This is a genomic window from Psychroserpens jangbogonensis (genome assembly GCF_000797465.1).
Lineage (GTDB): Bacteria > Bacteroidota > Bacteroidia > Flavobacteriales > Flavobacteriaceae > Psychroserpens > Psychroserpens jangbogonensis.
This window is the reverse complement of the sequence record NZ_JSWG01000009.1, coordinates 173,015-230,685: the sequence shown is the minus strand read 5'-3', so window position 1 is coordinate 230,685 and position 57,671 is coordinate 173,015. Positions and strand designations below refer to the sequence as shown.

Genomic DNA, 57,671 nt, shown 5'->3' with positions numbered 1-57,671 from the left:
TAATAGTGGCCTAAAAATCGGTGCAAAGGTAGGTTATTATCTCAAAAACAAAAACAATTTCAAACTTTATTTTTGGGTGTTAATTTGAGATGAAGAGTGAAAGTAATTATTCCATTTTATTAAGCCATTTAGCAAGGCTAAATGTTTCAAGAACAAGACTTAAAAGATAAGGCACAAAAAAGGCCGCAAACTCTAGTTTTGAAATATTACCATCAATTTTATAAAATGGATAAAACACAATAAAAAAGACCAAAAACTTAAGTAGGCTTCCTCCTAAAAACAAAAATCCTAGTTGGTCTTTATATTTCTCTTTCATTTTAAACAAAAAGCCAAAAATTGTAATTGCCAAAACAGCATTAACTATATATGCTAGCACAATTTTATCATCGAATAAAGGAAGTGAGTTTACACTTAGTATAAAAAGATGAATCGCAAAGGCTGCGGCTAATACAATAATAAGTTTTAAAGAAAATAACGTAAATGTGTGTTTCATTTAATATTTAATTCGGTTGAGTTGTTTTACGACAACAAATAGTGAAATACCAACTCCTAAAAGTGTACAGATCACGACGTAGAGTTTACCGCTATCGTTATATGAAAGATCAAGCCATTTTCCTAACATGACAAACAAATAGATTATCACACCCATTTCGATGCCAATCCCAGAAAGGATTGCGACGTTTTTAAGCGGACTGACCTTTTTCTGGTTGTCCTCCTGTTTGTGTTGGTCTTTGGATTGTGGTTTGTTGTCCGGTTCTTGTACCATTATTAAGTTCTTTTAAAGCGCCTTTCATTGAACAAGTTGCATTAAATGTTGCTCCAGGTTCAACTGCTAATTTACCAACGATAACTTCTCCTTCAACATGAGCAGAAGATTTTAAAGACAAAGTATCTGAAAGCAATAATTTACCAGAAAATTTACCTTCAATATCTGCATTGGCACTTTTAAGTGTCCCATTTATTATTCCGGTTTTACCAACAACAACTTTTCCTGGTGTTTTGATATTCCCTTGAACAGAGCCTTCAATTCTAAAATCGCCATCACTTATAATATCACCTGTAATGGTTGTTCCTTTAGCAATAGTGTTTTGCTGTGAGATTGTTTCTGTAGCCATTTTTCCTGTTTTTTTATCTGAAGAAAACATAGGTTTTTCTTTTTATTGAGATGCTAAATATTCATTTAAGTTTTTATGCCTCTGAACAATTTCATAGTTAGGAGATGAAATTGAATAATAATCATGGACAATTTTGTGTTTGTTTTCCTCAATTATTTCAGCAAAACCGGAAGCACCTTGAACACTTTTTAAACCATGAACTACCACAAAAATTGTATTGGTGTCATAGACATCAATAGAGGTCGTTAAATCAAAATAAGTTATCTTAGAAACAGCATCATTTAGCTTTTCAACAAACTCATTAATCTCTTCTTTTTGACTAACTTCAAATGGGTATAATACATTAAAATGATTTGCCGATTCATTATCTACAAACTCTTTTTTAGCCAAAAGGGGTATTACTTCACTTAATATTACTTCTGCTCTCTTTCCTTCTTCTGAATTTGGATACGTTAAAGCAATATAATTAACGCCATCTTTATAATCTTCAAAGCCGAAGAGACGCCCTTTTGCTGATGCCTTTAGTATTTCAAACTTTGGAACTATTGGATCGCCTTCAAATTTAAGAATGTTTGCTTCTGCACCTGAAATGACCTCAGCATATTCTTGATTATTGAATTTTTTATAAAGGCCTTCATAGATTCGCTCTGGACTATTTTCATCCTTCGCAAATTCTGAAGTAGGATTCAATAGAATCTGTGCATATCTAGAATCTGAATGATTAGAAATGATATCAGTTTTCATGTTTTCTGCTTTAGCGTCAAGGCCAAGTTCAACATAAATTTTATATAAGTTATACTTTGAAGGAAGTACTAATCGTTCCTCAGGATTATTAATCAATAATTTCTCTAGTTTGTCTTGAGCAAGTTCATATTCTTTAAACTTTTCTTTATAAATAGACCCTAACTGGTAGTATGCAAAATTTCGTTCTTTACCTATACTGTCTATTACTTTTTGATCTGAAGGAATTTTAGAAATGTAAAACTCTGGATCAAATAACTCATCATTTGAAGCATCGGCAACAACAGAGCTTCCTGATTGATTTTTAGCTTTATTTATTGCACTACTTGAGAGTCTCCAGTTATCTTTAAGTTCTCGATCTCCCCAAACTTTTACAAATTCGTTTTTACCAAAAGATAGTGTCGTTTGATTGTAGAAATAAAAATCTTGTTTTCCACCTGGATCTGCTCTTTGAGTTTTACCTACTTTGTTGGTTGTTTGAGCAGTTGCCATTCCTGAATTTACGCGCTCAGCAGCTTCAGCCTTTTCTTGTGCTTCTTCCGCTTTGAGTTTTAAGTCAGCAGTATATTCAGTAAATATCGCTAATCTATCAGCCTCAGATAAACTAACTAAGTTTAAAATACTATCATTAACCTGAGCAATATCTTCGTAATAGATAACATCATCTAAGTTTTCACGTTTCTTTTTAATTACTCTAAATGGCTTTGAGTTTAATTTTAGATTGGTCATTGTGCTATCGTAATAAGCACCTGCAATTCTATAATTAGCTTCATCAAAATTCATGTCACCAAGGGTTGTATATTCAAACGATTTTAATTGCTTGTCTCCTGTATTAGTGCGTAAAGACTTATTGTAGTAAACTACAGCCATTGAATCTGACTCATTGGCTCTGTGATACTCACCAATACGATAGTAAATCTTGTCAAGAAAAGGGCGATTTTCACGATTCTCTTCTAGGTCTGCTAAGTATTCTTCAAACTCCAGTTTATCACCACTGTCCATATCAAAGTTTGACACTTTTGCTAGATGAGCATTTATGTAATATGGTCTTGGAATTTTTCGATGCATATCAATTATTTTATCGAAAACTAAGTTCGCACTATCTTTTTGTCCAAACTCATTGTAAAGTTGTCCGATTATAAAATTGTATCGTGCTTTTTCTCTATTTTTCTTGGTAAATTCAGCAGCAACCTTTAATTGAGTTAATGCACTATCTTTTGACTTGATATTAATATACGCTTGAGCCATTATTGCTGTGGCATCTGCTAAATCTTGATCTTCTAGTTCTTCTTGATCTAAAAGGCGTTTCAAATTTTTAAGAGCAAGCTCATTATTCTCTAAACGGATATTCGTTTTTTCTCTCCAGACTTTGGCTGTGTTAATTTTATCACTAGCTGGATACTTATACAAGATGTAATTGAATGCTTCCAGAGCAGGAATAAAGCGTTGGTCAAAATAACGTGCTTCTCCTAGGAGTAGATACGCTTCATCAATTTGAGGATTATACTCTTTGCCTTTTATATTCATGCCGTGCTTTTGCACAGCTTTAATTGCTTTTTCTTCAGCACGCTCAAAATCTTGATTTCTGGATTGTCCTGGCATAAAGACATCTTCCTCTAACTGCATACGTTCAACAGGTAGTAGCTCCCAGAAGTTATCTGTTGAAGCATTATCGACAGTTTCTCGTCCTTGTTCAAGAGCAATATAACCGTTATAGAGAATATTATATTTGGTGCCTAAGGCGTGGAAGTTTCTATTTATAAACGAGTCTTTTTTACGCGAACAACCAGTAACTAAAAGGGTCACGCAAAAGATAGAAATTATGATTTTAAACGATGTATTCAACGTGGTTGTATTTGGTTAAGGTATAACTAAAAACGACTACAAATATTATGTAATGCTGTAAAAATAAGCATCTTTTTGAATTATCGTCTAAAAATGCGTGCTTTTTAGATGTGTTGTTAAGGCTTAAACAAGCTCAGAGCCTGCAAAATGCGCCTCTAATTCTTTTAATGTTTCAGTACTTGTAACTAAATCTTTAACCAGTTCACCTTTTTCTAAAACTACAATGCGCTCACAAACGTCTGTAACATGAAGTAAATCGTGACTTGAAATTAATACAGTTACACCTTGCTTTTCAGCTAGATTTTTAATGATAGATTTTAACCTAATTTGGGTCGTTGGATCTAAATTAGCAAAAGGCTCATCAAGAATAATTACTTCTGGATTACCTATAAGAGCCGCAACAATTCCTGCTTTTTTCTGATTACCTTTACTTAAATCACGTAGATATTTTTTCTTACCTAAAATTTCATCGTGAAAAAAATCTTCAAATTGAGACACAAGAGCGTCAACATCAGATTTGTTTTGTCCTCTCAATTCTCCAATAAAATAGAAATATTCTTCAGCAGTTAAGTACCCAATTAAAAAGCTTTCGTCAATAAAAGATGACGTAAACGGCTTCCAATCTTCGCTTTCATTTACTAAAATATCTTTGTTTTTAATATGCCCTGTTGTTGGCTGAATTAGATCTAATAATAAACTAAAATATGTAGTTTTTCCTGCACCATTATTACCTACTAATCCAAAGCTTTGTCCTTTTGGAATATCGAGGTTTTCAATGTTTAAAACTGTAACTCCGTTATATGCTTTTGTAAGATTTGATGTTGTTATCATAAGTGTTCTGTCTTTATATTCTAATTATTTTTTTTCGCTAAATGCAGCTATAGTTTTGTATTTCCCTTTTTGATAAACCTGCTCGATTTGATTTAAGAAAAAGTTTTTAAATAAAATCCCTATAACACCAGATAATGCTAATGCAACTAGTCCAGCATTAAAGCTGATAAAATGATATGGTATAAAAAAGATTATTATTGGCAATATCATTTTTGGCAATGCAATAAGCAATTGTGTTGGATTAAAACCATTGGTATTACTAAAGGCTTTTGCCTTTGTGTCTAATTCTATTGGAACTCTGTTTAAGGCACCTCCAAATAAAGTGATGAATGTGTTTAATCCTATATTAAATAATGCTCCAGCTGCTATTATTAAATAAATATCCAGCCCAAAATACAAGTATGGTGTGCTTAAAATAAATGCTACAATTACGGCAAAAACCATTAAATACCATTTAGATTCTAAATATTGGCGATATGGAATATTTTGACTCATTAGTAATTTATAATATTCACTATCCCAAGAAGGCACCAATTGACCGAAGCTTAAAAGAAATCCTCCTGTTATAAATATTGAAGCAAAACCGAGTAAGTATGGCATTTCTTCAATGTACATTTTTTGAGTAAAAAAGAATAAACCATAAAACAAAAAGAAAAATGACATTAACACCACTTGTTTTGGTCTTGCGTTACGTGTTATCATTTTTATGTCATTTTTCAGAAAAGGTGCAACACTTCCAAAACGATCCATCCAGGATAAATCAGTAGCATTTACTTCTTTTACCTTTTTAGAAATTGCTCCATCCAAATAAAACCCTTTTCTAATAAAATCAAAATTCGCTTTATATAATCCTATCATCATAAGTAATGGGATAATTGCTAAATAAGGCTGATTATATAATCCATTAAAGATTTTCCCTACTGGTTCTGTTATATCAAAAATGTTAAAGTACCTTAATGCTACAATTGCAATCACTGCAGATGCAATACCATAAAAAACTGTATTGCTTTTATTGACTAAAAAATTCAGAAAGTTAATAGACAAGGTAATACACATTAAAGCAAAAAACCATAAAATCACATTAACAACTGGATAACCTTGAAATAATAATACAATAGTAAAAGGAAGAAATAATAATGGTGAAATAAAATTGAAAAACGATAGTGTTGTTTTTCCTAATAAATAGTGAATTACAGAATTTCGTTTTATAGGAATAATCATTAATGGTTTAATATTCATTACAGGTAGTTGCTGCATAAAATATCTAATCATTAATTCAAATAATACCCAATAGACTAAATAATTATTTACCATAACTATTGGATCTATATCTGGAAATGTTTTTTTAAGTCCAAAGAACATTATACCTCCAATAAAAATTGCAATTCCTCCAAAATATAAAACCGCCAGAAAAAGTAATATTTTTATGGCAACCCCTTTTTGAAAATAAGAAGCTCTTCTAAATTGTTTCCACTCTAAACTTAAAAAACGTTTAATCATAATTTTTGGTTGTATTACAAGGGTTAGTAATATTAATACACTTTTTGTTACAAACAAAACCAAATTCAGTATTCGATTTCTTATTTTTGATAAAAATATTTTTATGTCAAAGTTTCACTCACTCAAGATACAAAGCTTAGAACGAATTACAGATAAATCTGTAGCTATTAGTTTTGAAATCCCACAGCATTTAAGAACTGATTTTGCTTTTAAAGCTGGTCAATATATAACTCTAAGAACCACAATAAATGGCAATGAAATTAGGCGAGATTATTCGCTTTGCTCATCTCCAAAGAGTGGCGAGCTAAAAGTTGCGATTAAAGAAGTTACAGACGGTACATTTTCATCTTATGCCAATAAAGAACTTAAAGTAGGCGATGTTTTAGAGGTCGCTACTCCAAATGGTCACTTTGTTTTTGAACCGAATGATTCTAAAACAAAACATATTGCTGCGTTTGCTTCTGGTAGTGGAATTACTCCTGTGTTAAGTATTATAAAATGTGCTTTAGAAGAAGAGGTACAAAGTAATGTTGTTCTGGTTTATGGAAATAAAACAACTAAAGACACTATGTTTTTAGATGAATTATTACAACTACAACATGAATACAGTAATCGATTTTCTATTCAATTTGTATTTAGTCAAGCTCAAGAAAACGATGCTATATTTGGAAGAATTGAGAAAAGCACTGTTAATCTTGTCGTAAAAAACAAATACAAACATCTTGATATTGACGCCTTTTATCTCTGTGGTCAAGAAGGGATGATTAATACAGTAAAAGATGTGTTGGAAGAACACGAGATCAAAACAGATACTATTTTTTATGAACTTTTTAAAGCTTCAAAACCTGCAATTATAGATACTGGAGAAATCGCTAGTGGCAGCACAAAAGTTACTGTGATTCTAGATGATGAAACAACATCATTTGAAATGCCACAAAAACAAACCATCCTTGAAGCGGCTCTAGATAAAGATATAGATGCTCCATATTCTTGTCAAGGCGGAATTTGTAGCAGTTGCATTGCAAGAGTTACGGAAGGCGAGGCTAAAATGAGACAAAATAATATTCTTACAGATGGTGAATTAGCTGAAGGTTTAATTTTAACGTGCCAAGCACAACCCACTACCGAAAAAATCACAGTAGATTACGACGATGTTTAATTTGTTGGAATTGAGTTTTATCTGATAATTTTGCCTTTAAGCTTGATTAATAAGCTTTTCGTCGAATATACGGAAGTTATTCCTACAAACATTTGATGCTGAAATTTAAACAAAATATCTTAGCCAAAGATTTAGGACGCTATTTTCATTTGGGATTATCTAAGAGTTCTTAATCAGAGCCTTACTCTAAAGAGTAAGGCTTTTTTTATTTAAGAATGGTATCTATTTTATTAAGAATTTTTTCTGGAGAAATAGTACTAAAAACAGCATCGTAACCTTCTGGAAATATGTTGCCATATACCGAAGTTGGAATATTAGGAAATTGATTTCTGTCTGCTAATATCGCATTTGATTCATCTTGATGAAATGGGTAAAAGCCTGCATAAGGATGCGTAACTCCCCAAATCGTCAAAACCTTCACGCCTTGCATTGCAGCTAAATGCGCGTTTCCAGAATCCATAGATATCATCAACTCTAAGTTTGAAATGACATCTAATTCATCATTAAGACCTAGTTTTCCTGCTAGGTTGACAACGTTATCATTCTTGTCTGCTATACCTTGAAGTTGATTGGCTTCATTTCCTTTAGCTCCAAATAGCAAAACCTTATTTCCTTTTGAAAGTGCTTCAATAACTATTTGCATTTGAGATAAAGGATAAGCCTTGCCTTTAAATGCCGCAAAAGGTGCAATACCAAAAAGTGGTTTAGAATCATTCCCAATTAACTGAATGGCATTTGCATTTAGTTTTAAGTGTTTGGGTGTTATTCGATTTGATAAATCAATTGGATACCCTAAATGTTCAAAAACATCAGCATAGCGTTGATGTGTCGTTTTTAATTGTTCAAATATTTTACCGGAAGTTAATGCCTTTTTCTCTGCTCTACCCTTATCAATTTGTATGACTTTCTTTCCGAAGAAAAAGAATTTCAATAGGTTACTTCGTAATATATTATGTAAATCTGCAACACTTTCAAAACCAGTTTTCTTAAGTAATCTTGAAAGTTTATACAAGCCAAAGATGCCTTTGTGATCGCCTTTTATGTCTGCTTCGTAAACAGAAACATTAGCTATATCTCTAAACAAAGGTTTAAAAAAAGCTTTAGTTAAAACCGTAAGTTTTAAATCTGGATATTGGTTGGTTAATGCCCTTAACACAGGAACAGTCATGGCAACGTCACCCATTGCAGAGAGACGAATGACAAGGATGTGTTCGGGTTTTGACATCTCAATATTTTAGGTGAGATCCTGAATTAAGTTCAGGTTGACAACTCACTATTTTTGCGAACGTAGTACTGGATTCAACTCGTCGTCGTTATACATTTTCATTTGCTTGTATACTTTCATATACTTATCACCTTTACTAACATCGTCCAAAAGTGTATCTATAGCTGTTGACAAATCAACACGTTGATCTAATAAAATATCCAACTTCAATTGGCAAGCTGCCTTATGAGAATCTGAAGCATTTTCACGAGTTGCTTCTTCATTCATGTGATAAACTTTAAGTGCCAAAATTGATAATCTATCAATTCCCCAAGCAGGACTTTCTGTATTGATCGTTGCATCTGCTTTAGCAGCTACATTTTTATGTTTTTCAAGAAAATAACTATCAATAAATTCAACCATATCTGTTCTGTCTTGATTAGAAGCGTCTATTTGACGTTTCAATTTTAAGGCAGCAACTGGGTCTATTTGAGGGTCGCGAATAATGTCTTCATAATGCCATTGTACAGTATCTATCCAACATTTTCTATATAGTAAATGTTCTAATAGATTAGAGTCTTTATCATATACATTTGTAAATGATTGATCAACAGTATTAATAATATGGTACTTTTCAATTACCTCTTGAAATATCTTATTTGCTTTTTCCGAAAACATAATGTGTCAATTTAGACTACAAATATAGAAGTAATTATTAACTTTATCTCCCATAAAAACCACACTATGCACATTCATAATCTATCCGAGTTAAATTCTATTTTAAATTCTTTTATTGCTGAAATAAGAGATGTAACTATTCAGCAAGACCGAATGCGTTTTAGAAGAAATATAGAACGCATAGGCGAAGTCTTGTGTTATGAAATGAGTAAAACTTTGGATTTCAAGGCCAAAACTATTCAAACTCCTTTAGGAGAGAAGGCAACAAGTATCTATCAAAATGAAATTGTGTTATGTTCAATTTTAAGAGCTGGTGTGCCTTTGCATAATGGTTTATTAAATTATTTTGATGATGCAGAAAACGCCTTTATTTCAGCATACAGGCATCACAAACATAATCCTGAAACATTTGAGATTGTAGTGGAATATCTCGCTTGTCCTGATTTAAACGGGAAGACTTTAATCCTAGCCGATCCAATGTTAGCTACAGGGCAATCTATGGTGGCTACTTTTGAAGCTTTAAAGCCTTTTGGAACTCCTAAAGAAATTCATCTGGTAAGTGTAATTGGAGCACAAGCTGGTGTAGATTTTGTTAACTCACACTTTGGTGATTCATCCCATCTATGGATAGCAACTATTGATGAGCAACTTAATGATAAAGGATATATTGTTCCTGGCCTTGGAGATGCAGGTGATTTAGCTTTTGGTAAAAAACTACAACAATAATGTAATGATTGGAGTTAGTAGTAATATCCAAAGCAAGCTTTCTTTAAACCATTTTTCAGAAATTACTTCTAAATAATTAGTCATTATAATTGCCAAAGGCGCAAAAAGAAAAATAAACTCACTTCCGTTCTTTTCTGGAGATATTATAATAATTACTAATCCGATTATTGCTGCAAAAACAATTAATGAAAATGAAGGTCTTAAACTTTTAGTTTTAGACTTAATATTTTTAATGTAATAAAAAAGAGACCATACTCCAAAAGATAGCAAAATAGTAGATCCAATGATAATGCGCTTAGAATTTAATGAGCTAAAATCGAAACTCACATCAACTAGGTTATTAAAGAAACTATAGATATCAATATTCATTAAAATCATGTAAGATGCGCCTATTATGGCTACGGCTAAAATTCCCATTATTGGTATCAGCCAGTTTTTTAAATCTGTTATGGAATAGACTATTAATGCGGCAATAATCAGAACAAAAAATAAAGCTGACCAAAAGAATAATAGCGAAGCAACTGTTATCCAGAAAGAAGCATCAAAGAGTTTCTTTTTAATTTCTTTTTTTGATCTTAAACTAATTATACGTCTTAGCGCAAAGAGAATAAAAAGGTTAGCAATAAGTGTTTCGGAATTAAGCAGTGTTTGTGGTAATACAGCTATAAATAAAATAAACAATAAGATTTTATAACTGTTTTTCTTAGTGAGGTTGTTTTTATTTACCAGAAAATCAAACACAAAAACGGAAAGCAAACATACTCCAAAAAGAAGGATTTGTTTTGTGATTAAAAATGCATCTAACTCAAGCCCAAGTGTCATATACTTTGTAATAACAAAAATAACAAGAAGCATTACACTTATTACTACGAAGTTTATGGGTTTTGACTGACTAAAAAAACTTGAGATCATTAATTAAGTTAAAAAGTAAAAAGACAACACTAATATTTATAGATTTTTTCAGTTTTAAATTGAAAAAACGTAATTTTGTACTGTAAAGATATAATTTAAACCTACAACAGTATTAATTTTTAGACTAATGAAAGACTTTTTTTACGCTATAGCGGATTTATTTGTAAACGTTTTATTCGCTCCATTTGATGCTCTAAGAGCACTTGAATTAGAAAGCTGGTGGTCAGCAAACTTCCTGTCTTGGATATTTATTGTTATTGGTTTAGTTGCCTTTACTTATTGGATGCTACAATTGAAAAAACACAGTGCAAACGGAGAAGAAGATAAGAGCATTACATCACACTCTTATTTATAAATCGAATCCGATATCCTGACGATAATACATCTTATCAAAATGTAATTTATTTATATTTTGATAGGATTTTTTTATGGCTTCTTCATACGTGTTTCCAAAAGAAGTAATAGCCATAACACGTCCACCTGATGTGACTACCTTTTCATTTTTTATGGTTGCTCCAGCATGAAATACAAGAGAATCAGATATGTTTTCTAAACCAGATATTTCTTTTCCTTTCTCATAAGCTTCTGGATAACCTCCAGAAACTAGCATCACTGTCGTTGCGGCTCTTTCGTCTAATTCTAGATTAATTTCATCAAGACGTTCCTCAGAAATGGCTTTAAAAATCTCTACTAAGTCTGTTTTTAATCTAGGCAAAACCACTTCGGTTTCGGGATCACCCATTCTAACATTGTATTCAATTACTTTTGGATCATCTCCTACTTTTATTAAGCCTATAAATACAAATCCTTTATATGGTAAATTATCCTTTTGAAGTCCTTCAATTGTTGGCTTAACTACACGTTCTTCTATTTTGTCTAAAAATGATTCTGTAGCAAATGGCACTGGAGAAACAGCTCCCATTCCGCCTGTGTTTAAACCAGTATCACCTTCACCTATGCGTTTGTAGTCTTTAGCAGTGGGTAGAATTTTATAGTGTTTCCCATCTGTTAAGACAAAACAGCTAAGCTCTATTCCATCTAGAAATTCTTCGATAACCACTTTAGCACTAGCCATTCCAAACTTAGCATCAACTAGCATGCTTTTAAGTTCAGCTTTTGCCTCGTTTAAATCATTAAGAATTAAAACACCTTTGCCAGCTGCTAGTCCGTCTGCTTTTAAAACATAAGGAGGCTTTAGCGTCTCTAAAAAAGTGTAACCCTCTTCAACATTTGAAGCATTGAAACTTTGGTATGCAGCAGTTGGGATATTATGTCTATATAAAAATTCTTTAGCAAACTCCTTACTTCCCTCTAATTCTGCCGCAGCTTTTTGTGGGCCAATAACAGAAACGTGCTTAAGTAATGTGTCATTTAAAAAGAAATCATGAATGCCTTCTACTAATGGATCTTCAGGTCCAACAACAACCATGTTTATTTTGTTAGCTAAAACTACCGTTTTAATAGCTTCAAAATCTGTAACCTTGATGTCTATATTTTGCGCTATTTCAGTCGTTCCTGAATTACCTGGTGCAACATAAAGTGAGTCGCATAAAGGGCTTTGAGCAATTTTCCAAGCAAAAGTATGTTCTCTTCCGCCAGAGCCAAGAATTAAAATGTTCATGTAATCTGTTGTTTGCACAAAAATAATTGGTTTTAACTTGAAAAAATAATTAATTTACACAAACCTTAATTGTATTCTAAAATCTTGCGTTTATTTGATTTTTCTTTAAAAATGAATGGCTTTCCTCTTGGTAAAGCTAAGTTGGCTTTGTCAAAAATTCAAGATAAAGATGCTGTTGGTTTTGAGAACTATGTAAAGGAGCAAAGAGATGCTATTGTATTGTATCATTTACAAAATACCTCCTTTTATAAATCAATGGGAGAATCGATAGAACTGGACGATTGGAATTCGGTTCCAATCATGACTAAATCCGATTTGCAGCAATCACTAGATCAACGATTATCTAAAGGGTACACAAAATCTAATGTTTATATAAACAAAACTTCTGGCTCGTCTGGTGATCCTTTTATTTTTGCTAAAGACAAATTCTGTCATGCATTAACATGGGCGGTTATTCAAGATAGGTTTAGTTGGTTTGACCTAGACTTTAATAGTTCAAAACAAGCCCGTTTTTATGGTATTCCATTAGACAAAAAGGGATATTATAAAGAACGATTTAAAGATGTTTTGAGTAATCGCTTACGTTTTTCGGTATTTGACTTGAGTGATATTGCATTTGAGAACCTTCTAAAAAAATTTAAAACCATTCCTTTTAAATATATAAACGGTTATACTAGCGCTATTGTTCAATTTGCAAAGTTTTTAAAGCGAAAAGAGATCGTTTTAAAAGAAATATGTCCCAGTTTAAGTGCGTGTATTGTAACTTCGGAAATGTTATTTGAAAACGACAAAAAACTACTAGAAAAATATTTGGGAGTGGCTATAGTTAACGAATACGGAGCATCTGAACTTGATTTAATTGCGTTTCAAAACAAAGAAGATGAATGGCAAGTGAATAGTGAAACCTTGTTAGTTGAGATTTTAGACGAAAACAATAAACCTTTACCTAATGGTGAAGAAGGTCGAGTTGTAATTACGTCTTTGTATAACAAAGCACATCCGTTTATTCGTTATGATATTGGTGACGTTGGCATACTGTCAAAAGCAAGTACATTTAAGAAACCAATTCTTGAAAAACTAATTGGTCGTACTAATGATATTGCTATTTTACCAAGCGGAAAAAAAGCTGCTGGATTAACATTTTACTATATAACCAAAACCCTTATTGAAGATGATGGCAATGTAAAAGAGTTTGTTATTGAACAATTAGAAAAAGATACGTTCAATATTATATATTCCAGTGATGATGAATTATCAAAGGAAAAAATGGACATTATAAAAAATGAAATGGAGCGTTATTTAGAACCTGGAATAAAAATCTTTTTTAAACGAGAAATAAAACTAAAGCGATCTAAAAGTGGGAAGTTAAAACAATTCACATCGCAAATAAAACAAGACTTTTAATGAAGAATTTGCTTATTATTACAAGCTATTTTCCACCTGAAACTGGTGCTGCTTCTAACAGAATTTTTCATTTAGCCGAAGGCCTAAAAGGACACGACTTCAATGTTTCGGTATTGACTCCTTTACCAAACTATCCAACAGGAGAAATCTTTAAAGATTATAAAGGTAAGTTTAAACACACCTCAACAGAGAATGGAATTTTAATCCATAGACTTTGGATTTATGCTAGTAATTCAAAAAACAAATTATTACGATTAATCGCTATGCTGTCGTACAGTTTTAGTTTGCTGTGGTTTTTTATGTGGAACAAAATTCCTAAAACCGTGATTGTACAATCTCCACCTCTATTGGTTGCCTTTACTTGCATGCTGTTCCTTAAATCTAAGAAACGTCGGCTCATTTTAAATGTAAGTGACCTCTGGCCTATTGCAGGTTTTGAATTAGGCGCTTTAAAAAAGAATTTTAGTTATAAAATGCTTGAACGTATTGAGCATTTTAATTACAGAAGAGCCGATTTGGTTTTAGGGCAAAGTATAGAGATATTAACGCATGTTAAATCTATTTGTTCTGAAAAGGAAACCTTTTTATATCGTAACTATCCAGATTTTAAAAGTCCTGAATTGAATTACAATCCAACAGATGGAAGATTAAAAATCGTTTATGCAGGATTACTTGGAATAGCTCAGGGCATCTACAAATTGTGTCAAGAATTAGAATACAGTAATATTGAACTTCATATTTACGGCTCTGGAGCTGAACAATTAAAAATTGAAACTTATATTTCGAATCATCCTGAATTACCAGTTGTATACCATGGTCAGGTTTCAAGAATGGAATTACATGAAGTTCTTTTACAATATGACATTACAATTATACCTCTGTTAAAGAGGATTTACGGGTCAGTGCCTTCTAAAATTTTTGAATACGCTAAGTTAGGTTTACCGATGTTATATTTTGGTGGAGGCGAAGGTGAATCTATAATAAAAACGCATGAATTGGGTTGGGTTGCAGAGGCAGGAAACTATGCGGATTTAAATTCTATTATTGCATCTATTGACGGTCAAATACTGTCTCAAGAATTACGTCACAAGATTATGATAAATGGTAAGAAAAAATTTGATTTTAGTTCTCAACTAACGAGATTAAAAGAAAAAATTTAGTAAGCCTTATCTTCTCCTTTAATTGCATTTACAAAGGTTTTGATAATAATTTTAAGATCTAATATCAAGGACCAGTTTTCTATGTAAAAAATATCATATTTAACACGGCCAATAATATCTTTATCAGACTCTACCTCTCCTCTAAATCCACTTATTTGTGCAAGCCCAGTAATGCCTGGCTTCACAAAATGACGCACCATAAACTTATCTATTTTTTTGGCGTACATATTAGTATGACTTACCATATGAGGCCGTGGTCCAACCACAGACATGTCTCCAAAAAGCACATTAAAAAACTGTGGTAATTCGTCAATACTCGTCTTTCTAATAATCCTACCTATTTTAGTAATCCTGTTATCTCCTCTAGTTGCCTGATACAAATGAGCATCTTTATTAGGCGTCATAGACCTAAACTTATAGCAATCAAATTCTTTGTAGTTAAATCCATTTCTAGATTGTTTAAAGAATACAGGTCCTTTAGATTCAAGCTTTATTAAGATAGCTATTAAAGGAGTTAACCACGAAAGTAAAAATATAATAACTAGACTTGAAAAAATAATATCAAAGGTTCTTTTTATAACCATGTTAAAAGACTCTTCCAGAGGAATATCTCTTAATGTTAAAATTGGTATATAATCGTAATACTCATATTTTAATTTTTTTGAGTATATCTCTTTACTATCTGGTAAAAACTTTAAAATTTTCAAGTTGTTATCTGCAAAATCTGCAATCTCATTTATTTGATTATTTGTAAGTTCAGATATTGAACAGTAAATCTCATCTACAGCTTCCTCTTTTATAAATTGAAAACAACTATCAAGGTTTATTGCTTTTTTGTCTTTAAAGTTGAATGTTTTTTTGTGAATATATCCGTATTCAGGGTTTTTATTAAAAAAATTCTCTAATGCTAAAGTTTTCTTGTTGACACCAAAAATGACGGTTTTTCTATAATTACCACCAAAAGAAACTCTATACTTTTGAAGCAAATAATACAATGCAAATTTAAAAAATATGATTCCTAAAAAACTAACCAAAACATAATTAAAGACGGTAATTGGGTATATGTCTAAGTCATGATAAAATCCTGCAAAAGCGAAAACAACTAAAGTAAATAGCACCATCTGCCTAAGTGCTAAAGAGAAAATAGTAACCTCTCTGGTATATCTATATACTCCATAAAAGCCAGAGTATATTGAGAGTATAATCCAAGAAACCGAAACAAAAAGGATAAACATTTTAGGGTCTATATCCTTAAAAAAATAAAGGATGGCTAACCCATTAATAATACTTAAATCAATTAAGTATGAAATTGGACGTAAATAACCCGAATATCTTCCTTGTTTAAATAAGCTCAACTTATGTTTTTATATGTTTAGAAAAATCTCTGTGTTCGCTTTTATATAACTCATCACGTGATAATCCTTTAAAGTAGTCGTATGTTTTTTTCATGCCTTCAGCTCTCTGAACTTTAGGCTCCCATTGCAATAGTTTTCTAGCTAAAGTAATGTCTGGTTTTCTTTGCATTGGATCATTAACCGGTAAATCTTTATAGATTACCTTTTGATCTGTATTAGTTAACTTAATAATTTCTTCAGCAAAATCTGATATTGAAATTTCGTTTGGATTACCAATATTAACAGGATACACGTAATCACTAAAGAGTAATTTAAAAATTCCTTCAACTTGATCATCTACATAACAAAATGAACGTGTCTGTGAACCATCTCCAAAAACGGTAAGATCCTCTCCTCTTAAAGCTTGTCCCATAAATGCAGGAATAACTCTTCCATCATTTAGACGCATTCTAGGACCATAAGTATTGAAAATACGAACGATTCTTGTTTCAACACCATGAAATCTATGATAAGCCATAGTAATGGATTCTTGAAAACGTTTTGCTTCATCATAAACACCTCTTGGGCCAATGGTATTAACATTGCCGTAGTAATCTTCGGTTTGAGGATGCACTAGTGGGTCTCCATAAACTTCAGAAGTCGATGCAATTAGCAACCTTGCGTTCTTTGCTTTTGCCAAACCTAGAAGGTTATGCGTTCCTAATGAACCCACCTTAAGTGTTTGTATTGGTATTTTTAAATAATCTATTGGGCTTGCTGGAGATGCAAAATGAAGTATATAATGCAACTCTCCTTCAATAGTGATATGTTTTGTAACATCATGCTCAATAAACTCAAAATCAGGATGGTCTTTAAGTTGTTTAATGTTTTTAGGATCACCTGTTATAAAGTTATCCATTCCAATAACACTAAAACCCTCTGCTAAAAACCTATCACATAAATGTGAACCTAAAAAACCTGCAGCTCCTGTTATAAGTACCTTTTTTTTCATTTTTATATGCTTTTTCTTCCTATTGACACATAATTAAAACCTTCGTTTTTAATATCATTTATATCATAAAGATTTCGGCCATCAAAAATTATAGATTCAACCATATTCTCCTTCAACTTTGAAAAATCTGGTGTTCTAAATATACTCCATTCTGTACAAATAATCAAAGCGTCTACTCCCATAATCGCATCATACATGTTATCTGAATAATTCAATTTATCTCCATATTTCCTTTTAACATTTGGCATAGCTTCAGGGTCAAAAACATTGATTTTAGCTCCTCTCTTCATTAACTCATCAATCATATACAATGCAGGAGCCTCTCTAATATCATCTGTTTCAGGTTTAAAGGCTAGTCCCCAAATTGCAAAGGTTTTTCCTTCTAAATCATCGTTGTAATGAGATACTATTTTCGGAATTAGAATTGTTTTTTGCTTACTATTGACTTTAATAACTGAACTTAAAATTTCGAAATCATGATTGCTTTCTTTTCCTGATTTATATAATGCTTTTACATCTTTAGGAAAGCAAGAACCTCCATATCCTATACCAGGAAATAAAAAGCGCTTACCTATTCTAGAATCAGTACCCATTCCGATTCTTACCATATCTACATTAGCACCAACTTTTTCACAAAAATTAGCTATCTCATTCATAAAGGTAATCTTGGCAGCTAAAAAAGAATTTGCAGCATATTTTGTAAGCTCTGCAGAACGTTCATCCATAATTAAAATTGGATTTCCAGATCGCACAAAAGGTTTATATAGTTTGTTCATTAATTTTGTTGCTCTCTCTGAATTTGAGCCAATAACAATTCGTTCGGGTTTTAAAAAATCATCTACTGCAAAACCTTCACGTAAAAACTCTGGATTCGAAACAACATCAAATTCAACATCAGTTTCATTAGAAATTGCAGCCCTTACTTTATCTGAAGTCCCAACTGGAACTGTACTTTTATCGACTATTACTTTGTAGTCTTTTATATACTTCCCGATTTCTTTTGCTACACCTAAAACATAAGATAAATCAGCAGAACCATCATCATCTTCTGGTGTAGGTAAAGCTAAAAATATAATATCTCCATGATCTAAACCCTCCGTTAACGAAGTAGAAAATTTAAGCCTATTCGCTTTTATGTTTCTTTCAAATAATACATCCAAGTGCGGTTCATAGATAGGAACTTTCCCGTCTTGCATTTGTTTAACCTTGTTAGTGTCTATGTCTATACATAAGACTTCATTGCCTGTTTCGGCCAAACAAGTACCTGTTACTAATCCAACATATCCTGTTCCTATTACTGATATTTTCATGCTTTACTAATTAAATTTCCACTTCTTAATAGTTTGATCTAAACTACTTGAATATATATTATTGTTTTCGTCTTTCTTAATACTAATAACAGCTCTTTTATGAAAGTTGAATTCTTGATTAATTGTAAAATTATTAATGTCTAAAACATATATTTTACCGTTCCAGCTTCCGCAAATTAGCTTGTCATTAAAATTTAAAAAGGTGCTTATAAAATTATTGTCAATTTTAATTTTGGCCTTCTCATTCGTTGCAAGGTTTATTTTAAAAATGTCTCCTTTAATTGTTGTGTAAAGTAGTATCTCATTGACTAAAGTAAACTCGGTTATAACATTATTACCATTATGAATTAATGTTTTTTTATAGTTTAAAAAATCGTATTTATATATATTTCCATTGTCCGTTGCAAAATAAAGCATATTGTCTTTATAAAGTAATTTTCTAGATAAAGAATTTAAATTTATTTCTATGGTTTTATAGTATTCAGGCCTGTCTTTATAGTCTATGAATATGATTTTATTTGTAGTGAGACTTAAAACGAATAGTTTTGCTTCTTCGAGAAGTAAGAAATCAAGTATTTTCCCTTTTTTGTAGAAAAATTCAGCTTCAAATTCTCCTAGTTTTTTATTATAAACTCTTACACTTGATACAGTGTCTACTAATTCATTGGCAACGGTAATAATAGTATTGGAGTTTTCTTTCGCTTTTATTTTTAGCCCATAACCTCCAATAAAATAATTCTTTGACGATTTAGTTTTAATATCAAAGAGAAACGCATTTCTTTTTTTTATGTAAAAAATAGAGTCCTTAAAAACCTCAAAATCTCGTATTACGAAATCTGATTCAATAACAGTTTCGGCCTCTTGTGCTCTATATTGTTGGATAAAGAGAACCTGAACTATGACAAATATAAATATTGATCTAACTTTCTGCATTTTCTAAAGCAACTAAATAGTAGTTATAAAAGAGAGTTGTATATACAATTCCATGATGTCTGTCTAGTATGTTTTCAATATAAAAGACCATTAAGATTATTACAAAAAAACCAAAACCTTCTCTAATGTCAAGTCTTTTTGTTCGAGGGTTAACTTTTCTAAAAACATTAATAACGAATAAAAACAAAACTAGAAAACCAAAAACTCCAAACCTCATTAAAATAGATAAAAATTGATTATGACTATTTAAGTCTGAGTCTAAATAATAATATTTTCCGTTTATAAAATGATTGTAATTTAATAGGTCTTTTTCAGAGAGCGTGAGGTTTCCAAAAATAGGATTGTTTTCAAAAACTTGAAAAGACACTTCCCAGATTTGAAGTCTAAAATCTAAAGCCCTTTCATAATTTACATTGACTTTATTAATGAAAGCAGATATTACGAAAAGGATTAAAACTAAGAAAAAGATATAATAGCCGGTGTTTTTTTTAGATAATTCAGGTAGTGAGTGAATTAAAAATAAAAATAAAAAAACAAACATGGACACTTTACTATCGAGCAAATACATTAAACCAAGTGAAAGGGCTGCTAAAAACACATACAGTGCTTTTAAGGCTATATTGGCGTTTGATTTTCTTATAAATATTTGTACCACACTATAATTCACAAATGTAAGTACAAACATCGATAAATAGGTGTGGTGCAAATCAAGAAGGTTTTCAAAAGCGTACTTATCAAAGGTCAAATTATATAATACCGCCGAAAAAAATACGTAAAGAATAGATATGGCAACTCCCAAAAAAAGTGCATAAATAAGAATTTTATTTTCTCTCTTATTTCTTAAAAGTATAGGTGTTAGAAAGAATAATGCAAAGTGCATGTATTGCTTTTCAAAATGGAAAAAATTATAATAGATGTCTGACTGCAAAATTGAATTTATCTCAATGAATGTAAAGAAACAAAGGCCAATTATTGATGAGTGTTTTAAGGCTTTAGTTGCAAAAAGTTTATCTCTTTTTAACGCAACCTGAATGAGTTTTAAAGCAATTGATAAAACAAATGTAAATGTGCTCAGATTTATAGACAGTGGCAAAAGAAGTATTGAAAGTGTAAACACAAAAAAAGACATGTCCTTTTTATGTATCGTTTCTTTTAATATTACGCTAGATTCTTTCAGCATCTGCTAATTAGATTTAGAAAAGAATTTCTGTTTATATACTTCTATTAAGAAAAGCGGTGTTGAATATAGATATCTTTTAGTTAGGCGCCATGCAGTAAAGCTCCTATAAAGCCATTCTAGTTTTAAACCAATTATCCACTTTGGTGCTCTTTTTTTGGTTTCAGCTATAAAGTCAAATACAGCTCCAATAGAGCATATTACATTAGCATTAATTTTATCTTTATTATCTAGAACCCATTTTTCTTGCTTTGGTGCTGTCATCCCAACGAAAACTACATGAGGTTGAAAAGTATTGATTTTAGAAATCATTTCTTTATTTTCTTCGCCTGAAAAAGAAGCTTTAAAAGGAGGTGAAAAAAAGCCGAATGTAATATTTGGGTGTGTTTTAGTTAGTTTGGCTTTCATCAAATCAAGGGTCTCTTGGCTTGAACCTATATAAAAACACTTTAAGTGTTCCTCTTCTGATATATTTAGCAAGTGATCGTGAATATCTGCACCTGCTATTTTTTTGATTTTTTCGTTCTGATTTTTTTTGGCCATCAAAACAATACCTTCGCCATCGGGAAGTAAAATATCACTTTTTATTAATGCTTGCTCAAATTTCGAATCGTTCTTTGCAACTATATAAGAGTGTGCATTAATCGTATTAATAATAACTCGTTTTTTGTCATCAATATTAATGTCTACAAGGTTAGACGCATAAATATTATAGTTTTTTATTTTTATTGATTTCAATCTTGATTCTTAAATTATGATAATAGGGAGCAACTCCTTGTGGCAAATATAATTAGTTAATAACTTATGCCATTACTTAAAAATAGATAATTTCAATTAATTTTTAGACCATTTGTCTATTACTTTCGACTTGTCTTGTAGATAAAAATTTTGGAAAAAGTCAGAGTTAACTATTTGACTAATCGCTTTCTGGTCTAGTTTTATGTTATTTTTAATGTTATTATACGTACTTGCGTAGAACTTATTGTCACTAACATTTGACTTTTGAAGTTGCATAGGAGCGTCAAGACTTAGAAGATCTTTAATAGCCACTGGAAAAACCGAGTCTAGGTCTTCCATTTTTAATAACAAAAGGTGATTGTGATTGTTTTGTGAAATGACATATTTGTTATCGTAATCAAACTTTTGGGCAAATACATCTATTCCAAAATTACCTTTGATCTCAAGATCAAACCAATCTTTAAGTTCTTTACAAATATCCGTTTCAAATTTTTCCTGGAGTATTTTTTGAGCAATGTTTATATCGATTTCTAACTTTTTGTTTTCCAATATATCTTTATATTGATCTGTATTTTGAAAAAAAGAAGATATTGCCCTGGAAATTGGTTCTCTTATGATGCTTATGATGAATAGTTTTCCGGTATAAGTTTTGAATTTTTTTCTTAAAATTTTCGAAATAATTAAATGTAATGGTTTTGATTTTCGATTAGAATGAATATGATCTCTAATTGACTTCTCTATTCCTTCTTTTGAAAAATTATGAATGTGAAAAACTTGATTCGGAGCTTCGTTTTTTAACGTATAGTAAACACTTGTAGAACCAACTTTTCCTGGTGTTAAAATAATAATTGGTGGTTTGTTAAAACGTATAGTTTTGAATTTAATTAGATATACTAATTCAACTAGTGAACTTAAGTATTTAGCAATAAATCTACGAAATCGAATTTTTAAATTCATTCACTTATTATTATTTACCGAGAGATTTTTTAAAGATATTATCTAATCTCTTTCCATACATTTCTACTGTAAATTCTTTTTTATATTTTTCATTTCCAGCATTACCCATTTCAATTTGCAATGAAGGGCTTTTTATTAATATTTCCAATTTATCAGCTAAACCTTTTGCATCTTTTTGTTTTACTATAAATCCAGTTTTATTATCGTCAATTATATCTCTAACTCCACCTTCTGGACAAGAAATCACTGGTAAACTATATTGCATGGCTTCTAAAAGGACTAAAGGGAAGCACTCGTTAGGGTAGTGTGTTGGAAAAGCAAAAATATGAGCGTTTTGAAATGCGTCATGCTTTTCCATATCATATTTCTTTCCAGCGTAATGTACTTTGTTTTCTAGTTTAAGCTTTTCAATTTCTGATTGAAGTTCTTCAGCTTTTATATCGCCAATATTACCAACATAAGTACAGCGAAAATCCAATCCTCTTTCGTCTAAATGTTTACATGCATTAAGTAAAGTATAAACACCTTTAGATTCTATTAAGTTAGATAAGAATAAAATTTCTGTTGGGCTGTTTTCTAATTTTAATTCTCTTTTCTTTATCTCATGGGTAACCTTAGGAATTCCGTTATGGCAATATTGGACTTCATCAAGACTCACATACTTCTGAATGTCTTCATAAATCCATTTCGAACCTAAAACAATATCTACATTTTTTAATACTCTCTTATATAAAAAGTTATCTAAAAATTTATGCTGATGATTTTTTATGCCTTTGTTATGAAAGTGATACACTAATTTTGCTCCTTTAAGTTTTAACATAAAAACGATTAAAGCGTCTTTATAGAAGCCCATTCCATTAGAGGTTAAACTTATGTACACTAAATCTGGTTTATAAGAATTGTAAGTTGAAAAACAGCTCTTGAAAAGGTTAATGAAATTTGACAGTTTACTAAATGTTATTCTCTTTCTTTCTTTAAACGTCTTGGTCGTTCCTAAATTAATATATTTAGTTTCGTAATTTGAGTTAATTATTTTACTATCAACTATAAATTGGCCTAACATTGCTGCGCCATGAATAGGTGGAGGAAGGTGAAGTATAAATAGTATTTTCTGTTGTTTCATATAAAGTTTAAATTTAAAAAATTACTCATTGAGTAACTTCTTTTTTTAAAATAATTGTGCTAAAATCTCTATTTTCTATTTAGGACAAATTTAATTATTTCCAGACCTAATTTGCAACCAATAGCGATGGTACTTGTAAACAAATTCATTCCCGAGTTTCTTCTGGCAATATAAGACTCTTTAAGAACGTCTTTAAGTGGGATTTGTCCGCTTACACCGCCAAGCCTAAAGTTTACGGTTGGCTTGTTGATATAGGTAAATTGATCTTTGTTTTTTAGATATGAAGTTAGCGTAAATTGATAATCTGAATATACCTTTAAGCTCGTGTTATAATTGTATTCTTTATATACTTTTGGTGACACAAACATAGATGGGTGATTATATGTCATTGCAAAGTATTTGAATTTAATTACAGAAGGGTTAAATGCAAATACCTTTTTTTCTCCATCAGGATAGACATCATACCTGTCTGAGTGAAAAATTCTTTTATCTGGGTTTTTAAGATATTTATTAACTGTTGTTTCTACTGCATCCACCTCATACCAGTCATCACTATTAATCATGCCTATAAGCTCTCCTTTTGCCTTACTGATGCCTTTATTCATGGCGTCATAAAGACCTTTGTCAGGTTCGCTAATCCAATGGTCAACATTTGCTTCATTCGCTTTAATTAAGTCCACAGTTCCATCTGTAGAACCACCATCAATAATTATATATTCAATATTCGGATATGTTTGATTTGCAACACTATCAATAGTTTGTTGAAGATATTTTATCCCGTTAAAAACTACCGTTACAATGCTTATTAGGGGCTGTTCTGTCATTTAATTTTTAATTTACTTTCAATCTCTTCATTGGTCATCATTCTATTCTTCTTGCTTAAAACAGTTCCTATTGACATCCACAATAAAATAAATGTAGGAGTGAAAGCTGGTCTAAAAGAAATTAAACTTAACAAGGTAAGTGACAAGATGAAAAGTCCAAGTCGCTTAACAAAGTTGTTATTTGATTTAAAAACGGCTAAATAAACAGAAGATAACATTAAACCAAAGTTTAACAATAATAATAAAAATCCACCTTTTAAAATCATTTGGAGGTATCCTACTTCTACTGTAATTCGAGTTGGGTTATCTAGTGCAAACCAATATTCTCCAATATGCTCAAAATACCTCAATACCTTGCTAAAAAACGGGCTGTAATAGGTTCCTAATGAACCCTTTCCGAAAATTTTTTCAACAGTATTCAAATCAGTTAGTAATTCTGTAAACAAAAATGTTCTTGAATCTTTAAACTCTATTATTTTATTAATAAGCAATGAAATATTTTCGTACCCATAAGTGAAGACCAAAACCATCAGTATAGTAAATCCAATTATAATATACTTGAATACTGTTTTTTTTATTTTAACATGCTTAAGTTTCGTTATTAACAAGAAGAAAAAAACAAGTGTTAAAAAAATAAACTCGATTCTTTGCTCGGTAAATACCGCAACAACAATGTAAAGTATAAAACTAAAATATATAGTTATTCGTCTTGTTATATTAAATCTATAGACACCTATTAGGAGCAAAAAGTTGATTGGTCTTAATAACCATGTCCACTCTGTTTTTAGCTTTCCTGCCATGGCGTTATATTGAAATAAAAACAAAATTGAAAACAACATTAATCCAAACATAAACTGTACAGATTTAAAGACTGGGTTCCAATTTTCAAGTTTAATCCCTAAAATTAATACTACTGGAACAAGCCAAGCTAAGCCCATATAAACATTTCCGAAGTTTGTAACCCAATCTTGAAGGTTAAGGGTGAACCCTCTTAATATGGTTATTAAGCTCCAAAAAAATAAAAGATAAAAAAGTGTCCTTGAAGATCTAGAAAGCTCGTTTAATAAACCTCTATTTCTGTAACCAACATAAAGAATAGTAACTACAGAAAACAACAGAAAACTTGTTATCGCCAATTTCTCTAAGTTAAGACCGTTTGGTCTAAACAGAAAAAGAAAGAAAACGTATAACGCATTACTGCATATTGCGTATTTAAGTAGCTTTTGTTCTGTGATAAACATGTTATTCTTTTATGAAAGGTATTTCTTTTTAATCCAACTAAATTTCTTACTGAATACTAAAGTCAATTTAAATTTTCTAGTTAGAAAGTTGTTGAAATAATCAAAACAGTCCTTTATTATTAAATGATTGTTTTTTGAATCTAACCGTTTAATTTCTTTTGTTATATTTTCTTTACTATATCCTTGAGTCCTTAAGTGTTTATCGTTTATTTCATTTAACAACCACAAGGCATATTTCTTTCTAATACTAGAATTAAACACTTTTTCCCAAGTAGTTAAACTCTTATTAGATATCGATGAATATTTTTTAACACCTGTGGGATCTCCTAAGGAACCTTTAGTATCTTGAGTATGAAAATCATTTAAAATTGAATGATTTAAATCAAGATCTAGATAGTCTGTTATGTGTTTTAATTCGGTTTCAAAATTGACAACAAGCTTTTCGTAATTAACAGCGATACTTTTATCTTTGTGCTTATTATATCCTTCACTCAACAATTGAGTACCAAGTACAATATCATCATACGATGATCTAATTTTATTAAATCTATTATTTCCCCAAGTTTTCACAACTGATGCATAGGCCTGTATTGGGTTTCTAAATAAAAAAATAAATTTTGCTTCAGGGAATAAGTTGACTATCTCATCAATAATCAAATAATAACGAGGTGTTTTATCTAAAAAATAGCGTTCATTATTTTGACACTGTTTTGAATATAAATCTAATATAAATGTTTTAAGCGATTCGTTGTAATCTATTTCTTTATTAGGTAGATTATTTATAAAATCCTTTACCGCCCAATAGGTTGTTAAACTTGAATATTCTGAAAGGGTTCCTTTTTCTTTTAGTAAATACATTTGTGGCAAAAGCACCCAAGGTTCTGCAACACTACAAACATCTTCATGAGACATCAATACTCTTTGTAAAAGTGTTGAGCCAGATCGTGGAAGTGAAAATATAAATATAGGTGCTTGCATTTTATTCTACTTTACTAAAAACGGAATATAAAAGGTCCAAAAACCAAGTCGCTTTTTTATAATAATCACTAAGGTAACATTCCAAAACACCATAGCAATTGAACTTGATAAAGCTGCTCCATTTATACCGTATTTAGGTATAAGTAAGAAGTTTAATATCAGATTGATAATAAAGGCAACAATAATAACGTATTGATATGTTTTTTGATTGTCTGTCATTTGCATTAAATGACCAACAGAGCCAGAAATTGAATTTATAAAACGTCCTGCGCATAGCAATATTAACACAATATAACCAGAAACAAATTCAGGCCCAAAAATGCCTAAAATAGTTTTTGGTAATAGTATGAAAATTAATAAAATTGGCGCCGAAGTTATAAACATTATTTTAGTTGACTTTTGAACGACTTCTTTAAGTCCTTTAAAATCTTTTTTAGAGAAAAACTCAGCAAATTTCGGACTGGATATTGAGTTTACTGAAGCTAATGCAATAAGCGTAATAGACGCCAGCTTAAGTGCTGAGCTATAGATCCCAATATCTTTGGGAGCTTTATAATATGATAGCATTAAAATATCTGTCCATCCCATTAATAGTGCAAATGAACTTGACAACATCATAGGAAATGAAAGGTAGATTATTTCTTTAAAACTATAAGTCTTACTTGAAAGTTCGCTATTGCCGTCTTTGATAGATTTCGAAAAGAAAAACAATGCTATTGAAGCAATAACAAGCGTACAAAGAATTGCATATATATATATTTCAAAAATCTTAGCATCAATTTTTAAAAAATAGAAAACACACAATAATATCAAAAACATAAAGCTCAATAATGCTGATTTGAAGAGCATAAACTGAATAATACGCTTATACGATTGAAAAACAACACTTATTAAAATCAGAAATGCCATTGGCAAAACTGCAATTCGAACTAAAAGCAGATAAGGTTCGAATCCTTTTTGCCTTAGTACACTATTTGTGATAAAACCGGAATAATAATTTATTCCTAAAATAACAACTACAGAAAGTATGATTGTAATAGATGAGGCCTTTAAAAGAACCTTATATATGCTTGCTTTATTGTTGTTTTGCTTAAGTTCGGTAAGCAAACGAATTATCGAATTGTCAAATCCAAAAACTGGAATAACTACAGCAATACTTAGAACAGTAAATCCTAGCGTATATATTCCCCATGCCTCAGCACCAAAGAATCTGGTAATAAACAGCATCGAGAGATAAGTGAACAGCATTCCTGCTATCTTTACAAAAAATGCAGAAGAGCTACCTTTAATTAGCTCTTTTAAATTTTTATCATTCGTGTGAAATATTTTCATCTTACCTCTGCTCCTATTTCAATATCTTTTTAATTCTGTAAAACGAAGTTATTATTCAATGATGTTAAGTTCTATTTTATCCCTTGAATCTTATCAATATATAGCTTCCTTAAAATTAAGATTGGATTATGCTTCCCATCTACTCGTTTCGTTTTAAAAACTTTTGAAGTTTCGTCATAATCCACAAATTTATTAGTCTTGAAAAAGTCTAAAACAGCTTCAGAAGGAATATTGTAGTTTAAATCTCCAAATGAAAGGTTGATACTTTTAATTTTAACCTCTTTAATCGATTTTGTTCCAAACGAAATCCCTAAGAAGTTGTCTGGTGTAATGTTTTCAGGCATTTCAAAACGGATTTTTTTAGACGTTTCATTCGCGTTTATTTTTTGAGTAATTAACAAGTCCATAAACTGGCCATTATTCAAAAACGTATTTATAGACATTAACCTCATATCTTCTGGAACTGAAGTTTCTAGATCTATTTCTAGTATTAACACCTTGGGCTTTGTTACTTGCTCTTTGTTCTCAGTAGTATTAGTCTCTTTTTTAGTCTTATTAGGTTCGCTTTGACATGATAATAATACCATTGTAAATAGCAGTACAAATACTTTTTTCATTTTTTTAAGGCTTTAAAAATTAAACGATCATACCAGCCGCAACAGTTTCATTTGTAGCATCATCTACAAGAATAATACTTCCAGTAGTTCTGTTTTCTCTGTAAGAATCAATCATCAAAGGTTTGGTTGTTCTTATTTTAACTTTAGATATATCATTCATGCCTAATTCTTTGTCATGACTGTTTCTCTCTAAGGTGTTAATGTCGAATTTATAGACCACCTCTTTAATCATTGCCTTTTGCTCGTTTGAAGTATGCCTAATACTATATTTAGCTCTAGGCTTTGCATTATCCTTGTGAAGCCAGCATAGCATAACTTCAATATCTTGTGACGCCTCTGGTTTGTTGTTAGACCTTACTATCATATCGCCTCTGCTAATATCAATATCATCTTCGAGAGTTACCGAAACAGACATTGGAGCATAAGCTTCCTCTAATGGTTTATCTAAGGTGTCTATACTTTTTATAGTAGATGTAAATCCAGATGGCATGACTGTAACGTCATCTCCAACTCTAAGAATACCACTAGCAACTCTTCCTGCATATCCTCGATAATCTCTATGAGTTTCATTTTGTGGTCTTAAAACGGTTTGCACAGGAAAACGAGTGTCTACTTTATTAATATCACTACTAATATGCATGGTCTCTAAGGTGTGTAATAAAGGAGCGCCTTGATACCAATCCATGTTTTTAGATCGATTTACTACATTGTCACCTAATAAAGCGCTAATTGGAATAAAACGCACATCTCTAACAAGCATCTTAGAAGAGAACTCCTCAAATTCATTAATTACTTTATTATAAGCTTCTTCTGAAAAATCCACCAAATCCATTTTGTTCACACAAACAATAACGTGAGGAATCTGCAGTAAAGAAGCAATAAATGAATGTCGTCTTGTTTGTTCAATTACACCGTGACGTGCATCAACCAAAATAATTGCCGCATTAGCTGTTGATGCTCCAGTAACCATATTTCGTGTATATTGAATATGACCTGGTGTATCAGCAATTATAAATTTACGCTTTGGTGTTGTGAAATACCTATAAGCAACATCTATTGTTATCCCTTGTTCTCTTTCATCTTTTAAACCATCAGTAAAAAGCGCTAAATCGACTCCATCGTGTCCTTTCTTTTTACTTGTGTTTTCAATTGCTTGCAATTGATCTTCAAAAATTGATTTTGAATCATAAAGTAAACGGCCTATTAATGTGCTTTTTCCATCATCTACACTTCCTGCTGTAGTGAAGCGTAATAGTTGATTGTTATAAATTTGCATTTTTTATAAATTTTAAATCTTTTATAGTCAAGAATTTTGAGGCTTTTTTAGTCTCTTTATCTAAAAAAAACACATCAAATTTTGAAATCACTGATGTATCAATTAAGACTCGAGCAAATATAAACTTATCTTTGTTAATATCTATAACCTTTAAGGGAAAGCCATTCACGTTTTTATTATCTTCAGTTATCTCTCCTTTATAATATCTTACAAATCCAGTATACTTATCCAACTCATTTTCTTTGAAAAGATTGCCTTCTAATTTCATTAAAAAAACAAATCTATTATCACCTTCTTCAAAATATCCTAATTCGTTTAATTTAATTTCTTTATTAAATTCAAATGAGCTGTCAATTATTTTATTTACATGTTCCAAATTGGACAGTAAATGGTAGGTGATATTATTATTTAAACTACTATTTGAACTAGCCATTGTAGATGTTAAGTCATAGTTGCTTTTTAAATACTCAGCTAGGTGTTGTGATGTTTTAGATCCACCAGTATAATTTAAATGAACAATGTCTTTAAAATCTTTAGGCTCTAAAATATTGTCAAACTCCTTATAAAGGTTAAGATAGTTTGTGTTAATATCCTGAAACACTTGTTCTAAATCTTCATAAAAGGAGAGATTCGTATTGTAATCTCTAATTGTTGGTGTTGAAATAAATAAAATATCAACGTCGTGTTTGTCGGCTATGTTTTTGATATTCTTTAGTATCTCGATTTCTTTTTCACCAACCTTAGGGTTTTCTGTTTTTAATAATTTATTAGTAGCTTGATCAAGGTCTTCAGCTTCTTTAAGGTCACTATTGCTTAAATACTGTAGCGTACCTATATATCCATTGTTGGACAGGAAAATATTATTCTTATCTTCTAGGTAGCTCTTCTTATAATTGCAATTAAAAACATCCATCCATTTCCCATGGTTCCTAATTATTGGACTGGTTGCATAAAAAAAACGCTCACCTTTGTATATGCTTTTGAGGTGTGTTATTTTATTAAATGAAAGGCCATAATTGTCATATGTCGGAAACTGAAGCGATTTTCTGTTGGTAAAAATGCTATCAGATTCTTTTATAAAAAACATCGATTCTGCAACATCAACAATGATTAATTTAGGTTTGCTTTTCTTTAAGGCTTCTTCAATAACAAAACTTGTAACATCAAGTGTTTGATCTTGTCCAGCTAAATTAAAAGTGTTAACATTAAGATTGTTTTGAAAAATTGCTGGGTTATATGCACAATAACTTTTAGAGCTTCCGAAAAAAATTAAATCAAATTCTAAAACCTTATTCAGTTCATTAAATTTATAGTTCGCATAATTAAATCTATTTTCTTTAATAAAGTATTTCTCACCTAACTTGATAAAGAGAAGCGTAACCAAAGAGAGTAATATTGATTTTATGATTAGCTTTTTCATTATTTAATTAGATCAACAACTTGGTAACGTTTTCTCCATATATCACTAGGACTAATATACATGCAACTTACAATCAATAAAGTAAATCGCTAACACTTCAATATAATTCTAAATTTTCTTACACGTTTAAAAACATCATAAGTTTAAATTTTTTATTGAAAATAATTTGGATACTTTTTTGTCTTTTTTCCTAATAAAAAAAATATCAAACTTTAATATGTCAGGATTTGGTATAATAATTCTATTTATGAAATATTTCTTATTCAAAACGTTGACGCTCCTTAATTGAAAACTTTCAACGGTTTTATTTTTATCATCTAAACTTGTATTGTAATATCTTACATATCCAACATAATCATTGTAATGTTCAACTCCTTCTTGTCCTTCTAAAACAAATACATATTGATCTTTTAATTCATTAAAGTATTTTATTTTACTAATTCTAAGTTCATCATTAAAATCAAAAGAAGTATCTAATATAGATTTAGCTGAATCTAGGTTATTATATAGATGGCAAGTTATATTTTCACAATCTTTACTTTTACTGAAGTTAAATTTATACTTTTCTTTAATATACTTAGAAAGGTATTCTGACACCTTTATACTTCCGTTGTATGTCAAATGATTTTGATCATAGAAATCAAATGGTTTTAATTTTATTTCAGCAACATGTTTGTTAAGGTTAAGGTAGTTAATCCCTAAAGAATCCATTTTAGTTTCAAATTTTTCATAATATTCTAAATTATGATTATAATCTCTAATTGATGGTGAGGTAGTAACAAGTAATTTACTATTACTCTCATTAATTATTTTTTTGATAGAGGTGATAAATTCAATTTCTTCAGCATTCACTTTTCCATTAAATTTTGAATTTACCAATACTTCATTATATGGTTTTTTCAAAATTTGTCCCTTTTCCAAAATATTATTGTTGGGTAAAATATTACTGGTTGTAAAGCCGTTATTACTGAATGTAACATCTCTTTTATTATATATAAATGGCAGTTTCTTTTTGTCCCCAAACAGAACAGAATCCCATTTTGAATGATTTCTATATGTTGGGCTTAAAGACGATAAAAGTTTCCCATCTAAATTTGATTTTATTTTATTTATAGAAAGCCTGTAATTATCATAAACTATATTTTGAAAAAACACACTTTTCACAAATTTTAAGGTGTCTTTTGTTTGAGGTAATACAACTAAGCCTCTTGAGAAATTTAAAACTATTAATTTGTAATCTGTTTTGTCAATATTTTCTTCAATTAAAAACTTCGAGGTATTTAATAATTGGCTACTAGAAGATAAATTGAAACTTTGTCCTCCTAAATAGAAATCAAATACCGCTGGGTTAAACGTGCAAAAACTTCTAGAACTACCTACAAATAGGATGGATTCTTCAACATTTGTTTCAATTGATTTATTAAATTCTTTAACTACACCGTTAAATCTATCTGGATTAATGAAATGTCTATCTATAACACTTAGTGAAAGCAGAATAAGTATAAAAAATAAAATCACCTTTAAAACAAACCTCTTCATCCCTTAAAATTGAAAATATATAAATTCTTTCACTGTGTTTTCTCCGTAAATGCCAAAAATTAAAATGCAAAACACTATAACTAAATAAAAACTCCATCGTATTGGTAAATAGGTTTTATTTAAAACATGAGTTACCTCAAAGCGTTTATGAATAATTTCAAAAACTAATAACAACACTATCATAACAAATAATAGATTAAACTCCGACTTCTTTAGTCCAAGACTAAATAGATTGCCAGTTTCTGATATTTGAAATGAATTACTAATAATTATAACGGCATCTTTAAATGAATTGGCTCTAAAAAATACCCAAGCAAAACACACAATGAAAAAAGTAAATGGCAAGGCTATAAGGTAGTTTAAAGCTTTGCTCTTTTTAAATATGGCCATCCTCAATTTTGTTAGTGCCTTTTCAATAACAATAAATACACCATGAATCGCTCCCCAAACCACAAAAGTCATTGCTGCCCCATGCCAAAGACCACTTACTAAAAACACGATAAACAAATTAGCGTAAGTTCTGTATGTCCCGTTTCGGCTTCCACCTAATGGAATATAAACATAATCTCTAAACCATGTTGAAAGGGAGATATGCCATCGTCTCCAGAACTCTGTAATAGATTTTGAGAAATACGGACTGTCAAAATTCTTCATCAAATCAAATCCCATGGTTCTGGCAATTCCAATTGCAATGTCTGAATATCCTGAAAAATCACAATAAATCTGGAATGCAAACAGTACCGTTGCTAATATCGTTTCGTAACCATAATAATCTGTTGGATTATTATACACCTGATTTACCAAAATTGCAGCACGATCCGCAATCACCATCTTTTTAAATAACCCAAATGCCATTAATAACAAACCTGATTTTACTAAGTTGTAATTAAATTTATAAGTCTTATAAAATTGAGGTAATAAATGAGATGCCCTCTCTATTGGTCCAGCAACTAATTGTGGAAAAAATGCTACAAATGAGAAAAAAGCTAACCAATCTTTCGTTGGTTTTAATTGCTTTCTATAAATATCTATTGTATAACTTAAGGTTTGAAATGTGTAAAAACTAATCCCTACAGGAAGTATAATGTTTAACGTAGACACCTCTAGTTGTTTACCAAATAATCTAAATGAATCTACAAACGACTCAATAAAAAAGTTCGTGTATTTAAAATAAATTAAAAAGCCAAGGTTCACAATTAAACTAATTATTAATAAGCCTTTTCGCTTCTGAAGATTCTCTGTCTTATGTAGTTTTTGGCCCACTATAAAATCTACAATAGAACTTATGACTATCAGGAATAAAAAACGCCAATCCCACCATCCATAAAAGACATAACTGGCAATTAAAATAAGAAGGTTTCTTAAAAAAAGCTTTTGAGAAACTAACCAATAAAGTATGAATACTATAGGGAAAAATATTGCAAATTCTAACGAATTAAAAAACATACTTTTTGAGGTGGGTTTTTAAAAATAACCTAAAGGCTTCCTGTCTTTAGTGGCTGATTTGACACACTTGAACATTAAGCCTTACAAATGGTTACTATCTATCATTCTTTATTAGTTTTAAATCTTTAGCTATATAAATCTTAGAGACTTCTTTAGGGTTTTTCTTAATAAAGAAGAAATCAAGTTTTGACAGATTTATGTTATCAATTTTGATAGCTACAGATATATACTTGTGTCCCTCAAATTCAATATATTTTAAAGGAAAACTAGTAACGTGTTTGTTTTGTTCATCTATATCATCATTATAATATTTTATGTATCCAGTAAAGTTTTCAAGTTCTTTATAAAGAGAATTGTTATCTAATTGAAATATAAAATTATAGTTCCCTTTTTGTTCACAGAAATAACCTATTTCATTTATTTTTATTGCCTCATTGAATTTAAATGGATTGGTCAATATTTTTTCTGTATTAATAAACTGTTCCTTCAAAGAATTGCTTTTTTTACTTGACCCTATAACGGCTTTTTCTTTTATTAAATCATCTATATTCAATTCTAATTCATAATTTTTACTATTTAAAAATCTTAAAGGAGAATTAATTTTTTGTTTTAAAAGTAGCTTGTCAAGATAAAAATCATATAAGTACAATGAATCTGACTTAAATTTAATTAAATATTTGTCATTAACTTTTAATTCAATTTTTGAATTTAAATTCATTACATCCTTTACTTTAATGTTTTGGATAACAATACTTTTATATTTAAAAATAATCTCTTTAACCGAAGGCTTAATAATATATTCTGGCCTACTGTCATATTTTAATACATTATCGCAAGTAAATTGTGCTCCTTTAATGAGATGAACATCCAATATTGTAAAAGTATCATCCATTTTCAAATCTCCAGCATCAAAAGTAATTCCTATGGAACTATAGCTATTGTCATTTGAAGCTGTGATTGTTTTAGAAAGGTTTTTACATAAAACATGAATGTTATCTGCTACAGAGTTTTTATTATCAAAATCATATTCCGCAGCGCCTCTGAATTTTAATTTCTCTAATACATCTGGTTTACATTTAACTTTTATTTTAATGAGATACCCAGAATAATCTTTTAATTCAGTTTTATACTTCAAAAACCCAACTTTATCATTAACCTCAGGCCCAATGGTTATTGAATCTTTACCAAAACGTTTTATTTTTATTTTGTAATTCATTTTCATTTGGTCTAGTTCTATTCTTTCAAAACTAGCCTCCGATAGTATAATCTTTTGTTTTTCTGAAATAGGTTTGTTTTTTAATATATCTTCCTTAATGTCATTAATTAGTTGTTTTGTTCTGTATCTTCTTCCAGTATAGTTTAAGTGATATTCAGAATCAAAAAAGTATTTTCTTTTAAAAAAATAATCGTAATTGTTGTTCAGGATTGGGATTTCACTATATTCACTAACAGCCTTAATAAATTCAGTAGTATTTTTGATTTTGAATGCTTCATCTAGTGCTGAAGGTAATGTCATATAAAATTTAATGTTTTTAGAATCAAAATATTTCTTTTCACTTTTTAGTTTTTCCCAAGAAGTGTAGTTTTCGTGAAATATTAACTCTTTGACTGGTACTTTTTTAGTATACGTTTTATTTAGAAAATCTGCTTTTATATTATCACTATCAAATGACCTAAAATCGAAAGCTGTTTGGCGTGTAGTTGGTTTAAATGGATATTCTTTCCAATAAGATTTTATAGTCTCAAAAATCCCAACGATGGTGTTTTTAAAAAGAGAATAATCAGTAAATAATATATGTAATTTTGAAGGTGTGAATAAAATAGTGAATGGAACTGCATTACTTTTTGTTCCATACCAGCCTTTTTTGGATAGCATCCCAAATTCTGATGACATAATTAATATATCTCCTTCTTTCAAATCATTCTTAACGTATTCAATCCAAAATTTAGGGCCAAGAGATGCATGTAAACTTGTATTTACAACCGGAATACCAAGTGTGTTTTCCATTAAATCGCTATCAATACCAAAACAAGCATTACTTCCTCCTATGATAACAATTTTTCTCCCTTCAACTTTATTGAGTTTCTTTAACTTTAACTTGATAGACTTTAGATAATGAGTATTGTACTGTGGATTTAAATACAATGCAGCAAAACATACAATTAAAATTAACGTAATAAACAAAAAGGACTTAAATAAAAGCTTAAACATTATCACAAACTTAAAATTGAAAATATATAAATTCTGCAGGAGTATCATCTCCATATTGCCCGTAAAAGATAATAGATAAAACAATAACTAAGTAAATTAACCATCTAAAAACAATATTTAGTTTATTTAAGTTTTCTATCCATTTGTCATTTCTATCAATGAAATCCTTTAATAACAAAATAACTATTGCGACAATTAACACCCAATATTCTCTTCTATCAAATTCTTTAGAAAGAATATTATCTAATGAAAAAGGAGGGAAAATAAATGAATTATTTATGACGATCATTGCGTCATTAAATGAATTTGCTCTAAAAAATATCCAAGCAAAACAAACAATAATAAACGTTAAAGGAATCGCTAAAAAATAATTTAAAAAATGGTTTTTTGATGTAAATATCTTTTTCCTATACTTTGTTAGCACCTTTTCTAACACTATTATAAATCCATGAATTGCTCCCCAAACCACAAAAGTCATTGCTGCTCCATGCCACAATCCACTAACTACAAATACGATAAATAAATTAGCATAGGTTCTATATTTACCATTTCTACTTCCTCCTAATGGTATGTAGACATAATCCCTAAACCATGTTGAAAGTGAGATGTGCCAACGTCTCCAAAACTCTGTAATAGATTTTGAAAAATACGGACTATCAAAATTCTTCATCAAATCAAAACCCATAGTTCTAGCGGCTCCAATTGCTATATCAGAATATCCAGAAAAATCACAATAAATCTGGAAGGCAAACAATACAGTAGCTAATATTGTTTCATAGCCATGATAGTCTGTTGGATTATTATAAACTTGATTAACTAATATTGCAGCGCGATCTGCAATCACCATTTTTTTGAATAAACCAAACGCCATTAATAACAATCCTGATTTTACAAGGTTGTAATTAAACTTATAAGTTTTATAAAATTGAGGTAATAAATGAGAAGCTCTTTCTATTGGTCCTGCAACTAACTGAGGGAAAAAGGCAACAAAAGAGAAAAAGGCTAACCAATTTTTTGTTGGTTTTAATTGTTTTCTATAAATATCAATGGTATAGCTTAATGTTTGAAATGTATAAAAACTAATGCCAACAGGAAGTATTATGTTTAAAGTAGATATTTCTAACTCCTTCCCAAAAAGCCTAAAAGAATCTACAAAAGTGTCTATAAAAAAGTTCGTGTATTTAAAGTAGACTAAAAATCCTAAATTAACTATTAAACTAATTGATAATAGCCCTTTGCGTTGCTTTAAGTTTTCAGATTTGTACAGCTTTTGACCGACTATAAAATCTACTAATGAACTTATAACTATTAAGAGTAAAAAACGCCAATCCCACCATCCGTAAAAGACATAACTCGCAACTAAAACTAGAAGGTTTCTTAAAAAGAGTTTTTGAGAGACCAACCAATAAAGTATGAATACTATAGGGAAAAATATTGCAAAGTCTATGGAATTAAAAAACATTTCTGTTGGTGTGAGTTTTTAAAAATAACCTTGACGCTTTCTGTCCTCCATAGCGGATTCTGAGCGTTTATCATCACTTCTATTACCTCTTTCCGTTTGACGCATCCCAGAAACTTCTTCTGCAATTTTCTCTAAAGTATTTGCATCAGATTCAATTCCTCCAGTAATTGTGATATCACCTAAGGTTCTAAAACGTATTTTTTTAGTAACGATTTCTTCATGGTCTTCAAGTACCAAAAATTCAGAATTTGGTATCCAAGAATCTTGCCTCCAAACCACTTCTCGTTCATGAGCATAATACAAAGATGGAATGGCTATATTTTCTCGTTTGATATAATTCCAAACGTCCATTTCTGTCCAATTACTTATTGGAAATGCTCTAAAATGTTCTCCTTCAAAATGTCTTCCATTAAAAATATTCCAAAGCTCTGGTCTTTGGTTCTTTGGATCCCATTGCCCGAAATCATCTCTATGTGAAAAGAAACGTTCTTTAGCTCTGGCTTTTTCCTCATCTCTACGACCTCCACCAATTGCACAATCAATCTTATTAGATTCGATTGCATCAAGTAGAGTTGTGATTTGAAGTGCATTTCTAGTTGCGTTTTTTCCTTTTTCTTCAGCAACTCGCCCTTCGTCTATAGATTCTTGAACAGATCCTACGATAAGTGCGACGCCTAAATCGTTTATAATATCATCTCTAAATTGAATGGTTTCAGGAAAATTATGTCCTGTATCAACATGCATTAATGGAAAAGGAATTTTAGCTGGAAAGAATGCTTTTTTTGCTAAATGAGTTACAAGTATCGAATCTTTTCCTCCAGAAAATAAAATTACAGGGTTTTCAAATTGAGCCCAAACTTCACGTAATATGTAAATGGCTTCACTTTCTAATTCGTCTAAATAATTTAAATAATATTTACTCATTATTTCCTTGACAATTTTGGTGTTATAAAATCTACTATTCTTTTTACAGAATCTTCAACAGATTCTATCTCTGTTTTTATTTCAATATCAGGGGTTTTGGGTGCTTCGTAAGGCGCAGAAATACCAGTCATATTCTTAATTTCTCCTGCTCTTGCCTTTTTATAAAGACCTTTTACGTCTCTACGTTCACACTCTTCTACACTCGTATTGATATAAACTTCTACAAAGTTAACATCTTTAACGATAGTTCTAATATTCTCTCTATCTTTTTTATATGGAGAAACAAATGCTGCCAACACCACAGAACCCGAGTCTATCATTAAGTTTGATACTTCAGCAATACGCCTAATATTTTCTTTTCTGTCTTCAGGAGAAAAAGTTAGGTCGTTGTTAATCCCTTTTCTAATATTATCACCATCAAGCGTATATGTTCTTATACCTTGTTCAAATAGTTTTTGTTCAACAACATTTGCAATGGTTGATTTCCCAGAACCGGAGAGACCTGTAAACCATATTAAAAATGAATTGTGTTTATTAGCGTCCAACCTATCTTTTTTAGATATTTGGTAGCTATGTGGAATGATATGTTTTGACATATTATCTTTTTTTGTCGAAAAAAAACTGTCTAATTTTTCCCAAAGGAAGAATTAGCCAAAGTCTTTCGTGTAAGTAATATAATACGAATTTCGTAAATAATTCTGTAAGTGCAATGTATAAAGCGATTTCATCAAAGGACTCTAATACCGAACCAGAGATTAAAAATGTCATTGTTGTTGCAATAACACGCCATGATATCGTTTTTTGAAGAGTTTGTTTTTGAGTAACAGCTTTATTAATTAATCGCCTTTGCCATATTCTTTCGTGCAAGTAGTATGCAATAAACTTAATCAAAAACTCAATCGTCCCAATTTTAATTGCGCTTTCTAGGCTACAATTTCCAGTAACACATGTAATCAATAAAACTACAAGTATAGTGTCTGTTGTTGCAATAGCTCTCCAAGAAATACCTTTTAAAAGGCTTCTAATATGTGACTCTTGTTTGTATGTAGCCATTAATTTTAGTGCTTTGAAACCACAAACCAAGGGTTTAGTAGGTTTTCTTTATTGTATAAAAGGGGTTGTTTGGTGTCTTCAGAAATAACCTCAACTCCAACTGCATTACAAATAGCTTGGCCTGCTGCTGTATCCCATTCCATGGTTGGTGCAAATCTCGGATAAATATCAGCATTACCTTCTGCTACTAAACAAAATTTTAGAGAGCTTCCTTTTGAAACTATTTTCACTTCTTTACCAGACGTCTTTAATGCTTCAACAAAATCTAATGTTTCCTGACTCATGTGAGATCGACTTCCAACTACTTCTACGTTGTTTGTCACCTCTTTTGTTTGAAGAGCTGTTGCCTGTTCAAGCGCTTCTTCGATTGTTGTATTATGAGAGTTTAATTGTGCTTTATGCGCTTGTTGTTTTAAAACGTCAGCAAAATATAATGTTTTGGTTGCTGGAACGTAAATGACACCTAACACAGGTTTACCGTTGTTAATTAAAGCAATATTAACTGTAAATTCTCCATTCCTTTTGATAAACTCTTTTGTACCGTCTACAGGATCAACAATCCAACAGGTTTCCCACTGTTTTCTAGTAGAATAATCCGTTTGTTTGTTTTCTTCACTTATAATAGGAATTGGTGTAGGCTTTAAAAATGTGTTAATTATATCATTTGCTTTTTTGTCTGCTTCAGTTAAAGGTGATTTATCATCTTTAATTTCTACATCAAAAGCCGTATCGTAAACTTGCATGATTACTTCACCTGCTTTTAAAGAGGCTTCTATCGCAATTTTTAAATTCTTATTTATTTCTATACCACTCATACATATTCTTTATTCCGTCTTCCAATTTTATTTTATGCTTCCATCCTAAAGCATTCAGTTTAGATACATCTGTCAATTTTCTAAGCGTACCGTCTGGCTTATCTACATTGTAAACCAATTCTCCTTTAAAACCTATAATTGCTTTAATAGTTTCTGCTAATTCTGAAATAGAAATGTCTTCACCTGTACCAATGTTGATATGAGTGTTCCGTACTTCTTTTTCGTCTTTTGAAAATGTATCCGTAAAATCTCTATTTTCCATAATGAAAACACAGGCATCTGCCATGTCTTTTGACCATAAGAATTCTCTTCTCGGATTTCCTGTTCCCCAAATTTCAACTTGAGTCTCAGAGACTCCGAATGAAGACAAATAGGTTTTAGCTTCTTCTATAGTTGAAAACCCAGTATCCTTCAAAACATCAGAATATGAATTTTCATTTAATAATTTTGCCAAATGGATTTTTCTAATTAGCGCAGGAAGAACGTGAGATTTTTCTAGATTAAAATTATCATTTGGTCCGTAAAGATTTGTAGGCATTACAGATATGAAATTTGTTCCATATTGTAAATTGTAGCTTTCGCACATTTTAATACCCGCAATCTTTGCTATAGCATAAGGTTCATTGGTATATTCCAAAGTATCTGTCAGAAGGTAATCTTCTTTCATTGGTTGCGGAGCATTTTTAGGATAAATACACGTACTTCCTAAAAATAATAACTTCTTGACACCGTTTACGTAGCTTTGATGAATCACATTGTTTTGAATCATCATATTATCATAAATAAAGTCCGCTCGGTAAACATTATTTGCTACAATTCCTCCAACTTTTGCTGCAGCCAAAAACACATAGTCAGGTTTTTCGACCTCAAAAAAAACGGCGACTTCATTTTGATTAGTAAGGTCTAATTCTTTATGAGTTCTAGTAATAATATTATGAAATCCTTTGTTTTTTAGGTTCTCTAATAATGCACTACCAACTAAACCTCTATGTCCTGCAACGTAAATTTTAGATTCCTTTTGCATAAAATATTCTACTCAAAGTAATTTTTGATTCTGTAACCTCCATCCTTGAGGTATTGTTTCTTTTTCATAAGCTCTAAATCACTAGACATCATGTCTTCAACAAGTGCAGGTAAATCATATTCTGGAATCCAACCTAGTTTTTCTCTTGCTTTTGTTGCGTCTCCTACTAACAAATCAACTTCAGTAGGTCTATAATATTTTTCATCAACAGCAATAACTTCTTTACCTATTTCTAAGCTATATTCCGAATTACTACAGGATTTTATGTATCCTTTTTCATCAGAGCCTTCTCCTTTAAATTCTAATTCAACACCTATCTGAGTAAAACACATTTTCACGAAATCTCTAACAGATGTCGTTTTACCAGTTGCAATTACCCAATCTTCAGGCTCGTCGGCTTGAAGAATCATCCACATCATTCGAATATAATCTTTAGCGTGCCCCCAATCTCTTTTTGAATCAAGATTCCCTAAATAGATTTTATCCTGTAATCCCAATGCTATTTTTGAAGTTGCTCTTGTAATTTTTCTGGTCACGAAAGTTTCACCTCGAATTGGAGATTCATGATTAAACAAAATTCCGTTACAAGCATAAATTCCGTAAGCTTCTCTATAATTTACTGTAATCCAGTAAGCATACATTTTTGCAACTGCATAAGGGCTTCTTGGATAGAATGGTGTTGTTTCCGTTTGAGGAACTTCTTGCACTTTTCCGTAAAGCTCAGATGTTGATGCTTGATATATTCTGGTCGTTTTTTCTATCCCTAAAATTCTTATAGCTTCCAAAATTCTAAGTGTCCCTATCCCATCGGCATTAGCGGTATATTCTGGTGTTTCAAAAGACACGTGAACATGGCTCATTGCAGCTAGATTATAAATTTCACAGGGTTTAACTTCTTTAATGATTCTAATTAAATTTGTGCTATCTGTTAAGTCGCCATAATGTAGAAAAAAGTTTCTATTTTCTACATGAGGATCTTGATAAAGGTGATCTATTCTATCGGTATTAAACAACGAAGATCTTCTTTTAACACCGTGAACTTCGTATCCCTTTTTTAAAAGAAATTCACTTAAATATGCGCCATCTTGTCCTGTTACTCCTGTAATTAATGCTATCTTTTTTTGCATTTATTATTATTTTTTTAAAAATATAAATCTTATTTAGATTTAAAGGTTTATTTCTTTGCAAATGTAATGCTTTTGTTGTTGATTTCTAAGCATTGAAATCATTAGAAATTATTAGAGTTTTTTGTCGTTTCTAATATATTCTTTACCGTTTGGTTTACATGGTATTTCCAACTATTCCTTTTTTCAAAAATCTGATTTGCCTTATTATTACTCAAAACGCTAAATTTCGGTCTTTTTGCTTTTGTTATAAAGGTTTCTGTTGGTTTGATTTTCTGTTTATTATAAAAACTAAAATGCTCAGTGATTTCTAAAGCAAATTCATACCAATTGGTTTCTCCTTGACTACTATAATGATATACTCCAAAAGCGTTCGAGTTGGTCTTCATTAGAAAAACTATAAATTTAGAAAGCTCTTCACAACTTGTTGGAGTACCTGTTTGAGATGTTGTAATATTTAAATCGCTATTAGTTTCGATTTTACCAATTATTGTTTTCACAAAATTCTTACCATAACTCGAATAAAGCCAAGAGGTTCTAATTATAAAATAACGGCTTAAAACATCTTTAATTGCTTGTTCTCCTGCAAGTTTTGATTTACCATACTCGTTAATAGGATTGGTCTCATCCTCTTCGGCATAAGGCTTATTGGTTTCTCCATCAAACACATAGTCTGTAGAAATATGAATAAGAATTATATTATTATTTTCACATACTTCAGCTAAAGTTTTAACAGCTTCTACATTAACTTCATGTGCTAAGTCTGGTTGAAGTTCTGATTGCTCAACATTTGTATATGCTGCACAATTAACACAATAATCGAATTCATGTTTATTGAAAAAAGATAGAACTTGGTCTTTGTTTGTAATATCTAAGTCAGCTTTAGAAGCAAATACAAACTCTAAATTATCTGTATTATTGGAGTATAGGTTATTAATGGTTTTTGCCAGTTGTCCTTTTGCTCCAGTGATTAAAATTTTTGTTTTCATACAAACAGACTTTCGAATGTTGGTAATTTAGAATCTTTTTCAGATAGAATAAGATCTTCAGTTTTATTGCGCCAATCTATGTTTAGTTTTTTGTCATTATAAATAATACCTCTTTCTGAGTCTTTGTTATAATAATTATCGCATTTATATGAAAACACAGTGTCGTCCTCTAAAACTAGAAAACCATGTGCAAAACCTCGAGGAATAAATAGTTGTTTTTTATCTGTACCATCTAAAACCATAGAAAAATGATTTCCGAAAGAATGAGAGGCTGGTCTAAGATCTACACAAACATCAAGGACGCTTCCGCTAATTACCGTTACAAGCTTAGCTTGTTCAAATGGTCCAGTTTGAAAATGAAGTCCTCTTAAAACCCCTTTGGATGATTTAGATTGATTGTCTTGAACAAAGTTTACAGAGGTTCCTGTAAGCGTTTTAAATGCTTCTTTATTAAAGCTTTCAAAAAAATAACCCCTATCATCACGAAAGATTTTAGGTGAAATTATAAAACAGTCTTCTAATTGAGTTTGTTCAACTATCATTTTATTTCAGTTGTTGTAAGTATTAACCATATTCGCTTTTTAATAATGGCTCAGTTAGTTTATGAATTGTATTTATTAAGATACCAATGAATGCTTTTTTTTATGCCAGCTTCGAAATTTTTATCCGCGTTCCAGCCAAGTTATTTTTCAATTTTAGAAGCATCAATAGCATATCTAAAATCATGTCCTGGACGATCTTTTACAAAAGAAATTTGATTTTTATATGACTGGTCTTTAGGATCTATTTCGTCTAACAATTCACATATTGTATGAGCAATATATAAATTTATAATCTTTATGTTTTTCTAAAAAATAAGGCAAGAAGTTAGATCCAATAAAACCTAAACCTCCAGTAACTAAAAAAGTTTTAGGCCTCATAGTTTTTGACATATACAGTGAATTTATTTAACATAAATAATAAACATAAAAGTAAAAACCCTAACATAGGGAAAACAACAGTATACTTTTCATACCAATATTTCACTTCATTACCCACCACTTGAAAACTAGAAATCACATCGTAAAAAACATTTTCTTCAAGCTTCTCTTCTTCTAATGTCCTTAATTCATCTCTAAGTTTTATTTCTTTATCAAGAAGTTGATACTCTTTTGTTTCCGATTTCTCTTGTTTTAATGGAAATCCATCACTGAAACTTAAATTTGCTTTTGTGTTTTCAGATTCATTTTCAATTACTCTTATGTACACTTTTTTAAGTGAATCAATCTGCTGTATTGAGGTTAAAATATTTTTCCTCTTTATCACAATCATTGAGTCTCTTTTTCCCATCTGCTCGATAGAATAAATATTTTTAAAAGACTTGTTAATTCCAGTTTCCAAATTCTTGAAAATATCACGTTTTGTTGACTCAACCCTTATTTCAAATAAATTACCTGAATAAATATCTCTGTTTAAAATGAAATCATCATAATTTATATCTTGAGCCCTGACACTATCAATCGAACTAACAAATTGATCGTATTCTCTAATTCTTTCGTTTTCTGTTTCCGGACCCATAGCCATCTCAAAATTAACGACTTTAGCTATAGTGTCTTCGTGAATTTCGAATATAGATGCTAGTGTATTATAATCTTCCGATTCGATTAAAGCATTATAATAGTTGATGTTAGTAGATAGTTGGTATTTAGAACCAAAATGTGTTCTTACAAGCATTGCAGAATCATACTTTTTAGTTCTTGTCTTTTCTAGCAAAAATCCTGCAAATCCCGAAATCACCACAACCAATGCAATAACTTTTATATTGTTTATAAAGGCTCTAACAGCATAAATGAATACAGAAAATATTGATATAATAAGCTTTACAACAAAAGCAAAAAACTTATTGATTTTGTCGCCTAAATAGTTGAACAAAACTAATAAATCTACTTCTTCGTTATTTTTGTTTTGATCCTGTAAATCTTTGCTCATGGTTAATTAATTATTATTAAATATTTGTTGTAATATTTTTCTAGTTATTAAATATGTTGGCTTTACCCCCGAAGTACCTAGGCCTCCTGAAGCTAATGTACTCCCTGTTTCTAATGGATTATCACTAGCATAATAAGCATATCTAACCTTTACATTTGGATTGATACTAACCCTTACTTTTGAAGCGGCTTGAATTGCTTTTTGGTAATGCGCACCTTCCATTTCGAGTCCGATAACATTCCATGTTGAATTATGAAAGAACTTTAATATCTCTTTGTTTTGAAGCGAGGTTCCTAACACTGTTATCATTGATCCTTCATAAACATCAACACCTTGACCTTCTAGATCTGATTTGCATAATTCATTTTTAAAAGGATAATTATCAGCTGTTCCTTCAAAAATATGTGCTGAAGGAATCATAATATCGCCTTTTCCACCTTCTAAAATTCCTGCTTTACCCATTATAGAAACCGATTCAACATTAAGGTACACCTTTTCTTTATCAGCTTTTATAGGTTTGAACAACTCATCAATTGTCTCATAAGCTTGCTCACCAAAAGCATAATCCATTACAAAAATGACTGGTTTTTCACTTTCATTAAAATCTTTTCCGACCTTAATATCTGTTTTTGAAAAATCTATCTTATCCGTATCAAAAATCTGAACATCTATGTTGGTCCCAGAAGTATCTTCAATATATATCATTCCATTCTGCAACGCCTCTTTGGTTACTTTATTGCGTAAAGTCTGATTATCTTTTTGGCTTAAAGCTTCGTAAACTTCAAAAATGCTCTTTTTTGCTGTTAAACTCTTTAACGCAATTGGTGCAAAAACAGAGTTCATTACACTATGCATGTTAGCACTTATAACGTGTATTGGACGCTTTAAAAGACCGTGTTTATGTAAAACATCCTTAATGTGATCTGCCCAAATTTCTCCATGAATATGGTGTCCTAAACGTTCTCTTAAAACTGGACTAAAAGTCACAGTTCTCTTGTCGTTATTGATCACTTCCTCTATTGCTAATTTTCCTAACCAATAAATAATATGTAATAAACGGTCTGGATTTGAGCTTGAAGTAAATTGTTTATGAGCTTCGGTAAGTTCATTAAATGTTCTACCTAAAATATTTGCGGTATGTGTAATTGCAATTTCTCTTTCTTTTTGGCTAAGCTTATCTTCTGAAAGCACAGCTTTTTCTAGCTTAATCCAGTCACGAATTGTCGTTCCTTTTTCGTCTATTAAAACACGTTTACTAATTTTATGAGACTCAACAAAAAGAAACGTTATATGAGTTAGGATATCATAAATCTCAGAACGTCCCCTCGTAATTTCGATGTTCATTTGCTCATCATCTATTCGATAACAGTTGCGACGCCTTTTAGGTGGAATAATTACTTTAAAATGAGAATTGCCATAACCTTCATCACTTGTAAGGTTAATAAATCGACACTGTTCAATGCCTTCAGGTAATCTGTCTATCACATATAACAAACCTTCCAATTCAGCTTTCTCTTCTGAGATAGACCCATAAATTTCTGGTCTTAAAAGCAATAGTGCTTCGCGCAGAGTTTCACCAGAAACTCCCATTGGCTTGTAGAATCCTCGATTAAACAAATGCCTCATAGTAATGTACATTCTTTCAATGGCGCTTGAGCTCTCTTGAGCTCTCGTTCTTCCGTGATTTTTTTTCTTACTCATATGCAATGTTTAGCTAGCAAATATAACATTATTTAGTCAATTTTAATGCGTATAGAGTCTCTGCTATTTTTCGGTCATTAGAAAGTCTAGGAAGCTTATTTTGCCCTCCTAATTTACCTATAGATTTCATATAATCCTGAAATCCGTTTTTCTGTATTGTTTTAATTTTTAGTGGCTGTAAGATTTTACCTTTAATGAGATCAAAATAATAACTGTTTTGCTGCTGTAATGATTGATCTATTTTTTCAGCTAAGGCAGAAAAGTCTTCTGGAGCATTTTCAAACTCAATAAACCACTCGTGATAAGGTAGACCAGATTCCGGATTAATTTGAGGCGCTACCGTAAACTCTGAAACTTGAATATTTGAACCCAAAATCGCTTCTTGAAGCGCTTGTTCAACTTCTTTACCAATAACATGTTCGCCAAAAGCCGAAATAAAATGTTTTATTCGACCTGAAACAATAACACGATAAGGGCTTACGCTTGTGAACTGAATGGTATCTCCAATGTTATAAGCCCAAAGCCCTGCATTAGTTGAAATAATAATCACATAATTAATACCAACCTCAACATCTTTAATGGTTAAACGTTTAGGGTTTTCATTAAAAAACTCATCCGCTTTAATAAACTCATAGAAAATGCCCGAGTTTAATTGGAGTAGCATCCCTTTTTCGTTTTGTTTATCTTGAAATGCGAAAAAACCTTCACTTGCAGGATATAATTCAATACTATCCACTTTTCGGCCTATAAGATTTTCAAACTTTGCTCGATAAGGCTCATAGTTTACACCGCCAAAAATAAATAGATTGAAGTTTTTAAAAACGTCGCCCACCTTTTGTCCTGTTCTTTCTTGAATTTTCTCAAAATACATTTGTACCCAAGACGGTATTCCAGAAATTATGGTCATGTCTTCAGGTAAAGTCTCATCGACAACCGCTTCAACTTTTGTTTCCCAATCGTCAATACAATTAGTTTTCCAAGAAGGCATTCTGTTTTTTTGAAGATATTTCGGCACATAATGGGCTACAATTCCTGAAAGTCGACCAAGCTGAATTCCGTTTTGCTCTTTCAAAACAGGACTCCCTTGAAGGAAAATCATTTTCCCATCAACAAATTTACTGTTGCCTTTTTCTGCAATATACATGAGTATCGCGTTTCTGGCAGCTTCAACATGTGTCGGCATGCTTTCTTTTGTAATAGGAATATACTTGGCTCCAGAAGTTGTACCTGATGTTTTAGCGAAATAAATAGGTTTCCCTTTCCAAAGAATGTCTTCTTCGCCTGCAACTACGCGTTCAACATAAGGTTTTAAAGCTTCGTAATCTCTTATAGGGACTTGTTTTTCAAAATCTTCATAAGTAATAATGTTGCTAAAATTATGGTCTATTCCAAACTGTGTTTTAGCAGCATCTTTTATGAGTGACTGAAATACTTTTTCTTGAGTTTCAATTGGATTATTAGCCCATTTCAAAACTGATTTTCTTACTATTTTAGCAAATGGAACTGCTAATAACGATTTTATAGACTGCATTACTTAAAATCAATAAAGTTAGTTGGATTAACAGGATAACCCCTGTTCCAAAGTTCAAAGTGCAGATGTGGACCTGTTGTTAATTCACCAGAGTTTCCTGCTAAAGCAATAACCTCTCCCGCTTTTACTAAATCACCTTGCTGCTTTGTAAGTGATGCATTGTGTTTATATACAGAGATTAGTTCATTGTTATGTTCTATAATAGCAACGTATCCTGTTTGTACTGTCCATTCTGCAAAAATCACTGTGCCATCTGCTGTAGCTTTTACAGGCGTATCTTCGGCAACCACTACATCAACAGCATAGTGTTTTTCTTCAACATTATAGGGCTCAGATATAGTTCCATTAACTGGTGGAAATAGCACAAAGTTAGTATTAGGCAATCCTGATTCAAAAACGTTATACTTATCTTCTTTATCTATAACATCTCTTAAAAGGGAATCTTCTTTTGTTGGTGCTAAATTTAATTGTCCTGCATCAATGCTTGCTGCATCAATTATGGAATCTCTATTAAATTCAACAGTATTAACATCACCTGTTAATACACGTTTAATCGATGCGTAATATTGCTCATTTAAATTTATAACCTGCTGTAATGAATCTGTTTTATTGTTGAGTTCTGTTGCTTTCTTTTTTAATGCCGTTGAAGAATAACCAGGAATGTACTCTTTTAATGACGTGAATGATATTAGAAAAATAGTACCTGCTATCAATAAAATTGTAGAGATTGATGCAATAACAAAAACATTCAATCGTGTTAATTTGATAGCAAAACGCTCTTCAAAAGTGTCTTCGTTTAAAACGACTAAACGATACTTGTGAAGTAGTTTTCTAGCTATTCTTTTTTCTTTCTGCTTTTTTGCCATTGTTCAACAAAATTAAATAAAATTTATACTACAAGTTCAAGGCTTATCTTAAAGTTTGCATTAAAACGTTTATTCTTAAGTTTAATTATTAAATTTGCAATTCAAAATTACTCATTATGATAGCATCTAGCATATTTTTAGCTTTTGGAGCATGGCAAATTGTTTTAATAGTTGTTGTAGTATTACTAATGTTTGGCGGAAAGAAAATCCCTGAACTTATGAGAGGTCTTGGCAGTGGTATTAAAGAATTTAAAGATGCCAGTAAAGAAGAAGACAAACCAACTACTACAGATAAAAAAGAATAAAATTCTATAAACTAAAAAAAAAGCCAACATTAAAAATGTTGGCTTTTTTTTATTTAATTGTAATCGATTTTATAATAGCCTCTAATTCAAACATATACTCTCGTTTTGCTACCGAAGGAGCAAACACATAGCCTTCAACAATAATCAATCGATTGTTTACCTTGTCTTCAATAGCATAATTTATAAATGGCCCAGACATAAATGCATTTTTTACATCCCAAAGTCCTTTAGTCTCAAAAGCGGGTTTATTATCTAAAATAGTTTCAGAAATAAATGGTGTATACTTGTTTTCAGTTGCCATATATGAACCCTCAAGTGGACCTTCAATATGAATTTTACCTACCGAATCTCTTAATCTTACAACATCAACCACTGTGCTGTCTCCTTTTCTTATGGCAGACAATGGTGCTTCATATAACATGATGTCTACAGTTCCTGTTTCAATATCTCGTCTTAACCAGAAAAAACCATCTTCATTTTTTGCAATTCTATATGCCGTTGGAAACCTTAAAGATAATCCTAATTGCTCCTGAATGTCTTTGTCATTAAACAATGAGATCTTAATTCTGCGTTGTTTCTCAATGAGTTCTTCCTTTTTAAAAGCATCAATAATCTTTGCTGAATTATTACTTATTTGATCAATAATTTCAGCATTTGTATTCCCGGAAATCACTACCACTGTTTGTGGCTTTGCGTATTTATTTGAAAGTATTACAGTTCCTGCTGGTTTTCCTTTTTCAATTTTTAAAACGGTTCTGTTTTTAGTAGCAAAACCTGTAAATATTGAAGGAGGCATTTGTCGTAATCTAAATCGAGGTTCCTCTATGGATAGCCCTTCAACTGGTGATGCTAAAGTATCTCTTATGACTTCGCCTATATTGTTTTCCCAAAGTAAATTATCAACTACTACAGTGATGTCATTTAAACTTCCTCCAGAAGATTTAGGAACAATTCGTTTAGCATTTTTGTCTGTACATCCATAAAAGAAAGTAATAGCTATTAGCAATAATGCGAGTGTTTTTTTCATTGTATGTGTTTTTAATTAGTTTGACACAACAAGTGTCATTCCAATTTTTAGCTTGTTACCGCTAATATCGTTCCAATCTTTGATATTTTGAACAGAAACTCCAGGAAGTTTTTGAGAGATACTCCAAAGAGAGTCTCCTTTTTCAACTTTATAAGTTGACTTGCCTTCGGTATTTATTGTTTTCTTTAATTTAGAAGTGCTCGCTAATTTTGAAGAAGCCACAGGTTTTCTAGGATAAATAGTTAGTCGCTGACCAATTTTAAGGTTATTACTTCGTAAGCCGTTCCATTGTTTTATCTGACTTACGCGAACACCATAATTCCGAGCTATTTTACCTAAAAAATCTCCTGATTTGACACGATATCTCACTTTTGATTTTGAATCAAAAAATTGAGGTAATGGTTTTTCTCTTTTATTAAGTTCCTTCTCGGCAAATGCATAAATCTGTTCTTCATTTGTAACAAATTTACCAACAGCTTCTCGAGGTAAACGCAAAGTGTAATCCTCTCCCTTTATATATGGAATCACATCCAATTTGTATGAAGGGTTTAAAAACTGAAGTTCTTCAATTGGAACATCAAGTAATTCGGAAACCTGATCTAATGTGATCATTTTTTTTACATGAATAGTATCGGTTTCAACATAATGAAAATTTGGTCGTTCTTTTTTAAAGCCATGTTCTTCAGCAAATTCAAAAATATACATAGTAGCCAAAAACGCAGGTAAATAACCCGCTGTTTCACGCGGTAAATGCGGTCTAATATTCCAGTAATTTTTATAACCTCCTGAACGTCTAATCGCCTTGCTTACATTTCCTGGCCCAGAGTTGTACGCAGCTAATGCCAAATCCCAATCACCAAAAATGCGATATAGTCTAGCTAAATATTTACTTGCCGCTACTGTAGATTTTACTGGGTCACTACGTTCGTCTACATAACTACTTACATTTAGTCCATATTCTTTTCCTGTTCCAAACATAAACTGCCATAAACCTGTTGCTCCAACTCTAGATTTGGCTTTGGGTTTTAATGCAGACTCAACAATGGCAAGGTATTTTACCTCTAATGGAATGTCATAATTATCTAATGATTCTTCAAACAGTGGGAAATAGTAATCACTCAAAGACATTAATCTCTCCATAGAGTGCCTTCTGTTTTTTAAATACGATTTTATTACACTTTCTAGGGACGGATTATACTCAATATTAAATGGTGTTCGAGCATTTAGTTCTTTAAGTCTTGCTTTTAAGGTGTCAGTAGGCAATTCAGGGTAATCAACAGGAGTGTATTTTAATTCTGAAACCGTTTTATAAATGGTATCGAAAAGATTATTACTATAGAGTTCTTCTAGCCATTTTTGATCAATTTCTGCCGCCAGTTGGTGATCTTCTAATTTTCTTAAATCGGTTGAATCTAATTCAGCCTTAATTTCTGTTTTTATAACTTTTTCACCATCTATAAGAGAGTCAACAACTATTTTGTTGTTTTCCTTTACAATAGGTTCTATTGTTTTTTTAACCTCGGTTGTTTCGGGAATGCTGTCCTGTCCAAAACTAAAGATACAGCTCAATAGAATGCTAAAAGTTAGAGTTTTAAGCTTAAGGTTCATTAGTAGATTATTTAACTATCTAAACGATAGGTCAGCTAAAATCGTATTTTTTTAGCTAAAATGAAAGTTTGACAAGATAAATTAACAATGTGCGTAAGATTCTTCTGAATAACAAAAAAGGAAAGCAAATAGAATCTATTCTAAAATAGCAGCAATTCCTGGTAATGTTTTCCCTTCAAGACTTTCAAGCATTGCGCCTCCTCCTGTACTCACATAGCTTACCTTGTGTTCAAAACCAAACTGTTTTACAGCAGCCACAGAGTCACCACCACCAACAAGTGAAAAAGCACCATTTTTAGTTGCTTCAGCAATTGAATTTCCTAAAGCTATAGTTCCGTTAGCAAAACTTTCCATTTCAAAAACACCAAGTGGTCCATTCCATAAAATGGTTTTGCACTGCATCACTACATTATGAAAAATTTCTTTAGATTTTGGTCCAGAATCAAGCCCTTGCCAGCCATCAGGAATTTGAGTTACATCCATAATTTGCGTGTCTGCATCATTACTAAATGCATTTGCTCCAATCACGTCAATAGGTAAATGAATTTGCACATTCTTAGCTTCGGCTTGTTTCATAATCTCTAAAGCAAGTTCCATTTTATCGTCTTCACATATTGAGTCTCCAACAGAACCTCCTTGAGCTTTTATAAATGTAAACGTCATTCCTCCACCAATTATCAAATGATCAACCTTGTCTAAAATATTTTCAATAATTGTAATTTTAGACGACACTTTTGCACCGCCAAGAATAGCTAAAATAGGTTTCTCTCCAGTTTCCATTACTTTTTTAATACTATCGATTTCTTGAGCCAATAAATGACCAAAACATTTGTGCTCTGGAAAAAACTGAGCAATAATAGTTGTAGAAGCATGTGCTCTATGTGCAGTACCAAACGCATCGTTTACATAAATATCGCCTAGCTTTGATAACGACTCGGCAAAATCCTTATCGCCTTGTTTCTCTTCGTCATGAAAACGTAGGTTTTCTAATAATAAGATTTCACCTGGATTCAAATTCTCTGCAGCTTGTTCGGCTTTTGATCCAACACAATCATCAACAAACTTTACTTCAACCCCTAGAACATCTTCTACCTTATTTATAATATGTTTCAATGAAAATTCATCCTGAACGCCATTAGGTCGACCTAAATGCGACATCAAAATACAACTTCCACCATCCTCTAAAATTTTAATAATTGTAGGTTTAGCAGAAACAATTCTTGTGGCATCTGTAACTTCAAAATTATCATTTAAAGGCACATTAAAATCTACACGTATTAATGCTTTTTTATTATCAAAATTGAAGTCGTTTAAGGTTTTCATAAGTCTGCTTTTTGAAAATTGTATCACAAATGTAACCAATAAAAGACACTGATAAAAGTTGTTTTTTTACGAAAACGTTTGCATGAATTAATATTATAAAAAAAGTATCTTTACAGCATGTTATTTTCAGAAATTTTAGGGCAAGAGCATATTAAAAACCACCTTACAAAAAGTGCGGATAATGGTCGTATACCACATGCGCAAATGTTTGTTGGTCCAGAAGGGTCTGGAACACTTCCTATGGCAATTGCCTATGCGCAATACTTACTATGTAAAAACTCAGATGGAAAAAATACGAATGGAAACGAAGCGTGTAATATCAAGTTCAAAAATCTCTCGCATCCTGATTTACATTTTGCATTTCCCGTTGCGACTAATGATAAAATAAAAAGTCACCCTGTGTCTAACCATTTCATGGAAGAGTGGAGGCAACTTATTAACAGACAGCCATATGGAAATCTTTTTGATTGGTATCGTATATTAGGAATAGATAATAAACAAGGTCAAATTGGTGTTGATGAAGCTCAGGACATTGTCAAGGCTTTAGCTTTAAAATCTTACGAAGGAGGTTATAAAGTGATGCTGATTTGGATGGCTGAAAAAATGAATACTTCTGCTGCCAATAAACTTTTAAAACTCATAGAAGAGCCACCTAACAAAACCATCTTTATTCTTATTGCTGAAGATGAAGAACAAATTATAAATACCATTAAGTCCAGATGTCAATTATTACATTTTCCTCCTTTGGCAGAAGAAGTGATAAAAAAAGCGTTAATCAAAAATTATCAAATTCCAGAAGCAGATGCCATTAAGATCGCTCACCAAGCCAATGGAAATTATAACAAAGCTTGTGATTTAGTTTATAACGATAGTGAAGACACACAATTTGAAGACTGGTTTGTGCTTTGGATTAGATCTGCTTTTAAGGCTAAAGGAAATAAAAGCGCCATACATGATTTGATATCATGGAGTGAGACTATTGCAAAAACAGGAAGAGAAACTCAAAAGCAATTTTTAAACTTTTGTCTTGACTTTTTCAGGCAAGCATTACTAATGAATTATAGCGCAGACGAATTGGTTTTTATGGAACCTAAGACATCTTTCAAGCTTGAGAACTTTGCGCCTTATGTTCATGGAAATAATATATTGGAAATTTCTAATGAACTTCAAGACGCTATTTACCATATTGAGCGCAACGGAAATTCTAAAATTATCCTTACCGATCTTTCAATAAAACTCACGCGTTTATTGCATAAAAAAGCCGATTAATTTATAACCGGCTTTTAAATTAATATGTGAATTAAAACTATTCTTCTTTTTTAGCATCTGCATTCAATGCATCGATAACAGTTTGTGTAATATCATTTGATTCAGTTCCGTACATAACACTTCCAGCATCGTTAGCTCCAAGAATATATGTATAACCATTTTTCTTACCATAGTCCTTAACAAACGCTTTCACTTCTTTAATAAGAGTATCTATTTGTTTTTGACCTTCCCCTTGAAGACTTTGCTCTTCTCCTTGTAACTGATAATCTTGCATTTGCTTTTTCTGAAGCAACGCCTGATATTCTGTTTCAGCACTTTTTTGAGGCATCTTAGCTGCTTTTGCTTGAAATAATTGCGCTTCAATTTGAATCGCTTGTTCTAAGCTATCCGCTTTTTTATTAAACGCTGCTACTTTAACTTGAAATATCTTTTCGAAATCTACTTTCTTTTGAAATTCATTTACAACTTTAGCGTTATCTACGTAAGCAATTTTTTGTTGCTCTTGACAAGATGTTAAAACAAATACTACTGCCAGTATTCCAAATAATTTTTTCATTTTAAGTTCTTTTAATTTTTGCAAATGTAAGAAAGTGCTTGTACTTATTTTTCAAAATTTAGCACTATTAATAATATGTATGGAAATCAAAAAACCTATTAATTATATCTATTATAAAATCAAGGCTTAAAACATGCTTAATTTCATCAAAATAAATTAGAAGTATTCTTTTAAGGCGCAAGCCTTAAGTGGTCCTTAAATCGCTTAAAATTGGTTTTTAGCTCTTTTTAATGATGTAAATCAAAGACGAGAACTCTCCTGAACGTTTTGCTTTAATATTTGACTGCCATCCAACCCAAAATGCTTTGATAGGGTTCATAGATCCATTTTTATATTTTTCAGAAAGCAAAGACACATAATAAGCATCAAATGTCATTGGCTCAGTTTTTATAACATCCATTCCTTTTTGCTGTACTAATTTTGAAATGGCGTTTTGAGAAAAATGCCAAAGATGTCTAGGAGCATCAAAAGCTGCCCAGTGGCTTTTATAATAATTAGCATCGTGGCTTTTATAATTTGGCACAGCAATTACTAATCGACCGCTTGGTTTTAAAAGTGATTCAAATACAGCAATATGGTTTTCTAATTTTGGTAGATGTTCCAAAACATGCCAAAGGGTAATTACATCAAAACTATGTTTTTTAAATTTTAATAATTGGTCAATATCAAAAACAGAATTATTGGTTTTTTGATTAGCGATTGTTCTTGCATTTGGGTTTGGTTCAACTCCAGAAACATGCCATTGATTATCTTTAGCGACTTTTAAAAAATCACCTGTTCCACATCCAATATCTAAGAGCCTCTTGTCTTCAGAATTAAATGAATCGATAAGTTTTAGCTTTCTTTTTAAGGCAATTGTTTTGATAAAATGATACACTTTTTCAAACCAATTCCGCTTGGCATCTGTATGAGAAATATAATCTTCGCTTTGATAATATTTTGGCAATTGTGCTTCTGAAGGCTGAGGACAAGTTTCTAACATCTCTAATTGATCATTATAAATCAATTGGAATTCTTCTCCAGAAACAGAGTGGTCTTTAACAGTTAGATATATGTTTTTTTTACTCATTAAAAGTAGTGTTCCACGTGAAACATCTTTAAAATTATCGTCCTAAATAAACTAACAAGACAGAAACATCTGCTGGTGAAACACCAGAAATTCTAGACGCTTGCGAAATGGTTACGGGTTGAATTTTTGTTAATTTCTGTTTTGCTTCCGTGCTCATAGATTTCAATTTCTCATAATCAAAACCCTTTGGAATCTTTAAATCCTCGAGACGATTCAATTTATCTGCATTATTCTTTTCCTTCTCAATATATCCAGAATACTTAATTTGAATTTCTGTTTGTTCTATTACTTCACGATCTAATTCGTTCTCCTTTATGTAATTCTCTACAACTTCAAATTGACGCATGTCCTGAGCGGTAATATTCGGACGAGAATACATTTTAAACATTTTATCAGATTGCTTTACAGGAGAAGATCCTTTAGCTTCCAATACTGGATTTGCTAATTCAGGCTTTATACTTGTTTCTCTGAAAAAATTCACAAAGTTATTAGACTGTTTTTGTTTCTCTTCCATTCGACGTAAACGAATCTCACTTGCTAAACCTAACTCATGCCCTTTTGGTGTTAATCTAAAATCGGCATTGTCTTGTCTTAAGAGTGTTCTATACTCCGCTCTTGACGTAAACATACGATACGGCTCATCTGTTCCTTTAGTGATTAAATCGTCTACAAGAACTCCTATATAGGCTTCA

Annotated in this window: 54 protein-coding genes and 1 pseudogene (1 of these 55 cut by a window edge); 7 read left to right on the top strand and 48 right to left on the bottom strand. The window is 31.1% G+C overall.

Features of this window, described 5'->3' with window-relative positions; genetic code table 11:
* Nucleotides 1–106: 106 nt before the first annotated feature.
* From RH81_RS08120 to RH81_RS08100, 6 genes are all read right to left on the bottom strand, one after another.
* Nucleotides 107–493, bottom strand: a complete 387-nt coding sequence (locus tag RH81_RS08120) for a DUF6168 family protein (protein ID WP_033959610.1) — start codon at nucleotides 491–493, stop codon at nucleotides 107–109.
* Nucleotides 494–766, bottom strand: a complete 273-nt coding sequence (locus tag RH81_RS17305; RefSeq protein WP_081988250.1) for an AtpZ/AtpI family protein — start codon at nucleotides 764–766, stop codon at nucleotides 494–496.
* Nucleotides 684–1,145 carry a bactofilin family protein gene (locus RH81_RS08115; RefSeq protein ID WP_033959608.1) on the bottom strand — a complete coding sequence of 154 codons (462 nt, stop codon included), beginning with the start codon at nucleotides 1,143–1,145 and terminating at the stop codon, nucleotides 684–686. Before RH81_RS08115 ends, RH81_RS17305 begins: the two co-directional genes overlap by 83 nt.
* Before the next feature lie 12 nt (nucleotides 1,146–1,157).
* Nucleotides 1,158–3,701 (bottom strand): type IX secretion system periplasmic lipoprotein PorW/SprE, encoded by a 2,544-nt coding sequence (gene porW / locus RH81_RS08110; RefSeq protein WP_033959606.1) that lies wholly within the window; start codon nucleotides 3,699–3,701, stop codon nucleotides 1,158–1,160.
* A gap of 123 nt (nucleotides 3,702–3,824) precedes the next feature.
* The gene (locus RH81_RS08105) at nucleotides 3,825–4,532 is read right to left on the bottom strand and encodes an ABC transporter ATP-binding protein (RefSeq protein ID WP_033959604.1); all 708 of its coding nucleotides are present in this window, start codon (nucleotides 4,530–4,532) and stop codon (nucleotides 3,825–3,827) included.
* 24 nt (nucleotides 4,533–4,556) lie between these two features.
* Nucleotides 4,557–6,032: a DUF5687 family protein gene (locus RH81_RS08100; protein ID WP_033959602.1), complete on the bottom strand. Its 1,476-nt coding sequence runs from the start codon at nucleotides 6,030–6,032 to the stop codon at nucleotides 4,557–4,559.
* A gap of 103 nt (nucleotides 6,033–6,135) precedes the next feature.
* On the opposite strand from RH81_RS08100, the gene RH81_RS08095 reads away from it, so the two are divergent.
* Nucleotides 6,136–7,191, top strand: a complete 1,056-nt coding sequence (locus RH81_RS08095) for a ferredoxin--NADP reductase (protein ID WP_033959600.1) — start codon at nucleotides 6,136–6,138, stop codon at nucleotides 7,189–7,191.
* A gap of 205 nt (nucleotides 7,192–7,396) precedes the next feature.
* Here RH81_RS08095 and RH81_RS08090 read toward each other — a convergent pair whose 3' ends face one another.
* Together RH81_RS08090 and RH81_RS08085 are read right to left on the bottom strand one after the other, a co-directional pair.
* On the bottom strand, nucleotides 7,397–8,416 hold the full coding sequence (locus RH81_RS08090) for a glycosyltransferase family 9 protein (RefSeq protein ID WP_052172471.1): 1,020 nt from the start codon (nucleotides 8,414–8,416) through the stop codon (nucleotides 7,397–7,399).
* Nucleotides 8,417–8,464: 48 nt separating this feature from the next.
* A complete protein-coding gene (locus tag RH81_RS08085) occupies nucleotides 8,465–9,073 on the bottom strand; it encodes a DUF4254 domain-containing protein (protein WP_033959595.1) in 609 nt (202 codons plus the stop codon).
* A 66-nt stretch (nucleotides 9,074–9,139) separates the two neighbouring features.
* Between RH81_RS08085 and upp the strand changes: the two genes are divergently transcribed.
* Nucleotides 9,140–9,799 (top strand): uracil phosphoribosyltransferase, encoded by a 660-nt coding sequence (gene upp / locus RH81_RS08080; RefSeq protein ID WP_033959592.1) that lies wholly within the window; start codon nucleotides 9,140–9,142, stop codon nucleotides 9,797–9,799.
* Here upp and RH81_RS08075 read toward each other — a convergent pair.
* Nucleotides 9,788–10,711, bottom strand: coding sequence for a DUF6427 family protein (locus RH81_RS08075; protein WP_033959590.1), 924 nt, complete (start codon nucleotides 10,709–10,711; stop codon nucleotides 9,788–9,790). The genes upp and RH81_RS08075 overlap by 12 nt on opposite strands.
* A gap of 127 nt (nucleotides 10,712–10,838) precedes the next feature.
* Between RH81_RS08075 and RH81_RS08070 the strand changes: the two genes are divergently transcribed.
* Nucleotides 10,839–11,066 carry a DUF6341 family protein gene (locus RH81_RS08070; RefSeq protein ID WP_033959587.1) on the top strand — a complete coding sequence of 76 codons (228 nt, stop codon included), beginning with the start codon at nucleotides 10,839–10,841 and terminating at the stop codon, nucleotides 11,064–11,066.
* Here RH81_RS08070 and purD read toward each other — a convergent pair.
* Nucleotides 11,061–12,332 (bottom strand): phosphoribosylamine--glycine ligase, encoded by a 1,272-nt coding sequence (purD, locus tag RH81_RS08065; RefSeq protein WP_033959585.1) that lies wholly within the window; start codon nucleotides 12,330–12,332, stop codon nucleotides 11,061–11,063. The two genes, RH81_RS08070 and purD, sit on opposite strands and share 6 nt — an antisense overlap.
* Before the next feature lie 84 nt (nucleotides 12,333–12,416).
* Here purD and RH81_RS08060 point away from each other — a divergent pair, with 84 nt between their 5' ends.
* Entirely contained in the window at nucleotides 12,417–13,736 is a 1,320-nt protein-coding gene (locus tag RH81_RS08060; protein WP_033959584.1) for a phenylacetate--CoA ligase family protein, read from the top strand.
* Complete coding sequence (locus RH81_RS08055; RefSeq protein ID WP_033959582.1) at nucleotides 13,736–14,896, top strand: glycosyltransferase family 4 protein; 1,161 nt, start codon at nucleotides 13,736–13,738, stop codon at nucleotides 14,894–14,896. The genes RH81_RS08060 and RH81_RS08055 overlap by 1 nt, the downstream gene beginning before the upstream one ends.
* Here RH81_RS08055 and RH81_RS08050 read toward each other — a convergent pair.
* The 32 genes and pseudogenes from RH81_RS08050 to RH81_RS07900 form a co-directional block, all read right to left on the bottom strand.
* On the bottom strand, nucleotides 14,893–16,251 hold the full coding sequence (locus RH81_RS08050; RefSeq protein WP_033959571.1) for an undecaprenyl-phosphate glucose phosphotransferase: 1,359 nt from the start codon (nucleotides 16,249–16,251) through the stop codon (nucleotides 14,893–14,895). The genes RH81_RS08055 and RH81_RS08050 overlap by 4 nt on opposite strands.
* Nucleotide 16,252: 1 nt before the next feature.
* Complete coding sequence (locus RH81_RS08045) at nucleotides 16,253–17,242, bottom strand: UDP-glucuronic acid decarboxylase family protein (protein ID WP_033959562.1); 990 nt, start codon at nucleotides 17,240–17,242, stop codon at nucleotides 16,253–16,255.
* A 2-nt stretch (nucleotides 17,243–17,244) separates the two neighbouring features.
* Nucleotides 17,245–18,552, bottom strand: a complete 1,308-nt coding sequence (locus tag RH81_RS08040; RefSeq protein WP_033959561.1) for a UDP-glucose dehydrogenase family protein — start codon at nucleotides 18,550–18,552, stop codon at nucleotides 17,245–17,247.
* 6 nt (nucleotides 18,553–18,558) lie between these two features.
* Complete coding sequence (locus RH81_RS08035) at nucleotides 18,559–19,485, bottom strand: hypothetical protein (RefSeq protein ID WP_033959560.1); 927 nt, start codon at nucleotides 19,483–19,485, stop codon at nucleotides 18,559–18,561.
* The gene (locus tag RH81_RS08030) at nucleotides 19,472–20,665 is read right to left on the bottom strand and encodes an O-antigen ligase family protein (protein WP_033959551.1); all 1,194 of its coding nucleotides are present in this window, start codon (nucleotides 20,663–20,665) and stop codon (nucleotides 19,472–19,474) included. Before RH81_RS08030 ends, RH81_RS08035 begins: the two co-directional genes overlap by 14 nt.
* A 3-nt stretch (nucleotides 20,666–20,668) precedes the next feature.
* Complete coding sequence (locus RH81_RS08025) at nucleotides 20,669–21,400, bottom strand: WecB/TagA/CpsF family glycosyltransferase (protein ID WP_241478968.1); 732 nt, start codon at nucleotides 21,398–21,400, stop codon at nucleotides 20,669–20,671.
* 96 nt (nucleotides 21,401–21,496) lie between these two features.
* Nucleotides 21,497–22,357 (bottom strand): putative capsular polysaccharide synthesis family protein, encoded by an 861-nt coding sequence (locus RH81_RS08020; protein ID WP_033959550.1) that lies wholly within the window; start codon nucleotides 22,355–22,357, stop codon nucleotides 21,497–21,499.
* A 10-nt stretch (nucleotides 22,358–22,367) separates the two neighbouring features.
* Nucleotides 22,368–23,480, bottom strand: coding sequence for a glycosyltransferase (locus RH81_RS08015; protein WP_033959549.1), 1,113 nt, complete (start codon nucleotides 23,478–23,480; stop codon nucleotides 22,368–22,370).
* Nucleotides 23,481–23,548: 68 nt separating this feature from the next.
* Nucleotides 23,549–24,304, bottom strand: a complete 756-nt coding sequence (locus tag RH81_RS08010) for a glycosyltransferase family 2 protein (RefSeq protein ID WP_052172470.1) — start codon at nucleotides 24,302–24,304, stop codon at nucleotides 23,549–23,551.
* The gene (locus RH81_RS08005) at nucleotides 24,301–25,545 is read right to left on the bottom strand and encodes a hypothetical protein (protein WP_033959548.1); all 1,245 of its coding nucleotides are present in this window, start codon (nucleotides 25,543–25,545) and stop codon (nucleotides 24,301–24,303) included. Before RH81_RS08005 ends, RH81_RS08010 begins: the two co-directional genes overlap by 4 nt.
* 9 nt (nucleotides 25,546–25,554) lie before the next feature.
* Entirely contained in the window at nucleotides 25,555–26,523 is a 969-nt protein-coding gene (locus RH81_RS08000) for a sulfotransferase family protein (protein WP_033959544.1), read from the bottom strand.
* A 6-nt stretch (nucleotides 26,524–26,529) separates the two neighbouring features.
* Nucleotides 26,530–27,855 carry a flippase gene (locus RH81_RS07995; RefSeq protein ID WP_033959542.1) on the bottom strand — a complete coding sequence of 442 codons (1,326 nt, stop codon included), beginning with the start codon at nucleotides 27,853–27,855 and terminating at the stop codon, nucleotides 26,530–26,532.
* Nucleotides 27,856–27,926: 71 nt separating this feature from the next.
* Nucleotides 27,927–28,472 carry a hypothetical protein gene (locus RH81_RS07990; RefSeq protein WP_152604806.1) on the bottom strand — a complete coding sequence of 182 codons (546 nt, stop codon included), beginning with the start codon at nucleotides 28,470–28,472 and terminating at the stop codon, nucleotides 27,927–27,929.
* Nucleotides 28,473–28,491: 19 nt separating this feature from the next.
* Complete coding sequence (cysN, locus tag RH81_RS07985; protein ID WP_033959540.1) at nucleotides 28,492–29,748, bottom strand: sulfate adenylyltransferase subunit CysN; 1,257 nt, start codon at nucleotides 29,746–29,748, stop codon at nucleotides 28,492–28,494.
* Nucleotides 29,735–31,168: an SGNH/GDSL hydrolase family protein gene (locus tag RH81_RS07980; RefSeq protein ID WP_033959539.1), complete on the bottom strand. Its 1,434-nt coding sequence runs from the start codon at nucleotides 31,166–31,168 to the stop codon at nucleotides 29,735–29,737. The genes cysN and RH81_RS07980 overlap by 14 nt, the downstream gene beginning before the upstream one ends.
* Nucleotides 31,169–31,303: 135 nt before the next feature.
* Entirely contained in the window at nucleotides 31,304–32,707 is a 1,404-nt protein-coding gene (locus tag RH81_RS07975) for a hypothetical protein (protein WP_033959537.1), read from the bottom strand.
* A gap of 3 nt (nucleotides 32,708–32,710) precedes the next feature.
* The gene (locus RH81_RS07970; protein ID WP_338152376.1) at nucleotides 32,711–33,808 is read right to left on the bottom strand and encodes an MBOAT family O-acyltransferase; all 1,098 of its coding nucleotides are present in this window, start codon (nucleotides 33,806–33,808) and stop codon (nucleotides 32,711–32,713) included.
* 439 nt (nucleotides 33,809–34,247) lie between these two features.
* Nucleotides 34,248–36,365, bottom strand: a complete 2,118-nt coding sequence (locus RH81_RS07965) for a hypothetical protein (protein ID WP_033959534.1) — start codon at nucleotides 36,363–36,365, stop codon at nucleotides 34,248–34,250.
* Nucleotides 36,366–36,375: 10 nt separating this feature from the next.
* Nucleotides 36,376–37,827, bottom strand: a complete 1,452-nt coding sequence (locus tag RH81_RS07960) for an MBOAT family O-acyltransferase (RefSeq protein WP_033959533.1) — start codon at nucleotides 37,825–37,827, stop codon at nucleotides 36,376–36,378.
* Nucleotides 37,828–37,845: 18 nt separating this feature from the next.
* Nucleotides 37,846–38,751 carry a sulfate adenylyltransferase subunit CysD gene (gene cysD / locus RH81_RS07955; RefSeq protein WP_033959532.1) on the bottom strand — a complete coding sequence of 302 codons (906 nt, stop codon included), beginning with the start codon at nucleotides 38,749–38,751 and terminating at the stop codon, nucleotides 37,846–37,848.
* Nucleotides 38,751–39,347: an adenylyl-sulfate kinase gene (cysC, locus tag RH81_RS07950; RefSeq protein WP_033959531.1), complete on the bottom strand. Its 597-nt coding sequence runs from the start codon at nucleotides 39,345–39,347 to the stop codon at nucleotides 38,751–38,753. The genes cysD and cysC overlap by 1 nt, the downstream gene beginning before the upstream one ends.
* 1 nt (nucleotide 39,348) lies before the next feature.
* Nucleotides 39,349–39,804: a DUF2061 domain-containing protein gene (locus RH81_RS07945; RefSeq protein ID WP_033959530.1), complete on the bottom strand. Its 456-nt coding sequence runs from the start codon at nucleotides 39,802–39,804 to the stop codon at nucleotides 39,349–39,351.
* A gap of 5 nt (nucleotides 39,805–39,809) precedes the next feature.
* The gene (cysQ, locus tag RH81_RS07940) at nucleotides 39,810–40,619 is read right to left on the bottom strand and encodes a 3'(2'),5'-bisphosphate nucleotidase CysQ (RefSeq protein ID WP_033959529.1); all 810 of its coding nucleotides are present in this window, start codon (nucleotides 40,617–40,619) and stop codon (nucleotides 39,810–39,812) included.
* Nucleotides 40,597–41,643 (bottom strand): GDP-L-fucose synthase family protein, encoded by a 1,047-nt coding sequence (locus RH81_RS07935; protein ID WP_033959528.1) that lies wholly within the window; start codon nucleotides 41,641–41,643, stop codon nucleotides 40,597–40,599. Before RH81_RS07935 ends, cysQ begins: the two co-directional genes overlap by 23 nt.
* 8 nt (nucleotides 41,644–41,651) lie before the next feature.
* A complete protein-coding gene (gmd, locus tag RH81_RS07930; RefSeq protein ID WP_033959527.1) occupies nucleotides 41,652–42,770 on the bottom strand; it encodes a GDP-mannose 4,6-dehydratase in 1,119 nt (372 codons plus the stop codon).
* Nucleotides 42,771–42,871: 101 nt separating this feature from the next.
* Nucleotides 42,872–43,756 (bottom strand): dTDP-4-dehydrorhamnose reductase, encoded by an 885-nt coding sequence (gene rfbD / locus RH81_RS07925; RefSeq protein ID WP_033959525.1) that lies wholly within the window; start codon nucleotides 43,754–43,756, stop codon nucleotides 42,872–42,874.
* A complete protein-coding gene (rfbC, locus tag RH81_RS07920) occupies nucleotides 43,753–44,298 on the bottom strand; it encodes a dTDP-4-dehydrorhamnose 3,5-epimerase (protein ID WP_033959524.1) in 546 nt (181 codons plus the stop codon). The genes rfbD and rfbC overlap by 4 nt, the downstream gene beginning before the upstream one ends.
* A gap of 59 nt (nucleotides 44,299–44,357) precedes the next feature.
* Nucleotides 44,358–44,585 (bottom strand): annotated as a pseudogene (locus RH81_RS16755) (GDP-mannose 4,6-dehydratase); the annotation flags it as partial.
* An 80-nt stretch (nucleotides 44,586–44,665) separates the two neighbouring features.
* A complete protein-coding gene (locus tag RH81_RS07915) occupies nucleotides 44,666–45,724 on the bottom strand; it encodes a hypothetical protein (protein WP_033959523.1) in 1,059 nt (352 codons plus the stop codon).
* 6 nt (nucleotides 45,725–45,730) lie between these two features.
* Nucleotides 45,731–47,425: a DUF6909 family protein gene (locus RH81_RS07910; protein WP_033959522.1), complete on the bottom strand. Its 1,695-nt coding sequence runs from the start codon at nucleotides 47,423–47,425 to the stop codon at nucleotides 45,731–45,733.
* Nucleotides 47,426–47,453: 28 nt separating this feature from the next.
* Nucleotides 47,454–48,956, bottom strand: a complete 1,503-nt coding sequence (locus RH81_RS07905; protein WP_033959521.1) for a GH3 auxin-responsive promoter family protein — start codon at nucleotides 48,954–48,956, stop codon at nucleotides 47,454–47,456.
* Nucleotides 48,956–49,822 carry a M23 family metallopeptidase gene (locus tag RH81_RS07900; RefSeq protein ID WP_033959520.1) on the bottom strand — a complete coding sequence of 289 codons (867 nt, stop codon included), beginning with the start codon at nucleotides 49,820–49,822 and terminating at the stop codon, nucleotides 48,956–48,958. The genes RH81_RS07905 and RH81_RS07900 overlap by 1 nt, the downstream gene beginning before the upstream one ends.
* A gap of 116 nt (nucleotides 49,823–49,938) precedes the next feature.
* Between RH81_RS07900 and tatA the strand changes: the two genes are divergently transcribed.
* Nucleotides 49,939–50,127 (top strand): twin-arginine translocase TatA/TatE family subunit, encoded by a 189-nt coding sequence (gene tatA, locus RH81_RS07895; RefSeq protein ID WP_033959519.1) that lies wholly within the window; start codon nucleotides 49,939–49,941, stop codon nucleotides 50,125–50,127.
* 49 nt (nucleotides 50,128–50,176) lie between these two features.
* Here the strand turns inward: tatA and RH81_RS07890 are convergent, their stop codons facing one another.
* From RH81_RS07890 to RH81_RS07880, 3 genes are all read right to left on the bottom strand, one after another.
* Nucleotides 50,177–51,154: a DUF4837 family protein gene (locus RH81_RS07890; RefSeq protein WP_033959518.1), complete on the bottom strand. Its 978-nt coding sequence runs from the start codon at nucleotides 51,152–51,154 to the stop codon at nucleotides 50,177–50,179.
* A 15-nt stretch (nucleotides 51,155–51,169) separates the two neighbouring features.
* The gene (locus tag RH81_RS07885) at nucleotides 51,170–52,762 is read right to left on the bottom strand and encodes a LysM peptidoglycan-binding domain-containing protein (protein WP_052172469.1); all 1,593 of its coding nucleotides are present in this window, start codon (nucleotides 52,760–52,762) and stop codon (nucleotides 51,170–51,172) included.
* 135 nt (nucleotides 52,763–52,897) lie between these two features.
* On the bottom strand, nucleotides 52,898–54,085 hold the full coding sequence (locus RH81_RS07880) for a phosphoglycerate kinase (protein WP_033959517.1): 1,188 nt from the start codon (nucleotides 54,083–54,085) through the stop codon (nucleotides 52,898–52,900).
* A 117-nt stretch (nucleotides 54,086–54,202) separates the two neighbouring features.
* On the opposite strand from RH81_RS07880, the gene RH81_RS07875 reads away from it, so the two are divergent.
* Nucleotides 54,203–55,354 (top strand): DNA polymerase III subunit, encoded by a 1,152-nt coding sequence (locus tag RH81_RS07875; RefSeq protein ID WP_033959516.1) that lies wholly within the window; start codon nucleotides 54,203–54,205, stop codon nucleotides 55,352–55,354.
* Nucleotides 55,355–55,391: 37 nt separating this feature from the next.
* Here RH81_RS07875 and RH81_RS07870 read toward each other — a convergent pair whose 3' ends face one another.
* The 3 genes from RH81_RS07870 to mnmG all read right to left on the bottom strand — a co-directional run.
* A complete protein-coding gene (locus RH81_RS07870) occupies nucleotides 55,392–55,910 on the bottom strand; it encodes an OmpH/Skp family outer membrane protein (RefSeq protein WP_033959515.1) in 519 nt (172 codons plus the stop codon).
* A gap of 217 nt (nucleotides 55,911–56,127) precedes the next feature.
* Nucleotides 56,128–56,979, bottom strand: coding sequence for a class I SAM-dependent methyltransferase (locus RH81_RS07865; RefSeq protein WP_033959514.1), 852 nt, complete (start codon nucleotides 56,977–56,979; stop codon nucleotides 56,128–56,130).
* A 34-nt stretch (nucleotides 56,980–57,013) separates the two neighbouring features.
* A protein-coding gene (gene mnmG, locus RH81_RS07860) for a tRNA uridine-5-carboxymethylaminomethyl(34) synthesis enzyme MnmG (protein WP_033959513.1) crosses the window boundary here: on the bottom strand, nucleotides 57,014–57,671 show its final stretch. 1,214 nt of this gene lie beyond the right edge of the window; the window shows 658 of its 1,872 coding nt (coding positions 1,215–1,872); its start codon lies off the right edge, out of view; it ends in the stop codon at nucleotides 57,014–57,016.

What these genes read in the sequence shown, in the direction of transcription:
- tatA (WP_033959519.1), top strand. Translation starts at nt 49,939, where the DNA reads ATGATAGCATCTAGCATATTTTTAGCTTTTGGAGCATGGCAAATTGTT.
- RH81_RS08090 (WP_052172471.1), bottom strand. Translation starts at nt 8,416, where the DNA reads ATGTCAAAACCCGAACACATCCTTGTCATTCGTCTCTCTGCAATGGGT.
- rfbC (WP_033959524.1), bottom strand. Translation starts at nt 44,298, where the DNA reads ATGATAGTTGAACAAACTCAATTAGAAGACTGTTTTATAATTTCACCT.
- RH81_RS07910 (WP_033959522.1), bottom strand. Translation starts at nt 47,425, where the DNA reads ATGAGTAAGAAAAAAAATCACGGAAGAACGAGAGCTCAAGAGAGCTCA.
- RH81_RS08020 (WP_033959550.1), bottom strand. Translation starts at nt 22,357, where the DNA reads ATGAATTTAAAAATTCGATTTCGTAGATTTATTGCTAAATACTTAAGT.
- RH81_RS08015 (WP_033959549.1), bottom strand. Translation starts at nt 23,480, where the DNA reads ATGAAACAACAGAAAATACTATTTATACTTCACCTTCCTCCACCTATT.
- RH81_RS08055 (WP_033959582.1), top strand. Translation starts at nt 13,736, where the DNA reads ATGAAGAATTTGCTTATTATTACAAGCTATTTTCCACCTGAAACTGGT.
- RH81_RS07885 (WP_052172469.1), bottom strand. Translation starts at nt 52,762, where the DNA reads ATGAACCTTAAGCTTAAAACTCTAACTTTTAGCATTCTATTGAGCTGT.
- RH81_RS08035 (WP_033959560.1), bottom strand. Translation starts at nt 19,485, where the DNA reads ATGCAGAAAGTTAGATCAATATTTATATTTGTCATAGTTCAGGTTCTC.
- RH81_RS08070 (WP_033959587.1), top strand. Translation starts at nt 10,839, where the DNA reads ATGAAAGACTTTTTTTACGCTATAGCGGATTTATTTGTAAACGTTTTA.
- RH81_RS07905 (WP_033959521.1), bottom strand. Translation starts at nt 48,956, where the DNA reads ATGCAGTCTATAAAATCGTTATTAGCAGTTCCATTTGCTAAAATAGTA.
- RH81_RS17305 (WP_081988250.1), bottom strand. Translation starts at nt 766, where the DNA reads ATGGTACAAGAACCGGACAACAAACCACAATCCAAAGACCAACACAAA.
- RH81_RS07990 (WP_152604806.1), bottom strand. Translation starts at nt 28,472, where the DNA reads ATGAAAAAAGTATTTGTACTGCTATTTACAATGGTATTATTATCATGT.
- RH81_RS07890 (WP_033959518.1), bottom strand. Translation starts at nt 51,154, where the DNA reads ATGAAAAAAACACTCGCATTATTGCTAATAGCTATTACTTTCTTTTAT.
- cysC (WP_033959531.1), bottom strand. Translation starts at nt 39,347, where the DNA reads ATGTCAAAACATATCATTCCACATAGCTACCAAATATCTAAAAAAGAT.
- RH81_RS08005 (WP_033959548.1), bottom strand. Translation starts at nt 25,545, where the DNA reads ATGTTTATCACAGAACAAAAGCTACTTAAATACGCAATATGCAGTAAT.
- RH81_RS07960 (WP_033959533.1), bottom strand. Translation starts at nt 37,827, where the DNA reads ATGTTTTTTAATTCCATAGACTTTGCAATATTTTTCCCTATAGTATTC.
- RH81_RS07865 (WP_033959514.1), bottom strand. Translation starts at nt 56,979, where the DNA reads ATGAGTAAAAAAAACATATATCTAACTGTTAAAGACCACTCTGTTTCT.
- cysN (WP_033959540.1), bottom strand. Translation starts at nt 29,748, where the DNA reads ATGCAAATTTATAACAATCAACTATTACGCTTCACTACAGCAGGAAGT.
- RH81_RS07965 (WP_033959534.1), bottom strand. Translation starts at nt 36,365, where the DNA reads ATGTTTAAGCTTTTATTTAAGTCCTTTTTGTTTATTACGTTAATTTTA.
- RH81_RS07900 (WP_033959520.1), bottom strand. Translation starts at nt 49,822, where the DNA reads ATGGCAAAAAAGCAGAAAGAAAAAAGAATAGCTAGAAAACTACTTCAC.
- RH81_RS08010 (WP_052172470.1), bottom strand. Translation starts at nt 24,304, where the DNA reads ATGACAGAACAGCCCCTAATAAGCATTGTAACGGTAGTTTTTAACGGG.
- RH81_RS08075 (WP_033959590.1), bottom strand. Translation starts at nt 10,711, where the DNA reads ATGATCTCAAGTTTTTTTAGTCAGTCAAAACCCATAAACTTCGTAGTA.
- cysD (WP_033959532.1), bottom strand. Translation starts at nt 38,751, where the DNA reads ATGAGTAAATATTATTTAAATTATTTAGACGAATTAGAAAGTGAAGCC.
- RH81_RS08085 (WP_033959595.1), bottom strand. Translation starts at nt 9,073, where the DNA reads ATGTTTTCGGAAAAAGCAAATAAGATATTTCAAGAGGTAATTGAAAAG.
- RH81_RS08040 (WP_033959561.1), bottom strand. Translation starts at nt 18,552, where the DNA reads ATGAAAATATCAGTAATAGGAACAGGATATGTTGGATTAGTAACAGGT.
- RH81_RS07875 (WP_033959516.1), top strand. Translation starts at nt 54,203, where the DNA reads ATGTTATTTTCAGAAATTTTAGGGCAAGAGCATATTAAAAACCACCTT.
- RH81_RS08115 (WP_033959608.1), bottom strand. Translation starts at nt 1,145, where the DNA reads ATGTTTTCTTCAGATAAAAAAACAGGAAAAATGGCTACAGAAACAATC.
- RH81_RS08105 (WP_033959604.1), bottom strand. Translation starts at nt 4,532, where the DNA reads ATGATAACAACATCAAATCTTACAAAAGCATATAACGGAGTTACAGTT.
- RH81_RS08100 (WP_033959602.1), bottom strand. Translation starts at nt 6,032, where the DNA reads ATGATTAAACGTTTTTTAAGTTTAGAGTGGAAACAATTTAGAAGAGCT.
- RH81_RS08095 (WP_033959600.1), top strand. Translation starts at nt 6,136, where the DNA reads ATGTCAAAGTTTCACTCACTCAAGATACAAAGCTTAGAACGAATTACA.
- RH81_RS07975 (WP_033959537.1), bottom strand. Translation starts at nt 32,707, where the DNA reads ATGAAGAGGTTTGTTTTAAAGGTGATTTTATTTTTTATACTTATTCTG.
- upp (WP_033959592.1), top strand. Translation starts at nt 9,140, where the DNA reads ATGCACATTCATAATCTATCCGAGTTAAATTCTATTTTAAATTCTTTT.
- RH81_RS07945 (WP_033959530.1), bottom strand. Translation starts at nt 39,804, where the DNA reads ATGGCTACATACAAACAAGAGTCACATATTAGAAGCCTTTTAAAAGGT.
- RH81_RS07980 (WP_033959539.1), bottom strand. Translation starts at nt 31,168, where the DNA reads ATGAAAAAGCTAATCATAAAATCAATATTACTCTCTTTGGTTACGCTT.
- gmd (WP_033959527.1), bottom strand. Translation starts at nt 42,770, where the DNA reads ATGCAAAAAAAGATAGCATTAATTACAGGAGTAACAGGACAAGATGGC.
- RH81_RS07870 (WP_033959515.1), bottom strand. Translation starts at nt 55,910, where the DNA reads ATGAAAAAATTATTTGGAATACTGGCAGTAGTATTTGTTTTAACATCT.
- RH81_RS07915 (WP_033959523.1), bottom strand. Translation starts at nt 45,724, where the DNA reads ATGAGCAAAGATTTACAGGATCAAAACAAAAATAACGAAGAAGTAGAT.
- RH81_RS07935 (WP_033959528.1), bottom strand. Translation starts at nt 41,643, where the DNA reads ATGCAAAAGGAATCTAAAATTTACGTTGCAGGACATAGAGGTTTAGTT.
- RH81_RS08000 (WP_033959544.1), bottom strand. Translation starts at nt 26,523, where the DNA reads ATGCAAGCACCTATATTTATATTTTCACTTCCACGATCTGGCTCAACA.
- RH81_RS08030 (WP_033959551.1), bottom strand. Translation starts at nt 20,665, where the DNA reads ATGCTGAAAGAATCTAGCGTAATATTAAAAGAAACGATACATAAAAAG.
- RH81_RS08120 (WP_033959610.1), bottom strand. Translation starts at nt 493, where the DNA reads ATGAAACACACATTTACGTTATTTTCTTTAAAACTTATTATTGTATTA.
- RH81_RS07880 (WP_033959517.1), bottom strand. Translation starts at nt 54,085, where the DNA reads ATGAAAACCTTAAACGACTTCAATTTTGATAATAAAAAAGCATTAATA.
- purD (WP_033959585.1), bottom strand. Translation starts at nt 12,332, where the DNA reads ATGAACATTTTAATTCTTGGCTCTGGCGGAAGAGAACATACTTTTGCT.
- RH81_RS08045 (WP_033959562.1), bottom strand. Translation starts at nt 17,242, where the DNA reads ATGAAAAAAAAGGTACTTATAACAGGAGCTGCAGGTTTTTTAGGTTCA.
- rfbD (WP_033959525.1), bottom strand. Translation starts at nt 43,756, where the DNA reads ATGAAAACAAAAATTTTAATCACTGGAGCAAAAGGACAACTGGCAAAA.
- cysQ (WP_033959529.1), bottom strand. Translation starts at nt 40,619, where the DNA reads ATGAGTGGTATAGAAATAAATAAGAATTTAAAAATTGCGATAGAAGCC.
- RH81_RS07995 (WP_033959542.1), bottom strand. Translation starts at nt 27,855, where the DNA reads ATGAAAATATTTCACACGAATGATAAAAATTTAAAAGAGCTAATTAAA.